General features: G+C 66.5%; 51 protein-coding genes and 1 pseudogene (1 of these 52 cut by a window edge). 26 read left to right on the top strand and 26 right to left on the bottom strand.

All coding sequences use genetic code 11. The annotated features are described in order from the left end of the window. On the bottom strand, window positions 1–766 hold the 5' portion of the coding sequence (locus ACFWU5_RS13720; RefSeq protein ID WP_379267440.1) for a glycosyltransferase family 87 protein. 593 nt of this gene lie to the left of the window's left edge; only the first 766 of its 1,359 coding nucleotides appear in the window; it begins with the start codon at window positions 764–766; its stop codon lies off the left edge, out of view. A gap of 170 nt (window positions 767–936) precedes the next feature. Here ACFWU5_RS13720 and rpsF point away from each other — a divergent pair, with 170 nt between their 5' ends. The 6 genes from rpsF (at window position 937) to ACFWU5_RS13690 (ending at window position 5,614) form a co-directional block, all read left to right on the top strand. After that, window positions 937–1,224 carry a 30S ribosomal protein S6 gene (gene rpsF / locus ACFWU5_RS13715; RefSeq protein WP_056823926.1) on the top strand — a complete coding sequence of 96 codons (288 nt, stop codon included), beginning with the start codon at window positions 937–939 and terminating at the stop codon, window positions 1,222–1,224. Between the two features lie 87 nt (window positions 1,225–1,311). Continuing rightward, complete coding sequence (locus tag ACFWU5_RS13710) at window positions 1,312–1,890, top strand: single-stranded DNA-binding protein (protein WP_379246720.1); 579 nt, start codon at window positions 1,312–1,314, stop codon at window positions 1,888–1,890. A 33-nt stretch (window positions 1,891–1,923) separates the two neighbouring features. Beyond that, a complete protein-coding gene (rpsR, locus tag ACFWU5_RS13705) occupies window positions 1,924–2,175 on the top strand; it encodes a 30S ribosomal protein S18 (protein WP_056823934.1) in 252 nt (83 codons plus the stop codon). 17 nt (window positions 2,176–2,192) lie between these two features. Next, entirely contained in the window at window positions 2,193–2,645 is a 453-nt protein-coding gene (gene rplI, locus ACFWU5_RS13700) for a 50S ribosomal protein L9 (protein WP_379246722.1), read from the top strand. A gap of 669 nt (window positions 2,646–3,314) precedes the next feature. Continuing rightward, the gene (dnaB, locus tag ACFWU5_RS13695) at window positions 3,315–5,051 is read left to right on the top strand and encodes a replicative DNA helicase (protein WP_379267439.1); all 1,737 of its coding nucleotides are present in this window, start codon (window positions 3,315–3,317) and stop codon (window positions 5,049–5,051) included. Between the two features lie 50 nt (window positions 5,052–5,101). Beyond that, window positions 5,102–5,614, top strand: coding sequence for a hypothetical protein (locus ACFWU5_RS13690; RefSeq protein WP_379267389.1), 513 nt, complete (start codon window positions 5,102–5,104; stop codon window positions 5,612–5,614). A 75-nt stretch (window positions 5,615–5,689) separates the two neighbouring features. On the opposite strand, the gene ACFWU5_RS13685 is transcribed toward ACFWU5_RS13690, so the two are convergent. Further along, window positions 5,690–5,962: a helix-turn-helix domain-containing protein gene (locus tag ACFWU5_RS13685; protein ID WP_379267388.1), complete on the bottom strand. Its 273-nt coding sequence runs from the start codon at window positions 5,960–5,962 to the stop codon at window positions 5,690–5,692. Window positions 5,963–6,268: 306 nt separating this feature from the next. Between ACFWU5_RS13685 and ACFWU5_RS13680 the strand changes: the two genes are divergently transcribed. Both ACFWU5_RS13680 and ACFWU5_RS13675 read left to right on the top strand, forming a co-directional pair. Further along, complete coding sequence (locus ACFWU5_RS13680; protein ID WP_379267387.1) at window positions 6,269–7,966, top strand: cutinase family protein; 1,698 nt, start codon at window positions 6,269–6,271, stop codon at window positions 7,964–7,966. Window positions 7,967–8,253: 287 nt separating this feature from the next. Further along, window positions 8,254–9,270 (top strand): hypothetical protein, encoded by a 1,017-nt coding sequence (locus ACFWU5_RS13675; protein ID WP_379267386.1) that lies wholly within the window; start codon window positions 8,254–8,256, stop codon window positions 9,268–9,270. Between the two features lie 58 nt (window positions 9,271–9,328). Here the strand turns inward: ACFWU5_RS13675 and ACFWU5_RS13670 are convergent, their stop codons facing one another. After that, window positions 9,329–10,348, bottom strand: coding sequence for a ParB/Srx family N-terminal domain-containing protein (locus tag ACFWU5_RS13670; protein ID WP_379267385.1), 1,020 nt, complete (start codon window positions 10,346–10,348; stop codon window positions 9,329–9,331). Between the two features lie 268 nt (window positions 10,349–10,616). On the opposite strand from ACFWU5_RS13670, the gene ACFWU5_RS13665 reads away from it, so the two are divergent. The 3 genes from ACFWU5_RS13665 to ACFWU5_RS13655 all read left to right on the top strand — a co-directional run bounded on the left by ACFWU5_RS13665 (window position 10,617) and on the right by ACFWU5_RS13655 (window position 14,750). Beyond that, window positions 10,617–11,975 (top strand): wax ester/triacylglycerol synthase family O-acyltransferase, encoded by a 1,359-nt coding sequence (locus ACFWU5_RS13665; RefSeq protein ID WP_379246740.1) that lies wholly within the window; start codon window positions 10,617–10,619, stop codon window positions 11,973–11,975. Window positions 11,976–12,019: 44 nt separating this feature from the next. Then, entirely contained in the window at window positions 12,020–13,138 is a 1,119-nt protein-coding gene (locus ACFWU5_RS13660) for a nitronate monooxygenase (protein ID WP_379267384.1), read from the top strand. A 154-nt stretch (window positions 13,139–13,292) separates the two neighbouring features. Continuing rightward, window positions 13,293–14,750 (top strand): threonine/serine exporter ThrE family protein, encoded by a 1,458-nt coding sequence (locus ACFWU5_RS13655; RefSeq protein WP_379267383.1) that lies wholly within the window; start codon window positions 13,293–13,295, stop codon window positions 14,748–14,750. On the opposite strand, the gene ACFWU5_RS13650 is transcribed toward ACFWU5_RS13655, so the two are convergent. Beyond that, complete coding sequence (locus tag ACFWU5_RS13650) at window positions 14,747–15,523, bottom strand: GntR family transcriptional regulator (RefSeq protein WP_379267382.1); 777 nt, start codon at window positions 15,521–15,523, stop codon at window positions 14,747–14,749. The two genes, ACFWU5_RS13655 and ACFWU5_RS13650, sit on opposite strands and share 4 nt — an antisense overlap. Window positions 15,524–15,820: 297 nt before the next feature. Here ACFWU5_RS13650 and ACFWU5_RS13645 point away from each other — a divergent pair, with 297 nt between their 5' ends. Further along, entirely contained in the window at window positions 15,821–16,651 is an 831-nt protein-coding gene (locus tag ACFWU5_RS13645) for a hypothetical protein (RefSeq protein ID WP_379267381.1), read from the top strand. A 406-nt stretch (window positions 16,652–17,057) separates the two neighbouring features. On the opposite strand, the gene ACFWU5_RS13640 is transcribed toward ACFWU5_RS13645, so the two are convergent. The 5 genes from ACFWU5_RS13640 to ACFWU5_RS13620 form a co-directional block, all read right to left on the bottom strand. Beyond that, entirely contained in the window at window positions 17,058–19,430 is a 2,373-nt protein-coding gene (locus tag ACFWU5_RS13640) for a YbhN family protein (protein ID WP_379267380.1), read from the bottom strand. Between the two features lie 4 nt (window positions 19,431–19,434). After that, a complete protein-coding gene (locus tag ACFWU5_RS13635) occupies window positions 19,435–20,385 on the bottom strand; it encodes an MBL fold metallo-hydrolase (RefSeq protein WP_379267379.1) in 951 nt (316 codons plus the stop codon). A gap of 77 nt (window positions 20,386–20,462) precedes the next feature. After that, window positions 20,463–20,855, bottom strand: a complete 393-nt coding sequence (locus ACFWU5_RS13630) for an RNA-binding S4 domain-containing protein (RefSeq protein ID WP_379267378.1) — start codon at window positions 20,853–20,855, stop codon at window positions 20,463–20,465. A gap of 3 nt (window positions 20,856–20,858) precedes the next feature. Continuing rightward, entirely contained in the window at window positions 20,859–21,392 is a 534-nt protein-coding gene (locus tag ACFWU5_RS13625) for a C40 family peptidase (protein WP_379267377.1), read from the bottom strand. A gap of 362 nt (window positions 21,393–21,754) precedes the next feature. Beyond that, a complete protein-coding gene (locus ACFWU5_RS13620) occupies window positions 21,755–22,021 on the bottom strand; it encodes a hypothetical protein (protein WP_379267376.1) in 267 nt (88 codons plus the stop codon). 107 nt (window positions 22,022–22,128) lie between these two features. Here ACFWU5_RS13620 and ACFWU5_RS13615 point away from each other — a divergent pair, with 107 nt between their 5' ends. The 3 genes from ACFWU5_RS13615 (at window position 22,129) to ACFWU5_RS13605 (ending at window position 25,004) form a co-directional block, all read left to right on the top strand. Continuing rightward, window positions 22,129–23,310: an AAA family ATPase gene (locus tag ACFWU5_RS13615; RefSeq protein WP_379245444.1), complete on the top strand. Its 1,182-nt coding sequence runs from the start codon at window positions 22,129–22,131 to the stop codon at window positions 23,308–23,310. A gap of 263 nt (window positions 23,311–23,573) precedes the next feature. Beyond that, a complete protein-coding gene (locus ACFWU5_RS13610; protein WP_379245442.1) occupies window positions 23,574–24,521 on the top strand; it encodes an alpha/beta fold hydrolase in 948 nt (315 codons plus the stop codon). Window positions 24,522–24,713: 192 nt separating this feature from the next. Continuing rightward, window positions 24,714–25,004 carry a hypothetical protein gene (locus tag ACFWU5_RS13605; protein WP_379245440.1) on the top strand — a complete coding sequence of 97 codons (291 nt, stop codon included), beginning with the start codon at window positions 24,714–24,716 and terminating at the stop codon, window positions 25,002–25,004. Between the two features lie 100 nt (window positions 25,005–25,104). On the opposite strand, the gene ACFWU5_RS13600 is transcribed toward ACFWU5_RS13605, so the two are convergent. Further along, complete coding sequence (locus ACFWU5_RS13600; protein ID WP_379267375.1) at window positions 25,105–26,280, bottom strand: acetyl-CoA acetyltransferase; 1,176 nt, start codon at window positions 26,278–26,280, stop codon at window positions 25,105–25,107. 245 nt (window positions 26,281–26,525) lie between these two features. Here ACFWU5_RS13600 and ACFWU5_RS13595 point away from each other — a divergent pair, with 245 nt between their 5' ends. Genes ACFWU5_RS13595 through ACFWU5_RS13585 form a run of 3 tightly spaced genes read left to right on the top strand, consistent with a single transcriptional unit; the run spans window position 26,526 to window position 30,059 of the window. Next, entirely contained in the window at window positions 26,526–27,356 is an 831-nt protein-coding gene (locus tag ACFWU5_RS13595) for a hypothetical protein (RefSeq protein WP_379245436.1), read from the top strand. Between the two features lie 31 nt (window positions 27,357–27,387). After that, complete coding sequence (locus ACFWU5_RS13590) at window positions 27,388–29,310, top strand: fumarate reductase/succinate dehydrogenase flavoprotein subunit (RefSeq protein WP_379267374.1); 1,923 nt, start codon at window positions 27,388–27,390, stop codon at window positions 29,308–29,310. A 2-nt stretch (window positions 29,311–29,312) separates the two neighbouring features. Continuing rightward, entirely contained in the window at window positions 29,313–30,059 is a 747-nt protein-coding gene (locus ACFWU5_RS13585) for a succinate dehydrogenase/fumarate reductase iron-sulfur subunit (RefSeq protein ID WP_379245432.1), read from the top strand. 45 nt (window positions 30,060–30,104) lie between these two features. Here ACFWU5_RS13585 and ACFWU5_RS13580 read toward each other — a convergent pair whose 3' ends face one another. From ACFWU5_RS13580 to ACFWU5_RS13565, 4 genes are all read right to left on the bottom strand, one after another. Next, the gene (locus tag ACFWU5_RS13580; RefSeq protein WP_379267373.1) at window positions 30,105–30,242 is read right to left on the bottom strand and encodes a hypothetical protein; all 138 of its coding nucleotides are present in this window, start codon (window positions 30,240–30,242) and stop codon (window positions 30,105–30,107) included. 128 nt (window positions 30,243–30,370) lie between these two features. Then, a complete protein-coding gene (locus ACFWU5_RS13575; RefSeq protein WP_379267372.1) occupies window positions 30,371–30,580 on the bottom strand; it encodes a DUF397 domain-containing protein in 210 nt (69 codons plus the stop codon). Next, the gene (locus tag ACFWU5_RS13570; RefSeq protein WP_379245426.1) at window positions 30,577–30,777 is read right to left on the bottom strand and encodes a DUF397 domain-containing protein; all 201 of its coding nucleotides are present in this window, start codon (window positions 30,775–30,777) and stop codon (window positions 30,577–30,579) included. Before ACFWU5_RS13570 ends, ACFWU5_RS13575 begins: the two co-directional genes overlap by 4 nt. Then, window positions 30,774–31,685 (bottom strand): helix-turn-helix domain-containing protein, encoded by a 912-nt coding sequence (locus ACFWU5_RS13565; protein ID WP_379267371.1) that lies wholly within the window; start codon window positions 31,683–31,685, stop codon window positions 30,774–30,776. Before ACFWU5_RS13565 ends, ACFWU5_RS13570 begins: the two co-directional genes overlap by 4 nt. 184 nt (window positions 31,686–31,869) lie before the next feature. Between ACFWU5_RS13565 and ACFWU5_RS13560 the strand changes: the two genes are divergently transcribed. Beyond that, window positions 31,870–32,076, top strand: a complete 207-nt coding sequence (locus tag ACFWU5_RS13560; RefSeq protein WP_379245422.1) for a hypothetical protein — start codon at window positions 31,870–31,872, stop codon at window positions 32,074–32,076. On the opposite strand, the gene ACFWU5_RS13555 is transcribed toward ACFWU5_RS13560, so the two are convergent. Further along, window positions 32,073–33,017: a DNA-3-methyladenine glycosylase family protein gene (locus ACFWU5_RS13555; protein WP_379267370.1), complete on the bottom strand. Its 945-nt coding sequence runs from the start codon at window positions 33,015–33,017 to the stop codon at window positions 32,073–32,075. The genes ACFWU5_RS13560 and ACFWU5_RS13555 overlap by 4 nt on opposite strands. A 27-nt stretch (window positions 33,018–33,044) precedes the next feature. After that, a complete protein-coding gene (locus ACFWU5_RS13550) occupies window positions 33,045–35,828 on the bottom strand; it encodes an FAD-binding and (Fe-S)-binding domain-containing protein (RefSeq protein WP_379267369.1) in 2,784 nt (927 codons plus the stop codon). 197 nt (window positions 35,829–36,025) lie between these two features. On the opposite strand from ACFWU5_RS13550, the gene ACFWU5_RS13545 reads away from it, so the two are divergent. Beyond that, a complete protein-coding gene (locus ACFWU5_RS13545; protein WP_379245417.1) occupies window positions 36,026–37,918 on the top strand; it encodes an ABC transporter ATP-binding protein in 1,893 nt (630 codons plus the stop codon). Between the two features lie 307 nt (window positions 37,919–38,225). Here ACFWU5_RS13545 and ACFWU5_RS13540 read toward each other — a convergent pair whose 3' ends face one another. Both ACFWU5_RS13540 and ACFWU5_RS13535 read right to left on the bottom strand, forming a co-directional pair. Continuing rightward, complete coding sequence (locus ACFWU5_RS13540; RefSeq protein ID WP_379267368.1) at window positions 38,226–39,221, bottom strand: acryloyl-CoA reductase; 996 nt, start codon at window positions 39,219–39,221, stop codon at window positions 38,226–38,228. Between the two features lie 132 nt (window positions 39,222–39,353). Continuing rightward, window positions 39,354–40,421: a DNA polymerase IV gene (locus tag ACFWU5_RS13535; RefSeq protein ID WP_379267367.1), complete on the bottom strand. Its 1,068-nt coding sequence runs from the start codon at window positions 40,419–40,421 to the stop codon at window positions 39,354–39,356. Between the two features lie 78 nt (window positions 40,422–40,499). On the opposite strand from ACFWU5_RS13535, the gene ACFWU5_RS13530 reads away from it, so the two are divergent. Both ACFWU5_RS13530 and ACFWU5_RS13525 read left to right on the top strand, forming a co-directional pair. Then, the gene (locus ACFWU5_RS13530) at window positions 40,500–41,063 is read left to right on the top strand and encodes a TetR/AcrR family transcriptional regulator (RefSeq protein WP_379267366.1); all 564 of its coding nucleotides are present in this window, start codon (window positions 40,500–40,502) and stop codon (window positions 41,061–41,063) included. Between the two features lie 59 nt (window positions 41,064–41,122). Beyond that, window positions 41,123–41,530, top strand: a pseudogene (locus tag ACFWU5_RS13525) (PaaI family thioesterase); the annotation flags it as partial. 444 nt (window positions 41,531–41,974) lie between these two features. Here the strand turns inward: ACFWU5_RS13525 and lon are convergent. The 4 genes from lon to ACFWU5_RS13505 form a co-directional block, all read right to left on the bottom strand. Next, complete coding sequence (gene lon, locus ACFWU5_RS13520; RefSeq protein WP_379267365.1) at window positions 41,975–44,530, bottom strand: endopeptidase La; 2,556 nt, start codon at window positions 44,528–44,530, stop codon at window positions 41,975–41,977. A gap of 180 nt (window positions 44,531–44,710) precedes the next feature. Next, window positions 44,711–45,781 carry a DUF3068 domain-containing protein gene (locus tag ACFWU5_RS13515; protein ID WP_379267364.1) on the bottom strand — a complete coding sequence of 357 codons (1,071 nt, stop codon included), beginning with the start codon at window positions 45,779–45,781 and terminating at the stop codon, window positions 44,711–44,713. After that, the gene (locus ACFWU5_RS13510; protein WP_379245405.1) at window positions 45,778–45,948 is read right to left on the bottom strand and encodes a DUF2613 domain-containing protein; all 171 of its coding nucleotides are present in this window, start codon (window positions 45,946–45,948) and stop codon (window positions 45,778–45,780) included. The genes ACFWU5_RS13515 and ACFWU5_RS13510 overlap by 4 nt, the downstream gene beginning before the upstream one ends. Before the next feature lie 26 nt (window positions 45,949–45,974). After that, complete coding sequence (locus tag ACFWU5_RS13505) at window positions 45,975–46,724, bottom strand: hypothetical protein (RefSeq protein ID WP_379267363.1); 750 nt, start codon at window positions 46,722–46,724, stop codon at window positions 45,975–45,977. A 113-nt stretch (window positions 46,725–46,837) separates the two neighbouring features. Between ACFWU5_RS13505 and ACFWU5_RS13500 the strand changes: the two genes are divergently transcribed. After that, window positions 46,838–47,455 carry a TetR/AcrR family transcriptional regulator gene (locus ACFWU5_RS13500; protein WP_379267362.1) on the top strand — a complete coding sequence of 206 codons (618 nt, stop codon included), beginning with the start codon at window positions 46,838–46,840 and terminating at the stop codon, window positions 47,453–47,455. Window positions 47,456–47,763: 308 nt separating this feature from the next. Here ACFWU5_RS13500 and ACFWU5_RS13495 read toward each other — a convergent pair whose 3' ends face one another. Beyond that, window positions 47,764–49,407 carry a serine/threonine-protein kinase gene (locus tag ACFWU5_RS13495; protein WP_379267361.1) on the bottom strand — a complete coding sequence of 548 codons (1,644 nt, stop codon included), beginning with the start codon at window positions 49,405–49,407 and terminating at the stop codon, window positions 47,764–47,766. A gap of 120 nt (window positions 49,408–49,527) precedes the next feature. Continuing rightward, window positions 49,528–52,401, bottom strand: a complete 2,874-nt coding sequence (locus tag ACFWU5_RS13490; protein WP_379267360.1) for an ATP-binding protein — start codon at window positions 52,399–52,401, stop codon at window positions 49,528–49,530. 119 nt (window positions 52,402–52,520) lie between these two features. Between ACFWU5_RS13490 and ACFWU5_RS13485 the strand changes: the two genes are divergently transcribed. Then, window positions 52,521–52,856, top strand: coding sequence for a hypothetical protein (locus tag ACFWU5_RS13485; protein WP_379245395.1), 336 nt, complete (start codon window positions 52,521–52,523; stop codon window positions 52,854–52,856). A 102-nt stretch (window positions 52,857–52,958) separates the two neighbouring features. Here ACFWU5_RS13485 and ACFWU5_RS13480 read toward each other — a convergent pair whose 3' ends face one another. After that, entirely contained in the window at window positions 52,959–53,855 is an 897-nt protein-coding gene (locus tag ACFWU5_RS13480) for a hypothetical protein (RefSeq protein WP_379267359.1), read from the bottom strand. A 4-nt stretch (window positions 53,856–53,859) separates the two neighbouring features. Next, a complete protein-coding gene (locus ACFWU5_RS13475) occupies window positions 53,860–54,735 on the bottom strand; it encodes a 3-hydroxyacyl-CoA dehydrogenase family protein (protein ID WP_379245391.1) in 876 nt (291 codons plus the stop codon). Between the two features lie 198 nt (window positions 54,736–54,933). Between ACFWU5_RS13475 and ACFWU5_RS13470 the strand changes: the two genes are divergently transcribed. Next, window positions 54,934–56,289 carry a hypothetical protein gene (locus ACFWU5_RS13470; RefSeq protein ID WP_379245389.1) on the top strand — a complete coding sequence of 452 codons (1,356 nt, stop codon included), beginning with the start codon at window positions 54,934–54,936 and terminating at the stop codon, window positions 56,287–56,289. Between the two features lie 115 nt (window positions 56,290–56,404). Further along, entirely contained in the window at window positions 56,405–57,196 is a 792-nt protein-coding gene (locus tag ACFWU5_RS13465; RefSeq protein WP_379245387.1) for a TIGR03084 family metal-binding protein, read from the top strand. Window positions 57,197–57,289 lie beyond the last annotated feature (93 nt).

Raw genomic sequence — 57,289 nt, 5'->3', positions numbered from 1 at the left:
CGTTGATCGCCGCGACCGTGCCCATCGCGGCCAGCAAAGTCTGTGCGGCACCGGCGATATCGAGTTCGCTGATCCGTCGTCGATCGCGCGGGACGCCCTCGGTGAGCACATACAGCGCCAGCGGCAGAACGAAGATTCCCGGATACAGCTTGAGACAGAAACCCAGCGCGAGCAGCACCGCGGCGATGATCCCGCGGGTGCGCACCGACAGCCCGGTCAGCATCGTCATCACGTAGACCGCGGCCACCGCCGTGCACACCACCGGCAGTTCCCAGTTGTGGAACGCGTAGAACACCAGCGGCGGACCGATCGCCCACAGCAGTGCCGCCGGGCCCGCGAGTCTGGCCAGCATCCACGCGGTGAGCAGGGCGAACGGTGCCAGCAGCAGGGCCGAACGCCACAGGAAGTCGGCGTCGTTGTCCACCCCGATCGCACCCGCCCACATCAGCACGCCCGACAGCACCGGGTATTCCACCGCGCCGCCGGTCAGCGCGCCGTCGGCGGTGATGTCGCCGTCCACATACGGGAACACGTGATTGTCGATATCGCGGCCGAGCCACAGGAATTGGATGTCGGAATAGCAGACATCGGTGTCCTTGCGCTGCTCGAAGACCAGGCTGCGACCCGATTCGTCGATCGCGCCACCGGCACATCTGGCCTTGTTCGCGTAGGCCAGCGCCAAGGTGAAACCGCACAGCAGCAGCACCAACAGGGCCAGCGCCGCGCCGCGTCTGGTCGCGTGCCGCTGCGGGCCGCCGGTGGTCATGGCGACCACATTAAGCGGCGACACCGACAACACCCGCGCACACCCGCGGCAGGCATCGATTTCGCTGGTCACCACCGGCTCATGTAGCCTTGGCGGGTTGCTGACGCAACGAACCCTCCTGCCATGGAGAGTCCATGGCCGTTTCCTAGTCCACAGGAGGTGATTGGTCCGTGCGTCAATATGAAGTAATGGTCATCCTCGACCCGAGCCTGGACGAGCGCATCGTCGGGCAGTCCCTGGATACTCTGCTCACGGTCGTCAAGACCGAGGGCGGCAACGTCGACAAGGTCGACATCTGGGGCCGCCGCCGGCTCGCCTACGAAATCGCCAAGCAGGCCGAAGGTATCTACGCGATCGTCAACCTGACCGCGACCCCGGCCACCGTGAGCGAACTCGACCGCCAGCTGGGCCTGAACGAGACGGTGCTGCGCACCAAGGTTCTGCGCAACGACAAGTAGTCCACACCTCGTATTTGTCAGAGCCTGGCTTTAGGCTCGTGCGCAAATCCCGAGGATGCGGACTGCACCCCGAGCAGGAGGAACCCCATGGCAGGCGACACGGTCATTACCGTCATCGGAAACTTGACGGCAGACCCCGAGCTTCGTTTCACGCCCGCAGGCGCAGCGGTGGCTAATTTCACCGTCGCGTCGACTCCCCGTGTGTTCGATCGCAATTCGAACGAATGGAAAGACGGCGAGGCACTGTTCCTGCGCTGCAATATCTGGCGCGAAGCAGCGGAAAACGTCGCCGAGTCTCTGACCCGAGGCGCCCGCGTGATCGTCAGCGGTCGGCTCAAGCAGCGCTCTTACGAAACCCGCGAGGGCGAGAAGCGCACTGTGGTCGAGCTCGAAGTCGATGAGGTCGGTCCCTCGTTGCGTTACGCAACCGCGAAGGTCTCCAAGGCCGGTCGTGGTGGCGGAGGCGGCGGTGGCGGCTTCAGTGGTGGTTCCGGCAATGCCGGTGGTGGGTCAAGCGCAGGCGGCTACAACGCCAACGCCAACAATGGCGGCGGACGTCCGGCCGGTGGCAGCAATGCCGGTGGCGAAGACGATCCGTGGGGTAGCGCGCCCGCGGCCGGCTCCTTCGGGGGCGGCGGCCGCATGGATGACGAACCGCCGTTCTGATCGAACGGCACTCATAGTACGGAGAGAAACACCATGCCTAAAGCGCCCGCGCGCGAAAAGGTACTGAAGAAGAAGGCCTGTGCTTTCTGCAAGGAAGCAAAGTCCGGAATCGTCAATATCGATTACAAGGACACCACGCTGCTGCGTAAGTACGTCAGCGATCGCGGCAAGATCCGTGCTCGCCGCGTCACCGGCAACTGCGTCCAGCACCAGCGTGACATCGCTGTCGCCGTCAAGAACTCGCGTGAGGTGGCTCTGCTTCCTTACGTGTCGACCGCTCGCTGAGAAAGGGAGTCACACAGATGAAGCTCATCCTCACCGCTGATGTCGACAACCTCGGCGCCCCCGGCGACCTCGTCGAGGTCAAGGACGGCTACGGCCGCAACTTCCTGCTGCCCCGCGGAATGGCCATCCCGGCCACCCGTGGCGCCCAGAAGCAGGTCGAAGGAATCCGTCGCGCACAGGACACCCGCAAGGTGCGCGACCTCGATCACGCCAACGAACTGAAGCAGGCCATCGAGGGCCTCGCCGCAGTCTCGCTGGCCGTGAAGACCGCCGACAGCGGCAAGCTGTTCGGTTCGGTCACTGCCTCCGACGTGGCCTCGGCCATCAAGGCGGCCGGTGGTCCGGTGGTCGACAAGCGCAGCATCGAGCTGCCGAAGTCGCACATCAAGGCGACCGGCAAGCACGGCATCGTGGTGCACCTGCACCCCGATGTGGTTGCCAAGTTCGACCTCGTGGTCGCTGCGAACTGAGTTCGTAAGGAACCACCCCTGTGCGTGCACAGGGGTGGTTTCTGCTTGCCCTTTTACAGCTTGTTGTGCCGATAACTGATCGGTAGCCGACTTTTCGGTTCCCGCAGGTCGTGTTACGTGGCTCACTGCCGGTAACTGCTTGACCTCCGGTTATTCACCCTGTGGATGACCGACGAAACCGACCGGCAGATTTGTGACTCCCGTCATAGCGTGCACCATCGCCGTTTACCGAACACGCCCGGTTGTTCACCTTGGCCGACACGCCGCAACTTCTTTTATCCACAGGGTGAAAGTTGGATAAATCACCGCCTAGCAGGGCGTTCCACGGCACTGACCTGGGTTTTCCCCATGTTTTCCACAGGTAGTGCACAACAACAGGTGAACTACTCCCAAGTTATCCACAGTTGTGTGCACATGTCGGCTTGGCGAGTCCCGAAAACGTCGCCTAGGTTCGTCGCAACGCCGCGCGTACGCCCCCCGGAATCACGCAGGCAACCGATTGCTGACGTTGCTGTCGGTGCCCGGGAGTACAACGAGTACATCGATGTGTAACCCCCGGTTCTGCGGGCAGAGAGGACTCCCCTGGTGACAACCACCGGTGACCGCGCGCAAACCGAGTTCACGCCTGAACCCCCCGGCGAGGACTTCGGTCGGCAGCCCCCGCACGACATGGCCGCTGAGCAGTCCGTTCTCGGCGGCATGCTGCTGAGCAAGGACGCCATCGCCGACGTGATCGAGGTGCTGCGCCCCGGCGATTTCTACCGCCCCGCGCACCAGGCCGTCTACGACACGATCCTGGATCTCTACAGCCGTGGCGAACCCGCCGACCCCGTCACCGTCTCCGCGGGGCTGGACCGTCGCGGTGAGCTCAAGCGCATCGGCGGCCCGCCCTACCTGGTCACTCTCACCCAGACTGTGCCGACCGCGGCCAATGCCGGCTTCTACGCCGAGATCGTCGCGGAGAAGGCGATCCTGCGCCGGCTGGTCGAAGCGGGCACCCGCATCGTCCAGTTCGGTTACGCCGGTGCCGACGGCCAGGATGTGGCCGAGGTGGTCGACCGCGCGCAGGCCGAGATCTACGAGGTCACCGAACGTCGCACCACCGAGGACTTCACCCCGCTGGAAGAACTGCTGCAGCCCACGATGGACGAGATCGACTCCATCGCCTCGCGCGGCGGCATCTCGCTCGGCGTGCCCACCGGGTTCACCGAACTCGACGAGCTCACCAACGGTCTGCACCCCGGCCAGATGATCATCGTCGCGGCCCGACCCGGCGTGGGTAAGGCGCTGGCGCTGGACACTCCCCTGCCCACGCCCGGCGCGTGGACCACCATGGGTGAGGTCCGGGTCGGCGACGAGCTGCTCGGCGCCGACGGCAGGCCCACCAGGGTCGTCGCGGCCACCGAGGAAATGATCGACCGGCCTTGCTACGAGGTCGAATTCTCCGACGGCACCGTCATCACCGCCGACGAAGAACATCAGTGGACCACCTTCGCGCCCACCCTGGCACCGCACCCGGTGGTGCGCACCACCGGCGAGATCGCCCACAGCCTGCGCACCCCCCGCGACAATTTCGCCCACATGGTGCCCAGGTCCGTCCGCTCGGCTGCTCGCCAGATCGTCGACGTCCGCAAGATCGACCCGGTGCCCGTGCGCTGCGTCGAGGTGGACAACGCCGATCACATGTACCTGGCCGGTCGCACCATGGTCCCCACCCACAACTCCACGCTTGGCATGGATTTCATGCGCAGCTGCTCGATCAAACACGGCATGGCCAGCGTCATCTTCTCGCTGGAAATGAGCCGCACCGAAATCGTCATGCGCCTGCTGTCCGCCGAAGCGAAGATCAAACTCGGCGACATGCGCTCGGGCCGCATGAGCGACGACGACTGGACCAAACTGGCCCGCCGCATGAGCGAGATCAGCGAAGCACCGCTGTTCGTCGACGATTCCCCGAACTTGACGATGATGGAAATCCGCGCCAAGGCCCGCCGCCTCAAACAACGCCACGACCTGAAACTCGTTGTGGTGGACTACCTGCAGCTGATGAGCTCGGGCAAAAAGGTCGAATCCCGCCAGCAGGAAGTCTCGGAATTCTCCCGTCATCTGAAACTGCTGGCCAAGGAACTCGAAGTTCCGGTCATCGCGATTTCCCAGCTGAACCGTGGTCCTGAACAGCGAACTGATAAGCGGCCCATGGTCTCCGATCTTCGCGAAAGTGGCTCGCTCGAGCAAGATGCGGACATGGTCATCCTGTTGCACCGCCCCGACGCCATCGAACGCGACGACCCCCGCGGCGGCGAGGCCGACCTCATCGTCGGCAAACACCGTAACGGCCCGACCGCCACGATCACCGTCGCGCACCAACTGCATTTGAGCCGGTTCGTGGACATGGCCCGCGGCTGACGCCAGGAAAGCGGATACAGATCGGAATCAGGGTGGGGAAGAAGTCGGGGATGTTGGTCAATCCCGTGGTGTTCGTTTACTGGGTGGTGTCGGCAGTGGCGGCCGTGCTGTATTTCTCGGGCACGATGCGGGCGGGGGTCCTCGGCGTTTCCTTGGTCGATGAATCCTTGGGGCCGGTGTTCGGTTTGCTCGGTGGGGTGTTGCTCGGGCTCGTCACGTGGCCGTTCGTGTTGATGGTGGTGTGGTGGGGTCGGCGGGCGTATCTGCGGAGGGTCGGCACGCCGGTTACCGCGACGGTGATCGAGTCCGGGCGTCGTGTGACGACAACGGAGAACAATCCGTTCGCCACTCATCGGGTGCGCCTGAAGGTGACATTCACGCACCCGAGCACCGGGGTCGAGTATTGGGCGAAGAAGGAATTCGCGATGGCGGAGTTCCGCCGATCCACGGCGAAAGCGATGCTGCACCAATTCCCGATCGGCGCCGAGATGCCGATGCTGGTGCGTGGACGCGCCGGCGGATTCGACGTGCGACATCGACCGCAATGGGTCGACCTGTGGTGAGAACGGACCGCCGAGATTATCCGCGCGGGTCCGAAAGTCGGGCGCGGGCGACGTGGTGGAAACGGTCCGCCGGTGTCAGCTCGCGTTTCGGATCAGTACCTCGTCGAGGATTACGGGGAGCGGCGTCTCGAGTACCTCGCCCAGCGCGACAAGGACCATCAACGAGGGGTTTGCCGGGGTCCTCGGTGTACGGGTGCGCAGGCCGGCTTCCAGCAGCTGGTAGTAGTTCGTACTGATCCCCGCGGCGAGAGCGACGCGCTCCTGGGAGAGGCCCTTGGCTTTACGCAGCTCTCTCAGATGCTGGCCGAGAATCGCCGCGAGCTGCATCTCTACGGCGGATTCGGGCACATCATTGAGGCTTCCGAGGCGCTCGAGCCACGTCGACCACATATAGATGGCTTTTCGACCGAACCGCCATGGCGACGCCGATCAAGTCATCGGCGCCCGCTAACACCCGCGCAACAGGGCTGGCGCCGAAGCTGATGCTGTCGACTGCGACTGACGGTTCCATAGCAACAGCGCATGACCCCGGAAATGGGGGCGGTGGGTTCTGTTCCGGGTAGTAACGATCTGGCTGATGGGCGCGACATTGTTCGTGACATGCGGCCCTTCGGGGGGCCTGCCCACCTGTAGGTCATTCGGACGGGACATCACATGAATGTGCGTGAGTTTCTTGCGAAACATCGCATCGCTTCGGCAGTTGCCGCGCCCGCGGCGTTGGGAGTCGCGGCTGTTGTGGCCGCTTCGTTCGCTGTGACTTCGCAGCCCGCGTCGCCTGTTTACGAGCTGACGACGTCGGTGACCGAGTGTCGCGAGATGGTGACCATCTCGGTGGCGGGGCGCAATGACACGCCCGTCGCAGGCACCACCGCGATGCTGCTGGATGCGCACGGGAATCCGCTGCCTGCGGCGTTGTCGGGGGATCACAGCAGCGTGTGGGTGGATCCGGTGGTGAACGCGCCCCGCGATGACGTTGCCGAGGGTGATTACGCGGCGGTGTATATCGCGTACCCGGCCGATCTGGCGTCGTATGAGGACGCGGTGAACGCGGGTGTGGCCAACACGCAGCAGGTGATGCGGGAGATCTCGGTGGCCTGCCCGGACACCAAGTTCTCGATCGTTGGCTACAGCGAGGGCGCGGATGTGGCGCGTCGGGTCGCGGAGGGCATCGGCAACGACGATCCCTCCGACGGGTACACCACGGTGAACCCGGACGACGTGCTCGGTGTGGTGATGTTCGCCGACCCCGGTCGCAAGGCCGGTGACGGCACCTTCCTCGGCGCCGCGGACCCCAACCGCCCGGACAACTTCGACCAGAACTACTCCAACGGCGGCAAGCCGGTCTCGGGTTCGGGCATCACCACGGGCGCCGATTTCGGTGCGCTCAACGGCAAGATCGCGTCGTTCTGCTCCGAGGGTGACCTGACCTGCGCGGCGCCGGAGAACATCTCGCTGCTGCAGCTGGCCGCCAATGTGGGTCGCCAGATCAATATCGACGAACTCGAGCGCGCCGACCTCGAGCGCAACGGCCTGGCCGGCATCACGCCGGCGATGGGCCAGGACATGGCGTTCATGCTGGGTCGGATGGCGATGGCCGCGTTCGCCGATATCGGGTCGAACCCGAACTGGATGGCCAGCGACGAGACCTTCCTCGACGTGATGCTGAAGGTCTCCGACCCGGACTACAAGCCGGGCCAGACCACCACGCCGGTGAAGGCCGACGCGATCGCCGGCGAGCAGGTCTCGGCGCTGGCGTACCTGCCGCAGAAGATCTTCAACGAGATCGTCGGGCTGATCGTGACCAACCAGAACACGATTCCGGTGATCATGAACGACCCGTACCAGCTCACGTTGGGCCCCAACGGCACCGGTCACCACTTCGACTACTGGCGCGACTCCGACGCCGCGAACGGCAAGCCGCTGACCTCGGCGGAGTACGCGGCGGCGTGGCTGACCAACATGGCCAAGCAGGCGCAGGCCGGCGAGACCGTCGACACCAAGGCCGCGCCCGACGACGCGTCGGTGGCTGCCGCGCTGGCCGCGCCGACCAAGCCGGCGACGACTACGACGGCACCGTCGACCACGTCGAAGGCGAAGTCGACTACGACCACGCCGAAGCCGACTACGTCGAAGTCCACCACCACGAAACCGTCGACCACCACGCCGTCCACGACTGTGGCGCCGACGACGACCGCACCGGTGGTGACCGAGCCGCCGACCAAGAAGGCCGCCGAGCCGACCACCACGGTCGCCCCGACGACGACCGTGCCGCCCACCACGACCGTCGCACCGACCACCACGGTCGCGCCGACCACCACAGTTGCCCCGACAACCACTCCGTCGGCAAACTAGTCACGAAGAAACCCCGGCGGGTCGGCATTGCGCTGGCCCGCCGGGGTTTTCTGTATGCGACTGGCGTAATCGACCAATTCGACCGCCTTCGGCCCGAATATCGGTCAATAGGGCCGCACATTGGTCGATTACGCCAGTCAGCACCCGGTGGGCATCACATCACGGCTGCCCGATGATTCGGATATCGCACCGCTGGTCGACGTCGAGCACCGCGCTCGCGCACCGAACTTCGGGTGCGACGCGCCGATCATGGTGACTGTTGCGGGTACCGGTGCAATGATCGCTGGGTGACTCAGTGGCTTCCCCTCCTCGGCTCGCTCCCCGTCGCCGGTGCAGTTCTGGTCGGCGTGCTGGCCAACAACCGAACACACCGTGACGGCATCGCGGCCGCGGACGAGCGCGGGCGGCAGGCGCTGGATGCCGCGCAGCGCCATGTCGAGCTGTCGAACATGGTGGGTGACCAGCGCGATCACCAGGCGTGGCGGCGGGAAGCCGTGTTGGCCGCGGTCGCTTCGATTCTGGAGACCTCGGCGTCGGTGCGCGCGGATCTGACCACCTGCGGTGAGTGGGATCTGGTGACCGTCGACGAGATCGACCGGGTCGGGGCGCAGATTCACAAGGTGATCTGGGAGGGGCCCAACAGCATGTTGACGCGCCTTCGGGTGGTGGCGCATCGTCGGATTCCGAACAAGTGTGAAGACTTGCTGCGCACGTTGACTGCCGCCCAGCACATCACGATGCAGCGGCTCAAACTGCATATCGATGTGGAAGCCACCGTCGATGAGCTGGAGGAGATGGCGTCGCTGTGGCAGAAGGCGATGCGTCACGCGGCCGAGCAGGAGCGGGCGCTGGTGGAGATCACCCGGATCGAACTCGGGATCGAGATCGCGTCGAAGGGTGTCGAGGCTGTTGCGGTGCGGCAGCCGGCGGTAGCTGAACCTCGTTCGGAGGAGGTCGAATTCGCGGAGGTCACCCCGGAGCGCCCGACTCAGCCGGCCGCACCCATGGGGTACGCCGAGCCTGAACAGCTGGCCGAGCCTCAGCAAAACGCCGAATCTCAGCGATACGCCGAGCCTCAGCAGTCGGCCGAGCCGCAGCAGTCGGCCGAGCCCCAGCAGTACGCCCAGCCCCAGCAGTCGGCCCAACAGCAGTACGCCGAGCCTCAGCAGTCGACCCAGCAGCAGCCGATCGAGCCTCAGCAGCACCCAGAGACAGCCGAGGCGCCGCACTCGAATACAGCACCGCGGGAAGATGATCCGCGCGAAACCGCCGACACACGCGACGCTCACACCGTCAAAGTCTGACCCCGAACACCAAAGCGGGCCGCGACATCTACTGTCGCGGCCCGCTTTTCGTCAACGACTACTTGAAGGCGAGCATGTAAGCCAACTTGCCCGGCTTCTCATCGCTGAACGGCTTGGCCAGCTTGGCGAATTCCTTCTCGTTGAACGCGGCCATCTTGCCCAGCTGTGCCGCGGTCTTCCCGTCGCTCACAACGGCATTCGGGTCGAGCGCGACCATCGCGGTGGCGATGTTGCGGATCAGCTGCAGGTAGGCGGCATGGTCGGCGATGTTGGCACCTTCGGGGCGCAGTGCCGGGTCGGTCTGGGCGCGCAGCCAACGGCCCCAGTAGAACTCCTGGAATGCCGGGCCGCCGTCCTGGGTGTAGCTGATGTCGCGGGCGAAATACAGTGCGGCGCGGTAGGGGTCGTTGCCGAACTGCGCGAGCCCGAGTTTGGTGGGCAGCTGCTGCGGGGTGATGGGCTGGTCGGCGGCGTTGCGCAGCCAGGTCCAGCCCTTCTGCTGCATGGTCTGCCAGAAGGCGGCGGGGTTCTGGTCGGACAGGTTGCCGGTGATGCGCACGCGGATGCGGGTGTTGGGGCCCGCGCCGGGGGTTTCGGTGTAGGCGGTGAAGGAGTGGTGGCCGTCGGTGAGGTAGAGGTCGCCGTGCGGGCCGACCACGGCGGTCTTCATCTTCGCGATGGTGGCCGGGGTCTCCGCGCCGAGGGCGACCTTGCAGCTGAACGAGCTCGGATCCGACAGGCGCGCACCGGGATTGGCCGACGCGGCTTCCTTCTGACCGTTGTCCTCACACCAGTCGTCGAACTGCTTGTTGATCGCGTCCTTGCCCTGCGTGTAGCGGCCGAGCTTGTAGAAGACCTCGTCGTGGCCCAGCGACGGCTGGGTGGGGTGTAGGTCGGCCAGCGACACCTCGACCAGCTGGTCGACTTTCGCGTCGCAGTAGTTGCCGGGGTTGCTGTTGCCGGGCGCGCACGGGAAGTTGCCGTTGCCGGGCTGGGCCTGGGTCAGCGTGGTGGTCGATCCGAACAGACCGGCCGCGATGGCGACCATGGTCACTGTCCGGCGCAAAGTGGTGTGCATACGGCGAGAACTCCTACTACGGCGAAACGTCGCCGCACCCGTGTGGACGCGGCCCGCTGTTTGTAATCACCTCGAACGTCCGGCACTGATCCGCGAATTGAACATCGGGCGAACACCATGTCGTAGGTCATGGTCTGATCGTTCGCGTGACGCGACTGCGTACGGCCGGGTAACTTGGGTATACGGCACGCAGGGGTGCCGAACCCGACAGCGTGGTCGATCGACAACACACATGTACGAACCCACTCTCGTCAGGGGGCGATCTGTCATGGATTTCATCGCGCCGTTGGATGCGCTTTTTCTGCTCGCGGAATCTCGTGAGCACCCGATGCACGTGGGCTCGCTGCAGCTGTTCGAACCGCCGGAGGATGCCGGTCCCGAATATCTGCGCGAGTTCCGCGATGCGCTGTTGGCCGACAAGGACGTTCGGCCTACGTTCAGTAAGCGCCCGGCCACGTGGCTGGGGGCGCCGCAGATGGCGTGGACCCATGACGACAGCGTCGACCTGGACTATCACGTGCAGCGCAGCGCCCTGCCCGCGCCGGGCCGCATCGGCCAGTTGCTCGACCACACGTCGGCCCTGCACAGCGGACTGTTGGACCGGCATCGGCCGATGTGGGAACTGCATTTCGTCGAAGGTCTGGCCGACGGACGGTTCGCGCTGTATTCGAAGATGCACCACTCCCTGGTCGACGGTGTGTCCGCGCAGCGCATCATGCGCCGCACGTTGACCACCGATCCGTTCGCGACCGACTTCATGCGCCCGTGGAATTTGCCGCGCAAGCAGCGCCCGGAAGCGTTGGGTAGCAATAAGTCTCGACTGGGCAGCATCATCGATACCGTGTCGTCGGCACGTTCGTCGACCACCGCGTTGATGAAGGCGACCCGCACCGGACTGCTGCAGCAGCAGCTGACCCTGCCGTTCGAGGCGCCGCGCACGCTGTTCAATGTGCCGATCGGCGGCGCGCGGAAATGCGCGGTGCGGAGCTGGTCGATGGATCGCGTGAAGCAGGTGAAGAAGGCCACCGGTGCCACGGTCAACGATGTGGTGTTGGCGATGTCGGCGGGCGCGTTGCGGTCATATCTGTTGGAGCGCAACGCTTTACCGGACAAGCCGATGATCGCGCTGGTGCCGATGTCGTTGCGCGAAGAAGACGATGTCGATACCCAAGGCGTGAAAGTGGCTGCGCTGCTGTGCAATCTGGGTACCGATGTGGCGGATCCGCTGGAACGACTCCGGGTGATCAGCGAGTCCACGCGTCGCAACAAAGAGGTGTACCGCTCGCTCACGCCGACGCAGACGTTGGCGATGGCCGGGGTGATGTTGAGTCCGTTGGCGGCGATGCTGCTGCCGGGGTTCGCGTCGCTTGCCACGCCGCCGTTCAACATCGTGATCTCGAATGTGCCGGGTTCGCGGGAGTCGCTGTACTGGAACGGTTCTCGACTGGATGCCACCTATCCGCTGTCGATCCCGCTCGACGGGCAGGCGGTCAACATCACGCTCACCTCCAATGGCGACAACCTCGATTTCGGCCTGGTCGGCTGCCGTCGCACCCTGCCGGACCTGCATCGATTGCTCGATCATCTCGAGGATTCGCTGACCGCGATGGAGGACGCGGCGCTGTAGAAATTTCCCCTTCGAGGGCAAACTAGAACGTGTTACAGTTCGGTATGCGTACCGAATTCTGCGAACAGCTCGGCATCGAGTTCCCCCTTTTCGCCTTCACCCACTGCCGCGACGTCGTGGCGGCGGTGAGCAACGCGGGCGGGCTCGGGGTGCTCGGCGCGGTCGGTTTCACCGCCGAACAACTCGAGGTGGAGCTGGCCTGGCTCGACGAACACGTCACCGGGATCTACGGCGTGGACCTGGTGATCCCGTCGAAGTACGAGGGCAAGGGCATCGACGACCTGTCCCCCGAACAGCTGGAAAAGCAACTGGCGCAGATGGTTCCGCAAGGCCATCGCGACTTCGCCCAGCAGATCCTGTCCGATCACAACGTGCCCGCGCTGCCCGACGGCGAGCACCACAACGAGCTGCTGGGCTGGACCTCCACCACCGCGGGCCCGCAGGTCGACGTGATCCTGAACCACCCCAAGGCCAAGCTGGTCGCCAACGCGCTGGGCACCCCGCCCGCCGACGTGGTCAAGCGGATCCAGGATTCGGGGCGGGTGATCGGCGCGCTGTGCGGGTCGGTGAAGCACGCGATGAACCACAAGGCCGCGGGCCTGGACTTCGCGGTGTGTCAGGGTACCGAGGGTGGCGGGCACTGCGGTGAGGTGTCGTCGCTGGTGCTGTGGCCGCAGGTGATCGAGGCCGTGGGCGACATGCCGGTACTGGCCGCGGGCGGTATCGGCAACGGCGCGCAGGTCGCGGCAGCGTTGGCGATGGGCGCGGCGGGTGCGTGGACCGGGTCGCTGTGGCTCACCGTCGAAGAAGCGAATGTGCCTCCCGCGCAGATGGATACGTATCTCGAGGCGTCCAGCCACGACACGATTCGCTCGCGGTCGTGGACCGGCAAGCCGTGCCGCATGCTGCGCAACGACTGGACCGACGCGTGGGAATCCACCGACACTCCCGACCCGCTGCCCATGCCGTTGCAGATGATGGTGGCGCTGGACGGGGTCAAGCGCGGGCATCGTTACCCCGAGGCGGCGCGGGACGTGAACTTCAACCCGGTCGGCCAGGTGGTCGGCATGATGAACAAGGTCGAACGCAGCTCCGACGTGATCAACCGCCTGGTGCAGGAGTACGTCACCGCGTGTGACCGGCTCACTGCGTTGAACGGCTGACGCCCGCTGTACCGGACCTCAGGAACCGGACTCCGCCGGTTGCTGGGTCCGCCCACTGAGCGCAACAGCTACTACACTCGGCATATCTGACCTGCGGGGCGGTACCGAGCCCACCGTCGCGCGGCATTGCCCAACGGTTGCGGACGGCGGTGACATGGCTTCGGAGGAATACGCGAGCAAGACCTGGAAGGTGGCCAGGCGCCGAGTCACTCACGCCATCGCCAAGGTCCGTTCCGAATACGAGAAGGCACCGCCCAAGCCCACGCACCACAAACCACCGGCCGACCCGCCCGTGCCCGCCGATCTGTTGAACCTGCTGTGTCGCATCGGCGTGGCGCTGGTGGGTGCCGGGGAGACCTCGGCGGCGGTCCAGACCATTCTGGACAAGCTGTCGCGCCGCTACGGCACCGACAATATCCACTTCATGGTGCTGCCGACCGCGGTGTTCGTGCGGGTCCACACCGACGACGGCTCCGCGCTGGACATGCTCGACGCGCGGGTGGGCACGCTGCCGTTGGATCAGATCGCCGGCCTGTACCGACTGATCGACCAGATCCAGGACGACGCGCCGCCGCCGAGCGAGGCGTCGAAGTCGCTGGACAAACTCCTGACCCAGAAACCCGGCAGTCCACCGTGGCTGATCCTGGTCGGCCAGGTGGTGCTGACCGTGGGCGTGGGCATGATGCTCAATCCGGGGGCAAAGGCCCTCATCGGCTATGTGGTGCTCGGCCTGGTGGTCGGCGTGTTGACCCAACTCGCCGACAAGGTGAAGTTGCTGTCGATGGCGTTGCCGGTGGTCGCGTCGGCGGTGGTCGCGGTGCTCGCGTTCGCGTTTCCGGGCACGCTGGCCGGTGGGCAACCACAGCAGTTGCTGATTCCGGCGGTCGCGACGCTGCTGCCGGGGGCGATGCTCACCAACGGCACCATCGAGTTGGCGACCGGGTCGATGGTGGCCGGTGCCAGCCGGGTGGTCTACGGCATCAACATGCTGTTTCTGCTCGCACTGGGTTCCTATGTGGGGATCAGTGTGCTCGGGCACCTGTCCGATGTACCGGTCAGCCACGCCCAATTGGGTTGGTGGGCACCGATACTCGGGGTGCTGCTGATCGGGTACGGGCATTCGTGGCGGTCCAGCGCGCCGGCGAACTCGGTGGGCTGGCTGCTGCTGGTCCTGTATGTCACCTATGCGGCGCAGTTTCTCGGCAAGCACGTGTCCGGGCCGCTGACCGGCACTTTCCTCGGCGGGCTCGTAGCGGTGAACGCCGCGTATCTGATCCAACGGCGCAAGCACGCACCGCCCACGCAGGTGGCGTTCCTGCCCGCGTTCTGGATGCTGGTGCCCGGCGGAATCAGTCTCACCGGCATCTCCGATCTGGTGATGCACAACAACAACTCCGGTGCCGCGGGCAGCCTGGAAGTGCTGGTCTCGGCGTTGCTGTCGGTGATGTCGATCGCGCTCGGGGTGATGGTGGGGTCGGGGCTGGCCACCGCGCATACGCCGGAGTTGGGCACGATCTTGAAAACCATGCCACACAACCTTCCGCATCACCTGCCGTGGCATCACGCCTCGGCCGACGCCGCGAAGAAATCCGACTCAGACAGCGGCTCTTAGACCGCCGAGCTCAATCGCGTGACCGTGCCCACCGGTGACTCGCCGACGAGTTCGTCGAAACGCGCGGTCACCTTCTGGTGGTACAGCGTGAACAGGTCGTCGAACAGCGCCAGTTGCGCTTCGCTTGGCGCGGATTCGACGTCCCACATCGCCAGCAGCGCCCGCCACACGAGCACGTGCAGGTCGGCGGCGACGGCGAAATAGGCGGTCACGGCTTCGGGAACTTCCACGACCATGTCCGCGATCGAATTCAACACCGCGCGTTGCATGGTCATCCCGAGCACGCCCAGCAGCTTGCGGACCAGGGCGATCTCGGCCTCGATGATCTGGATGTGGTCGGGTTCGGGCCGACGGGCCATCGCCTCGAGTGCATCGACGGCGGCGGTGAGTTCGACCTGATCGAGCACCTTCGGGCCGAGGGTGTAGGCCAGCAGCGCCTCGCCGACGATGCCGCGTTCCACCTCGACGATGTCGGCGAACATCTCCGCGGCCACGGCGGGGGCGGTGATGGAGAACCGGAACAGGTGCCGGTAGACGTCCATGCCGCCCTCGACGCGCACGTCCCGGATGGTGAATCCCTTGCCGCGTCGGGCCTGCACGAATCCGTAGGACTCCAGTCGGCCGAGGATGAGTTGCGCGGTGGCGCGGTTCATGCCGAATTCCTCGGCGACCTGGCGTACCGACGGCATGAGATCGCCTGGCCGATATTCGCCGGTGGCTACGCGACGCGCCAATTCATCGGCGACGTCGGCGACCACCGTCCGGGATCCCATGAAGACACCTCTCGGTTCACGAATCGGCTACGTCCCAGACAGTTTAGGCGGTGAAACCCCAGCCCGCACGCACCTACGCGCGCTGTGGGGCGGTTCACGTCCACGGCCGTTCACCATCAGGAACCGACCGAACGGGATGTTCGGCAAGTAGTGAGCAATCCTGTCGATCATGTCGCGCCCGAGACCCGACCGGGGAAAATATCCCCCGATAACGCGCACATCTGGATCAGACAGCGTCGCGCACACCGTGATTGAATACGCAGGCAACAGGGCAGCTAAACATCCACGGAGGAAAATGTGAGAACCACTCGGCTCGCAGCGAGCGCGGTTACCGCACTCGCCCTGATCGCAGGCCTGTCCGGCTGTAGCAAAGACAAAGAAGACCACTCGGCGCACGCCTCGAGCACCACGGCGGCACCGACGACAACCGCGACCACTTCCGCGGCGAAGCTCACCGGCAGCTCGGCCGCACCCCTGCCGCCGCCCAGCCCCACCCATCCCCCCGCTCCCGCACCCGCCCCGCTGACCGATGTCGACTGCGGCCCGGTCACCGGCGGCAACGGCGCGACCGCCCACGTCATCGCGTTCGCCTCCGACGCGGGCCGCCCCGGCTGCACCGAGGCCATCAACGTCGTGTCCGACTACCTGGACGTGCCCCGCACCGGCGATGCCGCCGCAGTAGACGGCTGGACCTGCGAGCCCCAACCCGACACCGCAGTCCCCCACATCTGCTTCAACGGCGGCCTGACCATCGGCCTACGCGGCGACGCCGCCCCCGCTTCCCCACCCCCACCCGCACCCACCCCCGTCCGCACGGTCGACCCGACCAAGCCCCCCGTGACCACCACCAGCAGCGTCCCGCCCGCCCCCTCCCCTGACGTAGAGGACGTGAACTGCGGCCCCGTCACCGACGCCGGCGGCGCCACCCGCCACGTAATCGCCATCGGCAACACCGCAGGCCGCCCCGGCTGCACCGAGGCCATCAACGTAGCCACCGCCTACGTCACCACGATCGCCCCCTCGGATTCCGTTGTGGTGCAAGGCTGGCAGTGCAACTCCCAACCAGACACCACAACCCCGTCGGTGTGCTCGAAAGACGGCCTTGTGATTGCGTTGCGCGCCAACTGATCCCCCGTTTCAAAGCCGGCCCCGCAATCGCATTGCACGCCAGCTAATCCGCCCATTCCGAGCCTGCCCCGCAATTACACTGCGCCACAACAGATCCGGCCGTCCGCACTCTCCCAGCCCCGCACACCCGACCCATAGGGAGGGTCCGCCGCGAAGCGGCGGTAGCGGCCCCTCAGGGGCCGCGCTCGAGCGCGCCAGCGCTCCAAAAACACAGCCTCAAACAACCCGGGACCACTCAAACCCTGAAGCTCTGCCACACAAGACCCCCCGGGACCACTCAACCTCTGAAGCTCTGCCAAACAAGACCCCCCAGACCACCAACACCCCGAAGCTCTGCCACACAAATCCAGTCCAGACCACGAGGCTCGAGCCATCACCCACTACCTCAAATCACGTACCCTCGAGCTCAGATCATGTCCTTCTTGTCCAACCAACGCATGACAGGCCACCCCAAAGCAACTGGGATCCAACAGGTTAGGACGCGGTAGAGCAGCACAGCAGGAACCGCGATCTCCGCCGGAACCCCAAAAGCCGCGAGACCACCGATCAACGCAGCCTCGACCGCACCAACACCACCCGGTGTCGGCGCGGCCGAGGCCAGCGTCCCGCCGATCATCGTGACAATAGTGACGGTGACGAAATTCGTCCCCCCACCGAAGGCTTCGATCGCAGTCCACAACGCCAGCGCCTGACCAAGCGTGATCGCCCCACAACCACCCACGATGATCACAAACCGCTTCGGATCCTTCGCCAGGTCAGCCAGCTCACCGAGAACCTCTTTGAGTTGCGGCCGCACAGAGTGATTCACCCACCGGCGCAGAGTCGGCACGAACATGAACGCGCCGATCAACCCAACCCCCACGCCAGCGATCAGATACAGCACGGTCGCATCGGGCACGATGTGGGCCAGATTGGTGGAAGTACCAGCCACCACGCTGAACACCACCAGCAGCACCAGGTGCGTGATCACCTGCATCGACTGTTGCAGGGCCACTGCGGCCGTCGCGCGCAGTGTCGACATGCCCGCTTTCTGCAGGAACCGCACGCTCAGCGCCAACCCGCCCACACCGGCGGGCGTGGTGGTGGCCACGAACGTGTTGGCCAGCTGTTCCAGCAGCAGGTCGCGCATTCGAACAAGGCCGTCCGCGCACGCACCCAGCGCCGCGGCGGCACCGACGTAGGTCAGCCCGGATACTGCCAGGCCCGCCAGCGCCCACCACCAGTTCAGCGTGCGTAGCTGGCTGAAGAAGGTCGGGACCTGGCTGAAGAACGGGTAGGCCACGTAGACCAGGGCGACCAGCAGCACGAGTTGGATGATCTGGTTGCGGGAGAAGCGGGTGATCTGTTCGGGTTGGATGCGGTCGTGGCCGGTTTGCCTGCGCACTTCCTCGCGCGCGGTGGACATCACCTTCTTCCACTGCGGCACCGACTTTCGGATGCCGACCGACATCGCCGATTTCGTCAAACGTCGTGCGGCATAGGCGACTTCGTCTTCGCCCAATACCTCGATCGCCGCCGAGACGGCCTCGTGTTTGCCGTAGAGCGAGGTGGTGGTCACCAACAGTTGCGCGATATCGGTCTGGGTTTGCGCTTGCGCGGCACCGAATTCCGCGGTGGCGAAACCACCGAAGAGCGTGTCCCCCTGGGCAACTCGCACATAGTCCGGTTGCATGTCGCCGAGGCTGATCTGGTTTTCGTGCAGGTGCACCAGCCCTCGCCACACCCCCGGCAGCACCTGCGCGGACAGCGTCGCGATCGGTGTTCCGCGAGGCACGGTGTGCGCGTACAACATCCAGCCGCGCGCCATCCCGGCCACCGCGACCTGATGACAGTCGGCCATCCCGAAGTCACCGATCGCGATGCCCATCAGCGCCCGGTGTTCCACCGCCCGGTGCATCGAACCGTGCAGCGGCGCGGTCTCGTCGGAGCGGAAGGTGATCCACCGCCACAGCTGCCGGATGGCGCCGAAGCTGCGCTGGTTCTTGCCGTACAGCTCGACGTAGATCTCGTCTTCGGGTCCGTCGACCTTGGTGGCGAGCAGCAGCGGTCCGCGCCCGGCCGGTCGGTCGACCCGGAAGGATTTCACGGTGTATCCGCGCCCGGCCAGCACCCGCACGGCGGCGTCGAGGGGCACTTCGAGTGCGGGCGTGCCGACCAGCCAGACGATCACCGCGCCGACCAGCCACCCGACCACCAGCCCGAGCATGGCCCGCGCGGGCACCACCGAGCTCACCACCAGGTGGATCGGCGCGAACATCAACAGCAGGAACCACATCCAGCGCCGCGGTGTTACCGGCAGCCAGGGGCTGGACACGGTGAGCATGGCCGCGAGCATGGCGATCCAGCGCGGGTCGTCGAGGAATTGCGACAGGAAGGTGTCGAAGCGGTCGGGTACGGGCAGGTGCCATTTCGGGGTGGAGATGCCGGCGCCGGTGATCGACAGGGCCAGCACCGCAAGCGCGCCCGCCGCCGCGTAGCCGAACAGCAGCTTCCACTGCCTGCGCAGCAGGAGTTCGATGAAGATCGCGAACGGTAGCGCCAGGATGAGCATGCCGTAGATCAGGTAGACCATGGTCGATTGGTCTTGGCTGAGGAAGCCGACGATTTCGGCCACCGAGCTCTCCAGCGCCAGCCATTCCGGGCGGGTGATCAGGGAACCGGCGATCACCACGGCCAGCGCGATCACGGCCAGCACGACCCGCACGATGTCACTGGTACGTCTGATCAGCGGCTGCAGAAGCTTTCCCGTTACCGGGATCTCCCGACCGTCGACTCGCATGAAGTCACTGTATTTGAGGTGTCACGCGAGCAGCCACCGCCGCACGGTCGTGACCGGGGATTACTTCGATCTCGGGAGGCAGCGCGTGCAGGCGATGGATGGTTTCGAAGGCCTTGTCGCGGTCGGCGTCGAACAGTTCGCCGACCAGCGGGGCGGTTTCGCGCACGAGGTCGATTTGCAGGGTGCTCCACACGGCGTCGCCCGCGAGCAGGACGTGGGTGCCGTCGTCGACGGCGAGCAGGATGCCGACGCTGCCGGGGGTGTGGCCGGCCAGGTCGACGATCTGGACGGAGCCGTCGCCGAACAGGTCGTGGCTGCGGGGGAAGGTGAGCACGGGCGGGCCGTCGAGTTCGTAGAGGTCGAAGGCGCGGCCGCGCAGGGGGCCACGGGCCACGCCGAGCGGGGCGTGCGCGCCGGTCATGGCCCAGCGGTATTCGGCGGCGGGCACGCGGATCGGGACCAGGCCGGGCAGTTCGTACAGGCCCGCGACGTGGTCCCAGTGCAGGTGGGTGGGGAGGACGAAGTCGATGTCGTTGCCGGTGAGGTCGTGCGCGGCCAGCACTTCGCTCAGGCCGTGGACCGGGTTGTCGGGGGCGACCAGCAGTGGCACCGGGAACGGGAGTTCGGGCAGTACTCGCTGGTGCACGCCCGCGCAGACCGCCGGGTCGACCAGGAAGGTGGCCTCGGGGTGGCGGATCAGGAAGGCCGACATGGTCAGCGGGGTCGATCGCAGAGTGCGCACGCCCTCGGCGACGATGGCGGTGGGGGCGGACAGGTGCGCTTGGACCAGTGCGGTGAGGCCGACGGTGGTGTGCGCGGGCGGGATCGGGGCGCAGTCGAGGGTGTCGAGGAAGGTGGCGTCGGCGGTGCGTGGGCGCAGCAGGCGCGGACCGGTGGCTACGACGGCGACGAGACAGGCAAGAACCGTCGATAACATCGTCGTTCGCTCACCCATAGGTGCCACCGTAGGCGATCGCCCAGACCCCTACCACCTGGCCAGGTGAGGCGGGTGGCGGTGGCGATAATCCAGGCTTACTCGACGCGGCCCATGAGCCGATCTGTTTCGCGCCGTTCACGTTTCGTGGGTCGACCGGCACCGCGCTCGCGTTGCGGCAGCAGCGCGAGGACTTCCTTCGGGGGCGGCGGCGGGGAGCGGTCGATCAGGCACTGGGCGGCGACCGGCGGGCCGACTCGTTTGTGAATGATCCGCTCGACCACGACGATGCGTTCCAGACCCGCGTGGCGGACCCGGATCTCGTCACCGGGGCGTATGGTCAGCGCCGGTTTCGCGGTGACCCCGTTAACGCGCACATGCCCGGCGCGACAGGCTTCTGCCGCGGCCGAGCGTGTTTTGAACAGGCGCACCGCCCAGGTCCACGCATCCACGCGGGCTTGGGTGTCGGAGCGCTGTTGCGCGGGGGTCACCCCTTAGACGATACGACGAGCCGTGACGATGTCGTCAGCCGAGAGCTGGGTGTAGGACACCGGGGTGCCCGACTGCACGGCGTTGAGCAGCTGACCGTTGCCGGCGTAGATGCCGACGTGGCCGCCACCGTTGGTGATCACGATGTCACCGGCCTGCAGGTTGTCGAACGACACCGGCGCGCCCACGTGGGACTGCTCGAAGCTGGTGCGCGGCAGTTCGACACCGGCCTGACGGTAGGCCCACTGCACGAGGCCGGAGCAGTCGAAGCTGGCCGGACCGGCCGCGCCCCAGTTGTACTGGGCGCCGACCTTGCCGCGGGCGGCGTCGAGGGCGATGTTGCCCGGGGACTGCTGCTGCTGGGAGAACGGGTTCTCGAATTCGACGCTGGGGAGCTGCGGTGCGGCCTGGCCCTGCGGGGCGACCATTGCCTGCAACTGCTTCTCGACCTGCTGGGCCGGCTGCTCGAGCTCGGGCGGCAGGTCGAAGTTACCCAGACCCGGAATGTTGATCGTGGCTGCCTGCGAAAGCGCGGGCATCGCACCGGTTGTAGCGGCCACCGCACCCAGAACGAGTGCACCCTTGACGGAATTCGGCAGTCGAGAATCCCGCTGCAAGCTGTGTTTACCCACCGAGACGAGTCTCCGATCTTGCTTCTCTCCCGCCGGTTTCGTCGCGAATCGCGGTGGCGATGACGACTATTCGGCGGTGACCCAATGGCGCCGCTTCTCTGACGAACCGACAGACTCCACTAAGTCACAGGAAGATTACGGCCTGTGATGCACGCTGTCCAGCGAAGCACGCAAGTTGTTTTCCTGCAGCCGGAAAAGCCCAGAACAGCGGCACTTTCACCGGCGTGTCGGCGCGGGTAACGATTTGATCGGCGTTGCGGCGCGTCGCGTTACCGATCGCGGTCGGTGCCGGCGCGTTCGAGTTCGGCGATGCGGGTGCGGGCGTCGGCCAGGTCGATCTCGAGCCTGCCCAACATGATCAGCAGCGGCCCCAGCGCCAGGGTGGCCAGCGCTTCCGGTGGCAGTTCATACCCCTCTTCGAGCGTGGCCTCCAGCGTGGCCTGCAGGTTGCGCCGGACCGAGTCGGCCAGATGCGCGCCCTGCGGCAGCGGCCAGGCGGCCACCATCTCGGCAGCGGACTTCGGTTGCTCGGACATCGCTCCCCTTCGCCATCACGGACTTCTCTGCTGTTCGCTAGCAGTATCTAGGACACAGCCCAGAGTTACCGAGATTCTGGTGTGCACACGCGCTACGGTTATCCGGCATGGACCCCGTGCGCAATCCGTATGCACCCGGCGCAGGCCAGCGTCCGCCCGAATTGGCCGGGCGCGACAAACAACTCGCGGCCTTCGACATCGTGCTCGAGCGCATCGCCCGCGGCCGCCCCGAACGCAGCGTGATGCTCACCGGCCTGCGTGGCGTGGGAAAGACGGTGCTGCTCAACCAACTTCGCTCCGCGGCGATCTCGCGGAACTGGGGCACCGGCAAGATCGAGGCCAGACCCGACCAGGATCTGCGCAGGCCGTTGTCGTCGGCATTGCACATGGCGGTGCGCGCGATCGCGATGTCGGCGCGCAATGCCGAGCAGGTCGACGACTTCCTCGGCATTCTCAAGGCGTTCGCGTTGCGCGCCACCGCGGACAAGGGGATGCGCGAGCGTTGGCAGCCCGGCATCGATGTGCCCGCGGTGACCGGTCGCGCGGATTCCGGCGATATCGAGATCGACCTGATCGAACTGTTCAAAGAGGCTGCGGCGCTTGCCGCGGACATCGGTGTGGGGATCGCGATCTTCATCGACGAGATGCAGGATCTGGGCCCGGCGGATGTGTCGGCGATCTGCGGTGCGTGCCATGAGCTGAGCCAGGACGGTGCGCCGTTGATCGTGGTCGGGGCGGGTCTGCCGCATCTGCCCGCGGTGCTGTCGGCGTCGAAGAGTTACTCCGAGCGACTGTTCAGTTATCACCGGATCGATCGGTTGGATCGCGAGTCGGCGGACCTGGCGTTGATCGCGCCGGCCGAGCGTGAGGACGTGAAGTTCACCGAGACGGCGTTGGACTCGCTGTACCAAAGAGCTGATGGTTACCCGTATTTCGTGCAGGCGTACGGCAAGGCCGCGTGGGATCAGGCGCCGGAGAGTCCTATCACCGCCGAGGATGTCGCGGTGGCTTCTCCCGCTGCCGAGGAGGAATTGGCGGTGGGTTTCTTCGGGTCTCGCTACGAACGAGCGACGCCTGCTGAGCGCGAGTACATGCGGGCCATGGCCGACCTGGCGGGTGACGATGCGCCGGTCGCTACCTCGGCGGTCGCGGCGGAGTTGGGAAGGAAGCCCGCGTCGGTGTCGCCCGCGCGCGACGGGCTGATCAAGAAGGGGCTGATCTACTCGGCCGAACGCGGCACGATCGGGTTCACGGTTCCGCATTTCGGTCGATATCTGCGCAGTGTATGAGTTTCTTCCTGACTCTTGGTTGCCTACTAGAAAACTGTAGAAACTCCTGTCGAGCATCAACTCGATAGCCCTCTACAGGTTTCTAGCAAAGAACGTAGACGGCTGAATACTCCCCTGAGTAACGGCATGAGCCCGCCCGGGATCGGTTGCGCATCGGGTGGATAACGCCAGGGTTGACGGGTTAACGCGCTGGAAATCTAGTCCGAAAACACCAGCAGGAACTCGCCACCCCAGGTGCGTTCCGCGCGACAGAGGAGGCCGCGATGTCGAAGACCTTCCCTCTCGAAACCGACGGTCGCCGGTGCACTGTCGTCGCCGACGACGGCGTGCCGATCGCGGTCCGCACCTTCGGCGCCGCGCAGGCCCCGCTGACCGTGGTGTTCGTGCACGGCCACTGCCTGCACACCGAATCCTGGTCGTTCCTGCGCGAACATCTGCGGCTGCAGTGGGACGACGACACCCGCATGGTGTTCTACGACCACCGCGGCCACGGCGAATCCGGGCACGCCCACCACGCCACGTACACGATCGACCAGCTGGCCACCGATCTGGACGCGGTGCTGCGCGCGGTCGCGCCGACCGGGCCGGTGGTGCTGGTCGGGCATTCGATGGGCGCGATGGTGGTGCTCGCCTACGCCCGCCTGTACCCCGACGCGATCGGGCATCGGGTCGCGGGGATCGGGTTGCTCGCGGGGGCCGCGGGTGGGATCGCGCAGGTGGGTCTGGGTCGACTGCTCAACCGGCACGCCGTGGCCTCGCTGCAGCACGCGGTCGTGCACGCGCCGCGGGTGATGCAGGCGTCGAAACGCTTGTCGCGCTGGATCGTCGGGCCGTTGATCCGCGAAGCGAGCACGGGCACCCGACGGGTGAATCCACGCGTGGCCGCGATCGCGACCGCGGTGCTCAACGAGACCGCGCTGCTGACCATGTCGGGTTTCCTGAGTTCGCTGCTGGACTTCGACGAGGCCCACACCCTGCACCGCTTCGGCGATCTGCCCGCGCTGGTGTTGGCGGGTTCGGCGGATCTGATGGTGCCGTTCGCGCATTCGGTGGTGTTGGCCTCGCAGCTGTCGGGTGCGGAGTTGGTGCGGATCGAGGGCGCCGGGCACAGCGTGATCCTGGACTGCGCCGAGGAGGTGGCGCACTGCCTCACCGCGCTGGTCGAACGCGCGAGCTCGGGGGTGCGCGCCCGCTACGCCGTGGCGGGGTGAGCGAACAGTTACCCGATGGCAATCCTGTGATCCCCCACAGAACTGAGCGCAAACCGAAAAGATCCGTTATTGTGGTGGAGATCACGTTGTGTGGTGAGTCACACAGCTCGGTGCAGTGCGGCCCGGGACTTTTCGGGGCGTACCCGTGATCCGGCGAGTCGGTATGCCCGCCATCTACATCAGGAGGTAACGATGACACGCAGCGATGTTGCGGAACTGCGCTACGCGGTCGGCCAACTCCGGCAATCGATCGGCGCACTGCGGTCCAACTATGGCGACGCGGCCACCATCCGCCGCCTGGAGAACGATCTCGAGCGGTTGGTCATCGACGCCGAGGATTTCGAACAGGCACCCCCGCCCGAACTGGCCGTCCCCCGCCGCTCCGACCCGATCTACGTCCCCGACAGCAAATCGGACGAAGCAGCCTGGATGGGCGCCCAAGACGAAGGCCTGGGCTTCCACTCCCGCCCCAGAACGAAGTAGAGCCTGAGACCAACGGCGCGGCGCCCTGAACCCGGGGTCGCCGCGCCGCCTCATGCCCACGACCCCGAACGGGCAGTCCTGCTACGCCCCTAAAACAACCTCAAGCCCGATGCCGCCCCAACCGCCGAGTCCGCGACCCATGAAACCGAGCGCCCCGCGGAACCTCGACCGGCTCGGCCACCTCCGCCGATTCGAACAGCGCCGCGATCCCGTGATCGTGCCCCAACGCGATCGCCTCGAGCCCATACCGCCCACCGGTACGCCCCAGCTCGTGCAGCATCGTGGTCATGATCCGCAGCCCGGTGGCCCCCACCGGATGCCCGAGCGCGATATCGGACCCGTTCACATTCAACCGATCCAGCGGGTCCAACTCCCATTCGGTGGCAAGCGCCAGCACTTCCACCGCATACCCCTCGTTGATCTCGAGCAAATCGATCTCATCCAGCGAGCACCCGGTCCGCCCGAGCAGCTTCGACACCGCGGGCGCTGCCCCGAGTCCGGGCCCTTCGCTGTCACACCCGGCCGCCGCCCACCCGGCGAGGAACGCCATCGGCGTCAGTCCCAACTCATCGAGCCGATCCTCAGCCACGACCAGGCACGCCGATGCCCCGAGCCGATGCGAACTCATGTTCCCCACGGTCACCACGCCATCGGCGAGCAGCGGCCGCAACCCGGCCAGAGTGTGGGTCGACAGATCGTCGCGTACCCCTTCATCACGCGTGATCTGGTGCGTGCCATAACCGGCGCCGACCCCGACCACCTCAGCCGCGAACGCACCCTGCCGCCAGGCACGCGAGGCCTTGCGATGACTGGCGACCGCGAACTCGTCAGCGGCACTGCGGTCGATGCCGTAGTAGTGCGCCAACCGCTCCGCGTTGTGCAATCCCGCGGCCCCGCCCGGCAGTCCCGCCGCGGCCGACGCGCACTCCACCCCACCCGCGACCACCACATCGGCGGCACCGGTCTGCACCATCATCGCCGCGGTGATCACCGCCTGCAGTCCGCTGCCGCCGTGCTTGTCGGTGACGAATCCCGGTACCGCGAAAGGCAATCCGGCCCCACGCGCGGCCAGCGATCCGACGGCGGGGGCATCGGAGAGGACACCGTCGAGACAGGCCATGGCCACATCGTCGATGCGCAACGGGTCGATGCCCGACCGTTGGATCACCGCCGATAAGACCGTGGTCGCCAACCACTCGGCCGGCATCCCCGACAGCGCACCGCCTTCGACGCCGCTGGGCGTTCGGACAGGTGCCACGATCGCGGCTCTTCTCATTGCGCGTCACGCTCCTCTCCCCGGTGCGGGGAACTGTTGACCTAGGCCACCACAGGTTTGTTGCACCGGCATGACGGCCCGTCACGGCCGTCACCGCTGTGATCGAGATCACCGCCATGCCCGCGTACCGAGTGCGTGAGACCCACCGCGAGCGGCCCGAACACAGGCGTATGGTGCTCCACATCACAATCCATCGCGGCGGGTAATGATCACTGCCGCAATCGAAGATCAGCGAGGCATCCACCGTGAGTGCCGCACCGACCACCACTCCCGCCACGGGCACCGGCGTCTTCAGCAGAACGCGCGCCCGGATCTCCGCACGCACCCTGCGCACCGACCGCTGGTGGCTGCCCCCACTGTTCACCGCCCTCGGTCTCGGCGCGTTCGTCACCTACGCGACGATCAGATCCTTTGTGCGCACGGCCTATTGGGTGCCGGAGTTCCACTATCTGACCCCGTTCTACTCGCCGTGTCTGAGCGAGTCGTGCGTGCCGGGGTCGGCGCATTTCGGTACACCTTTTCCCGAGTTGCCGATGTGGATCCCGCTGGGGTTCGTGGTGCTGCCGTTCCTGCTCGGGTTCCGGCTGACCTGCTACTACTACCGCAAGGCCTACTACCGTTCGGTGTGGCTGTCCCCGCCCGCCTGCGCGGTGGCCGAGCCGCACGCGCGGTACACCGGCGAGTCGCGGTTGCCGTTGATCATCCAGAACTCGCACCGCTACTTCTTCTACGTGGCGCTGGTGGTTTCGCTGGTCAACACCTATGACGCGGTCACCGCGTTCCACGGCAGCAGCGGCGGTTTCGGTTTCGGCCTCGGCAACATCGTGCTGCTGGTGAACGTGATCCTGCTGTGGGCGTACACGCTGTCGTGCCATTCGTGCAGGCACATCGTGGGCGGCAAGCTGAAGAACTTCTCCGCCCACCCGGTGCGGTACTGGTACTGGACCCAGATCTCCAAGCTGAACACCCGCCATATGGCGCTGGCCTGGACCACGCTGGGCACCCTGGTGCTGACCGACTTCTACGTGATGTTGGTGGCCAGCCACACCATTTCGGACCTGCGGTTCGTCAACTGACACCGCGACAATGCGAGGAGTTCGGAACGCAATGCCAGAGGTAGAACGGCACGACTACGACGTGGTAGTGATCGGTGCGGGCGGCGCGGGTCTGCGCGCGGTGATCGAGGCACGCGAACAAGGGCTTTCGGTCGCGGTGGTGTGTAAGTCGTTGTTCGGCAAGGCACATACGGTGATGGCCGAGGGTGGTTGCGCGGCGTCGATGGGCAACGCCAACGAGAAGGACAACTGGCAGACGCACTTCAAAGACACCATGCGCGGGGGCAAGTTCCTCAACAACTGGCGGATGGCCGAACTGCACGCGCAGGAGGCCGCCGACCGGGTGTGGGAGCTGGAAACCTATGGGGCACTGTTCGATCGAACACCCGACGGCCGGATCAGTCAGCGCAACTTCGGTGGGCACACGTATCCGCGCCTGGCGCATGTCGGCGACCGGACCGGGCTGGAACTGATCCGCACGATGCAGCAGAAGATCGTGTCGCTGCAGCAGGAGGATTACGCGGAGACCGGTGACTACGAGGCCAGGATCAAGGTCTTCGCCGAGTGCACGATTACTGAATTGCTCACTGACGCAGGCGCTATCGCAGGCGCATTCGGGTACTGGCGGGAATCGGGCGGCTTCGTGCTGTTCTCCGCACCGGCGGTGGTGCTGGCTACCGGCGGCATCGGCAAGTCGTACAAGGTCACGTCGAATTCGTGGGAGTACACCGGCGACGGCCACGCGCTCGCCCTTCGCTGCGGCGCGACGCTGATCAATATGGAGTTCCTGCAGTTCCACCCCACCGGCATGGTCTGGCCGCCCAGCGTGAAGGGCATCCTCGTCACCGAGGGCGTGCGCGGTGACGGTGGCGTGCTGAAGAACTCCGAGGGCAAGCGGTTCATGTTCGATTACATCCCGCCGGTGTTCAAAGGCCAGTACGCCGAAACCGAGGAAGAAGCCGATCAGTGGTTGCGCGACAACGACTCTGCGCGCCGCACGCCCGATCTACTCCCCCGTGACGAGGTCGCCAGGGCGATCAACGAAGAGGTCAAGGCGGGCCGCGGGACCGAGCACGGCGGCGTCTACCTCGACATCGCCTCCCGGATGCCCGCCGACGAGATCGTGCGCAGGCTGCCGTCGATGCACCACCAGTTCAAGGAGTTGGCCGATGTCGACATCACGGCCGAGCCGATGGAAGTCGGGCCGACCTGCCACTACGTGATGGGCGGGATCGAGGTGAATCCCGATACGGGCGCGGCGCTGGTGCCCGGATTGTTCGCTGCCGGTGAGTGTTCCGGTGGGATGCACGGTTCGAACCGGCTGGGCGGGAACTCGCTGTCGGATCTGTTGGTGTTCGGTCGGCGGGCGGGGTTGGGCGCTTCGGCGTATGTCCAGCAGTTGACCACCAAGCCGGTGCCGGCGGAGTCCGATGTCGACAAGGCGGTGAATGTCGCTCTGGCACCGTTCGATTCGTCGGCACACAGCCGCAGCGAGAACCCGTACACCCTGCATTCGGAGCTGCAGCAGACGATGAACGACCTGGTCGGCATCATCCGCAAAGAGCACGAGGTGCGCGAGGCGATCGACAAGCTGAACGAGCTGCGCGCCAGATACGCGAACGTGAAGGTGGAGGGCAAGCGGCCCTTCAACCCCGGCTGGCACCTCGCGCTGGACCTGGCCAACATGCTGCTGGTCAGCGAATGTGTCGCGCAGGCAGCACTTTTGCGCACCGAGAGCCGCGGCGGCCACACCCGAGACGACCACCCCGGCATGAACCCGGACTGGCGCAACACCCTGCTGGTGTGTTCGGTGGATCCCTCCTCCGATGCCGAGATCCCCAGCGTGACAGTCACTCCCGCCGATCAGTCGCCGATGCGCGACGACCTGCTCGCCCTGTTCGAACTGAGCGAGCTCGAAAAGTACTACACCGACCAAGAATTGGCTGAGCACCCGGCAGCCGAGGGAAAGGCGTAACCATGGGATACGACGCCCGGTTCCGGGTCTGGCGCGGCGACATCGACGGCGGCAGCCTGCAGGACTACACGGTGGCGGTGAACGAGGGCGAGGTGGTGCTCGACATCATCCATCGCCTGCAAGCCACCCAGACCCCCGACCTCGCGGTGCGCTGGAATTGCAAGGCGGGTAAGTGTGGTTCGTGTTCGGCGGAGGTGAACGGGCGCCCGCGGCTGTTGTGCATGACGCGCATGTCGACGTTCACACCCGACGACGTCATCACCGTCACCCCGATGCGCACGTTCCCGATCATCAAGGACCTGGTCACCGACGTCTCGTTCAACTACGAGAAGGCCAGGGAGATACCGTCTTTCGCGCCACCGCCCGGTCTGGCGCCCGGCGACTATCGGATGAAGCAGATCGACGTGGAACGGTCGCAGGAGTTCCGCAAGTGCATCGAGTGCTTCCTGTGTCAGGACACCTGCCATGTGGTGCGCGATCACGAGGAGAACAAGCCTGCCTTCGCGGGCCCGCGCTACCTGATGCGCATCACCGAACTCGAGATGCACCCGCTGGACACCCGTGATCGGCGCGAAATGGCGCAGGAGGAAGCGGGTTTGGGTTATTGCAATATCACCAAATGCTGCACCGACGTGTGTCCTGAGCACATCAAGATCACCGATAACGCGTTGATTCCCCTGAAGGAACGGGTCGTGGACCGCAAATACGATCCCGTTGTGTGGTTGGGCAACAAATTGTTCCGGCGGTAGCGAACTGATGACGCTGCGGCGCGAAACCCCCGCAGCGACAACCGTTTACAAAACAGCTACAGTCCCCATCGCGACTAATCCGACCAGTAATCCGATGAACAGCGCCGACAGCAAAGAGCTGGTGAGCACGAAGATTCCGACCGCCGATACCGCGAAAAGCAGGATCACGATCAGGCGTTCCACCCCGTCCTCAGGCGCCAGCCTCCGGTACCGGGGTGGCATCTTCTTCAACCCTCGGTCCATATACCTGGGCTACCCGCCCGGCACCGCACCAAACCTCGCCCTATGCCGAAAGTTTATCGTCGCGTGATCTACGGCCGGTCGAACTCACCATCGTGCACGCCCGCGGTGAAAGCGGTCCATTCGCTCGGCGTGAAAATCAGCACCGGACCGTCGGGGTTCTTGCTGTCGCGCAGTGCCACATGGCCTTCCGCGAGCATCGCCACCTCCACGCTGCCGTCGTCGGTGCCCGCACGCTGCCAGGTGGCGTCGCTGGTGTCGATGTCGCGCTTGGTGTTCACGCGAAACCGCCCGCGTCGATACCGCGGGTGAACGCGTCCCAGCTGGCGCCGTCGAAGACCAGGGCAGGCCCGCCGGGATTCTTGCTGTCGCGCACGCCGACTTGCCCGCCGTACAGGAAGGCAACTTCGACGCAATCCTTGCCCGCGCCACTACGAGTGCTCTTGAACCAGTGTGCGTCGACGAGATCGAAACTCATGCCACATACTCCTTCGCGACCTGCCGCAGCAGGTTTCTACTCGGTTGGATATCCAGCGAATCACGCTGGAGGCAAACATGTGCCCGCTCGTACCTTCGAACATCGCTGCGTCGTTCCAGGTAGAGGTCGCCGGTGAAGCCTTCGGCGTACACCACCGGAGGTTCGACCGGTTGCCCCTTGCTGTCGGTACCGAACTCGAGAACCGTGAAAGGTCCGGTGGAGACTCCGAGCGGCACGCCGGCGGCAAACGGCAGGATGCGCACTGCCACATTACTTCGAGTACTCGCATCGGCGAGGTGTCGCAACTGCGCAGCCATCACCTTCGCATCACCGACGACGCTGCGCAATACCGATTCGTGCAGCACCACATCGATCTCGGCGGGTGAGTGCTTGCGGGTGATCAAGGCCTGACGTTGCAGACGCAGCGCTACCCGGCGGTCGACCTCGTCGGTCGAATCCTGTGGGAAGCCAAGGTGATTCAGCGCTCTCGCGTATTCCGCGGTCTGTAGCAGGCCGGGAATCAGCTCGGATTGATAGGCGCGTAGGCGGTGTGCCGAGGCCTCCAAACCCACATAGACATCGAAATTCTCGGGGATCAGATCGCCGTAGGCGTGCCACCAGCTCTTGACAGCCGCCTGCTGCGCCAGGCCGGTGAGTCCCTCGGCGAGATGGTCGGGAATGCCGTAGATGCGGCACAGTTCGTGGATGTCGATGGTTCTGATCCGGTCGGCCTGACCCTTTTCCAGGCGCTGCAGGGTGCTGGCGCCCCACTCCATCAGCCGGGCCGCCTCGGCGATCGTGAGCCCGGCCTGGGTGCGCCAATCGCGCAGGTACCGGCCTAATTGTCGGCGCGGCAACGTCGACGAGACCCCCGACGGTTCCGTTCCGATCGATGCATTGACAGCCACTGCCCCACTCCTGCCCGTGTTCGCACGCCCGCCATCCGCTCCCAGCCCCGAATCGACGGTGGAATTCGTCCACTATGGGGAATCCTGCTCTCCCCCTTGGATGTTGTGCTGGGAATTCGCGGAAATCTCGAATCCTGGGCGTGTACTGACCGTTAGCCCGGCGTTTGCGTGCTGTGCTGGGCGTATGCAACTGAGCGAGCTGAACATGCATATCGCTGCTGCACTGCTGAGTTGCGGCAGCGATCCGGGCCCGATGGAACCCGAACAAGCCCATGCCGCAATGCAATTGCATCTGGACTGCACCGTCGACGAGTGTCGGGTGCGCAGGCGCGCGCGCAAGACGCTGGTCGAAGCGGGGCGCTGCGTGTTGGACGAGCGCGCCACGCGTTAGTGGTGTCGGTGGTCGGTGATCGGGTCGCGCGGGCCGAATTTGGGTTTGCGGGCCTGCCCGCTCAGCGCCAGCAGCCGCACCGCGCGGTAGCGGTGGGGTTGTAGCGGGCGCAGGTATTCGACCATCGTGTCGTCGTCGATCGGGTGGCCCAGCAGGGTCCAACCCACCACAGCCGCCAGGTGGTAGTCGCCGACCGACAGCGCATCGGCATCGCCGAAGGCGCGCTGTGCGGTTTCCGCGACGGTCCACACGCCGATGCCGGGCAGGCTGCGCAGGCGTTGCGCGGCCTCGGCCGGGTGCAGTGCGGCGGTGCGTTCGATCGAATCCGCGACTCGCGCCGCGCGCACGATGGTCTGGGCGCGCTGCGGGCCGACATTGGCTCGGTGGTACTTCCAGGACGGGATCAACCGCCAGGTCTCGGCGTCGGGCGGCACCATCAGGCCCTGCGGTGCGGGTCCCGGCGCCTTCGTGCCGAACTCGCGGACCAGCGTGCGCCACGACGCCCAGGACGCCTTCGTGTGCACTTTCTGTTCGAGGATGGCGGGGATCAGCGACTCGAGCACCCGGCCGGTTCTCAACATGCGCAGGCCGGGGACGGTGCGGTGCGCTTCTTTGATCTTGGGGTGCTGCGGGGTGAAGTCGTCGAGGTCTTCTTCGAGGCAGAGCATGGTTTCCAGGCCTGCCAGGAACTCCTCGGCACCGGGGCCCCACGCGCGGGCGGCGGCGCCGTAGCGGCCGTCCTGGGTGAGGCGGAAGGTGACCTCGCCGGTGCGCATCCGGGAGGCGTGCCAGCGGGCGCCGTCGGGGGTGACGTGGTGGCAGGGGTCGGCGGCGCCTCTGCGCAGGGGGGAGACGGTGAGGTCTACGTCGAAGGGCCTGGTCGATCGGACTGTTCTGGACAGACCGGCCACGGCCAGGTCGGGGTCCAGGGTCTCGGGCATTGGACCATTGTGCGCCTGTGAGCTGGGTCAATCCACGGCGCGGTCCCGGAGGTAGGTGGCCAGGTGTACGCCCTTGGTGTTGGCCAGGTGGGCGGCTTGGGTTCGGCAGGAGAAGCCGTCGGCGAGAAAGATGGTGTTCGGGGCGGCGTTGCGCAGGGCTGGGAGCAGGGCGTTTTCCGCTACCGCTTTCGAGACGTCGTAGTGGCCTTTTTGCATACCGAAGTTGCCTGCCAGGCCGCAGCAGCCTGCTAGTTCTTCGATGGTGACGCCCATTGCGGTGAGGATTTTTCGGTCGGGTTCGAAGCCGCCGACGGCGTGCTGGTGGCAGTGGGGTTGGACGATGACCGTGTCGTTGGGGCGGTGGGGTGGGTGCCAGTCGGGGTGGGCGGTGAGGAATTCGGCGAGGGTTTTGACGGCGGCGGCTACCTGGTGGGCTCGGGGGTCGTTGGGGAGGAGTTCTGGGAGGTCGGCTTTGAGGGTGGCTGTGCAGGAGGGTTCTAGGCCTACGATTTGGCCGCCTGCTGCCACGTGGTCGGTGAGGGCGTCGAGGGTGGCTTTCAGGCGGGTGCGGGCGCCGTCTAGTTGGCCGGTGCTGATCCAGGTGAGGCCGCAGCAGACTCTTGTTTTGGGGATGGTGACTGTGTAGCCGAGTTGTTCGATGAGTTGGGTTGCGGCTTGGGCGTTTTCGGGGTCGTAGGCGTCGGTGAAGGAATCTATCCACAGCATGACTGTCTTTGGTTGCTGGTTGCGCTCGGTCCAGTTGCGCCGCAAGGGTTTCGGTGCGAGTGGGGGTGCGTCTCTGCGGGGATCAATTCCTGCCAGGCGCATCCCTGCTCGGCGGAGGTACGGGCGGGCGGTGATGGCGTTGGCCAGGTGGGGGAAGCGTTGGGCGATGGCCAGCCAGCGTGGAAGTTGGCCCAAGACATAGTGATCCAGGGGTCTTGGGCGGTTTTTGTAGCGGCGGTACAGTGCCTCGGATTTGTAGGTGGCCATGTCGACGCCCGCGGGGCAGTCGGAGGCGCAGGCTTTGCAGGACAGGCATAAGTCCAGGGATTGTTCGACTGCCGGTGCGCGCCAATCGAGTTCGCCTCGGACTACCTCTTGGAGGACTCTCGCGCGGGCTCGGGTCGAGTCCTTTTCGTCGGCGGTGGCCAGGTAGGAGGGGCACATGAAGCCCCCGGCTTGGCGAGTGTCCGCGCGGCACTTGGCGATTCCTACACATCTGTGCACAGCTGTGGATAAATCGCCGTTGTCTGTGGATAGGGCGAAGCCTGTTCCGGTGACTGGCTTTAATCCGGCTACTCGCAGGTCGGCGTCGACGGGGTTCGGGGCGACGAGGATGCCTGGGTTGAGGATGTTGTCTGGGTCGAAGAGGGCTTTGAAGCCTGCGAAGGCGGCGCGGGCTGCTGGGGAGTACATGAGTGTTAGGAGTTCGGATCTCGCTCGGCCGTCGCCGTGTTCGCCTGACAGTGAGCCGCCGTGTCGCACAACGAGTTCCGTGGCGTCTACGAGGAATTCGCGGAAGCGTTGCGGGGCGTCGGTGATCGGGAAGTCGAGGCGGACGTGGATGCAGCCGTCGCCTAGGTGGCCGTAGAGCAGGCCTGTGAGGTTGTATTCGGTTGTCAGGTCGGCGAATTCGCGGAGGTAGGTGCCGAGGTTTTCGGGTGGGACTGCGGCGTCTTCCCAGCCGGGCCAAGCCGGGTTGCCGTCGGGGGTACGGCCTGCCAGGCCTGCTCCGTCGGCTCGGATTCGCCAGAGTGCCGCTGTGGCAACGGGATCGGTGACGATGCGGTGGTCGTCGGCGTTGGTTTCTCGGCAGAGTTGGTGGGCTAGGGCTTCGGCCTCGGCGGGACTGGTGCCCGCGGTTTCGACGAAGAGCCAGCCGCGGCCCTTCGGGAGGTCGGGAACGGTTCCTCGGTGGGCGCGGACTACGTCTACCAGGCCTGCGTCGATGCCTTCGACTGCGATGGGGGCGCATCGGGTTACTGCGGCGATATCGTCTGCGGCAGTGGCGATGTCGGGGTATCCGAGCACTGTGAGCACAGTTGCCGCGGGCGTTGGGGTGAGCGTTAGTGTCGCTTCCGTCAGCAATCCACAGGTTCCCTCGGAGCCCACGAATGCCTTGGCTGCCGACGAACCGCGTTCTGGCAGAAGGTGTTCCAGGTTGTAGCCGGAGGCTTGACGGTCGAATCTGCCCAATTCGGTGCGTAGGACTGCCAGGTTTCTGGTGGTGAAACTTGCCAGGCCGGGCACGGCGGTCAGGTCGGTGCCGAGGGTTCTGTACGTGCCGGTGCCGTCGAGAATGCGCAGCTCGCGCACGGTGTCGGAGGTGCGGCCCCAGGCCAGGGCGTGGGGGCCGCAGGCGTTGTTGCCGATCATTCCGCCCAGGGTGCAGCGATCCTGGGTTGATGGGTCGGGGCCCAGCCTGAGTCCGTTCGGGCGTAGCCGGCGTTGTAGATCCGACAGGACTACACCCGGCTGCACGGTGGCCGTTCGCGCCTCGACGTCGACGGCTTGGACGGTGTTCATGTGCCTGCTGAAATCCAGCACGATGCCTGGTCCGATGGCATTTCCCGCCACCGAGGTGCCTGCGCCTCTTGCCGTGAGGGGCAGGCCGTTCTCGCGCGCGAAGCGGATCGTTTCGGCGACGTCGTCATCGCCGCGTGGGAACACCACCATGGTGGGTTTTACGCGGTAGTTGGAGGCGTCGGAGGAGTACTCGACGCGTCTGCGGGGCGAGGCGTCGACTGTGCAGCCGATTCGGGCGCGCAGGGCATCGGCCAGCTTGTCCGCGATCCGGTCGTCGTCCACGCGACCAGCCTATTCGGGAGTCGAGGCTCCGCCCTCCGGCTGTCGATCCGACCTGGCGATCAGCCGGGATGCGGCGGCCGATTTCGCCGTATGCGGGACCGGAGTGCCCGCGGAAAGGATTTGCGGTCAACCTTTGTTGAGGTTCTAGTGTCGGTGGGCAGGAGTTCAATGGGTGGGGAACCGCGAGGAGAGTGGCAGTGAGTATCGAATCCGTGGCGTACAGCCAGATGTACCGGCGCATGAACGCGCCGGACGAGCAGCGACCGTTCAGCACCGTCACCGCGCGCCGGATCCTGCGGTTCGCGCAGGGGCACCGGCGGCGGATCGTCGGCTTCCTGCTGCTCAGCGTGTTGGCCGCGGTGCTCGGCGTGGCGACGCCGGTGCTGGCCGGGCGCGTGGTCAACGGCATCGTCGACGGCGCCGCGGCGCGCACCGTGGTGTTGCTCGCGCTCGCCATCGCCGGGCTTGCCATTGCCGACGCGGCGCTCGGCATCGCCATCCGCTGGCTGTCGGCGCGCATCGGCGAGGGGCTGATCCTGGACCTGCGCACCGCCGTGTTCGATCACGTGCAGAAGATGCCCGTCGCGTTCTTCACTCGCACCCGCACCGGCGCGCTGGTCAGCCGCCTGAACAGCGACGTGATCGGCGCCCAGCGCGCGTTCAGCGACACCCTCTCCGGTGTGATCACCAACCTGGTCACCCTGCTGCTCACCCTGGCGGTGATGCTCAGCATTTCCTGGCAGATCACCCTGCTCGCGCTGGTGCTGCTGCCCGTGTTCGTCATTCCGGCTCGGCGCGCGGGCAACAAACTCGCCGCCATGCAACGCGAAGCCGCCCAGCTCAACGCCGCCATGAGCACCCAGATGACAGAACGTTTCTCCGCACCCGGCGCCACCCTGGTGAAGCTGTTCGGCAGGCCGGCGCAGGAGTCGTCGGAGTTCGCCGTGCGCGCCACCCGTGTGCGTGACATCGGCGTGCGCACCGCCATGCTGCAGACCACCTTCGTCACCTCGCTCACCCTGGTCTCCGCGCTGGCCCTGGCCCTGGTCTACGGCCTGGGCGGCTGGTACGCGCTGAAGGGCAGCCTCGACGCCGGCTCGGTCGTGGCGTTGTCGCTGCTGCTCACCCGCCTGTACACCCCCCTTACCGCCCTGGCCAGCGCCCGTCTGGAGATCATGTCCGCGCTGGTGAGTTTCGAGCGCGTGTTCGAGGTCCTGGACCTGAAGCCGCTGATCGAAGACGCACCCCACGCGGTGGATGTGCCCGACGGTCCGGTCGCCGTGGAACTGGACGGCGTGAACTTCGGTTACCCGTCGGCCGACAAGGTCTCGCTCGCCTCCCTGGAAGACGTCGCGACCCTGGACAGCCGCGGCGGCGTCGAGGTGCTGCACGAGGTGTCCCTGCGCGCCGAACCCGGCCAACTCATCGCCCTGGTCGGCTCCTCCGGTGCGGGCAAATCCACTATCGCCCAACTGGTTTCGCGCCTGTACGACGTCGACTCCGGCGCCGTCCGCCTCAACGGCTCCGACGTGCGCGACCTCACCACCGAATCCATCCAACGCACCGTCGGCCTGGTCACCCAGGACGGCCACCTGTTCCACGACACCATCCGCGCCAACCTCCTGCTGGCCCGCCCCGAAGCCACCGAACCCGAACTCTGGGACGCCCTGCACCGCGCCCGCCTAGGCGACCTGATCTCGACCCTCACCGACGGCCTCGACACCGTGGTCGGCGAACGCGGCTACCGCCTCTCCGGCGGCGAACGCCAACGCCTCACCATCGCCCGCCTCCTGCTCAAACAACCCCGAGTGGTCATCCTCGACGAGGCAACCGCCTCCCTGGACTCCACCTCGGAAGCAGCAGTCCAAGCCGCCCTGGCCGAAGCCCTCACCGGCCGCACCGCCCTGGTAATCGCCCACCGCCTGTCCACAATCCGAGCCGCCGACCAAATCCTGGTCCTGGAAGCCGGCCGAATCATCGAACGAGGAACCCACACCACCCTCCTCAACGCCGACGGCCGCTACGCCGAGCTCTACCGAACCCAATTCGCCGAAGACCCCACCACCCCGATCACCCCAGCCATCGCCTGACCCTGGCCGCCATCCCTGGGTGTTCTCGGCGCGCCTCCGCCGATGGACCGAAGGGTGCGACGAAGGAGTGCCCGCAGGGAGGGAAGAGGCGGAGTCAAGCGCCGAGAACCGCGGCACCAGCCGCAAGTAAACACAGTGTTCTCGGCGCGCCTCCGCCGATGGACTGACCGAAGGGTGCGACGAAGGAGTACCCGTAGGGAGGGAAGAGGCGGAGTCAAGCGCCGAGAACCGCGGCGCCAGCCGCTAATAGACACAGCCCTGTTCTCGGCGCGCGCTCTACCCACACTGCGGCACCACCCCAACTGAATCAGAACTCGTTGGCTACACCGATCACGGTTCGGCCCGAGTGGGTGCCGTCCTTGATGGATTGCAGGACCGCCCCCACTTCGGTGATCGGGGTGAACGACTCGATGGTCGAAAGGTGTTGCGGCCGCAGCTCTTTGCCCAGCGCTGCCCACAACGTCCGACGCTTTTCGATCGGGAGCTGGACCGAGTCGATGCCGAGCAGGCTGACGCCGCGGAGGATGAAAGGCAGGACAGTGGTGGGTACGTCGGCGCCGCCGGTGAGGCCGCTGGCGGCTACCGCGCCGCCGTAGCCGATAGCGCTGAGGACGTAGGCCAGCGAGGGGCCGCCGACGCTGTCTACTGCGGCAGCCCAGTTCGCCTTGTTGAGCGGGCGGGGCTTGGCGTCGGGATCCAGAGGCAGGCGACCGATTACCTCGTTGGCGCCCAGTTCGGCGAGTAGGTCGCCCGCGTCGGTTTTGCCGGTGGAGGCGATGACTTCGTAGCCGAGGCCGGAGAGAATGTCGATGGCGACCGTGCCCACACCGCCGGTCGCGCCGGTGACCAGGACCGCGCCGTCGTCGGGGGTGAGGCCGTGGTCGAGCAGGGCCTGCACGCTCATGGCGGCGGTGAAGCCGGCGGTGCCGATGGTGGCCGCGTCGCGGGTGTCGAGGCCGTCGAGCTTCACGACCCAGTCGGCGGGGACCCTGGTGTATTCGGCGAAGCCGCCGTTGCGGGACACGCCCAGTTCGTAGCCGTGGGCGATGACCTGGTCGCCGGGGGCGAAGTCGTCGGAATCGGAGGCGATGACCTCGCCGGTGATGTCGATGCCGGGCACGATCGGGTAGTTGCGTACCACCCCGCCGCGGGGCGTAATCGCCAGCAGGTCTTTGTAATTCGCGCTCGAGTAGTGGACTTCGATCGTCACGTCCCCGGTGCCGAGGAAGTCATCCCCCACCGTCTCGCGGGCGAGCACGATCCCGCCGTCAGCTTCCCTGGCCACCATCGCTGAGAACTCCATGCAGCCGAGCATAGGTTCAACGGGCGCCTCCGGGCGGTCACCCGCCCGATAAGGCGCAACCAGCTGGTCAGTTGATCACCACGCGCTGGTGGCGGAGGCCTCTCGGGCGATGCTTGCGTCAGAGCGTGGTGATCAGGTGTCCAGCAGTTCCAGGCGGACGCCTAGGAGGCGGACGGGGCGGTCCAGGTCGAAGCGGGCGATGATGTCGAGGGCGGTGGCGACGATGGTGGGGATGTCGTCGGTGGGGGCGGGGAGTTTTTGTTGTTTGCTGCGGGTGTAGAAGGTTTTGGTGCGGACGGTGACCGCTACTCGGGTGCTGATTCGGTGGTGTTCGCGGACTTCCTCGGCGACTTCGGTGGCCAGGCGTGCTACTTCGCGGTGGATTTCTTCGGGGTCGGTGAGGTCGTGGGGGAAGGTCTCGGATTTGCTGCGGCCCACGGGGGTTCGGGGTGTGGTGGAGAGTTCGGTGTCGCCTTTGCCGTGGCCAAGGACCCGCAGGTAGGGGCCGGTGTTGGGGCCGAATTCGGCGGCTAGGCGGGCGGGGTCGGCGGCCATGAGGTCGGCGACGGTGGTGATGTCGAGGTCGGCCATGCGTTTGGCGATTCGGGTGCCGACACCCCAGAGGGAGTCGGTGGGGCGGGGACCCATGAGTTGGGCCCAATTGGTGGCGGTGAGTTCGAAAATGCCGGTGGCTGCGCCTTTTTCGTGTTCGGGAACGGCTGCGGTCTTGCCGGTGGACTTGGCGAAGCCGGTGGCCAGTTTGGCGGTGAGTTTGTTGTCGCCGATGCCGACCGCGCAGGTGAGGCCGAGTTCGATGATGGCGGTGCGGATTTCGGCGGCAAGGTGCCAGGGATCGTCGTCGGTGGCGACGAAGGCTTCGTCCATGCCCCATACCTCGACCGCGCCTGCCACCCGGCCCAGTGTGGCCATGATTTCCTCGGAAGCGACCTCGTATGCGGCCATGTCGACGGGTAGGAAGACACCGTCGGGGCACTTGCGTTGCGCCATCTTCAAGGCCATGCCTGCCCGCACGCCATAGGCCCTGGCGGGATAGGAAGCGCAGGTCACGACCTTGCGGGGCTGTGCGGGATCGCCTTCGCCGCCGACGATGACCGGTTGGCCGCGCAGCTCGGGGCGGCGTCGGAATTCCACCGCCGCCTGGAACTGGTCGAGATCCACATGCAGGAGCCACCGGGGCACTGTTCCGTCATACCTCATCGCGGCCACAATTCGTGGTCGCCTCTTGCGCAACCGCCGAAACAGAACTAAATTCTGTACATGAAGATCCGAGATCGGTTGTTGCTCGCCGCGGAGCGACAGTTCGCCGAACACGGTGTCCTCGAAGCCACCTTGAACGACATCCGCGCCGCCGCCGAAGCCAGCGTCGGGGCGCTCTACCACCACTTTCCCGACAAGGCCGATCTCTACCGGCAGGTCTGGGTGAATGCGCTCACCGACTATCAGCAGCACTTCTGGGATGCCGTGGCCGACAGTGTCGACGCGCACGCGGGCGTCGTCGCCGGGGTGCACGCGCACCTGCGCTGGGTGCAGGAAAATCAGTACCGCGCAACGATTCTCACCACCGCACGGCCGCCCGGTGTGCGCGAGAGTGAGCGCAATGTGGAGTTCTTCACCGCGGTCCGGCGCTGGTGGCGGACCCACTCGGGGTACGGCACGGTGCGCGACCTCGAGCTCGACCTGGTCTACGCGCTGTGGCTGGGTGCGGCACAGGAATACTCGCGACAGTGGCTTGGTGGCAATATCCGTACCGCGCCAACCGATGTCGCCGCCGAACTCGCCGCCGCCGCGTGGGCGACACTGCGGGCCGACGGCACCGAATAGACACCATGCAGGACAACGCAACTCACGCAGGGCACGCAACTCGAAGAACGGAACACCCGATGCCGACCGAAGCTTCCACCCTCGACCTCGACCTGGCGCGCCAGGTGCTCGCCGCGCAACCGTTCGCCCGTCTGGTCGGCACCGACCTCATCGAATTCGGTGACGGGGCAGCCACTCTCGTGATCGACATCCAGCCCGAGCACGGCCAGCAGTTCGGCTTCGTGCACGGCGGGGTACTCGCCTACGCCGCCGACAACGCGCTCACCTTCGCCGCGGGCACCGTCCTGGGCCCCAACGTTCTTACCGGCGGTTTCACCATCACCTACCTGCGGCCCGCACAGGGTGAACGTCTGCGCGTGCACGCCACGGTTCTCGGCGCCACCCGTCGTCAGGCCGTCACCCACTGCGACGTCTACGCGGAAACCGAAGGTGAAGAGCCGATTCTGTGCGCGGTCGCGCAGGGGACGACCCGGCGCGTGGAACAGGAACTCGGACGCGACGAGCCCGAGGATCTCGCCGAGGAGGACCTCGACGAGACCGACGACGAGGGCGACGAACCGACAGACGCACCCGAGACCGAACCCGCCGAGGAACCGGCCACCGACGAGTTCGCAGCGATCACCCCGAACAAAGCCGTCGGCGCACAGGCGTGGTCCATGGTCGCCGCGGAGTAGGAGTCCGTGGGAGCGTCGTCCTCCGATGTGCTGATGCGCGGGGAACCCTGATGAGACCGGCGTAATCACGCACTTCGGCTCGTTTCGATCAGATATCTGACTGGGGAGACGCGAAGTGCGTGATTATGCCGGTTCGTTGGGGCCGCGGACGAGAACGGGCCGCGCACAGGTGGCTGTGCGCGGCCCGTTGCCGGTTCGGTCAGGCGCTGACGGCGAGGTCTTGCCGTCGGCTGTCGGTCAGGCGCTGACGGCGAAGGTCTTGCCGTCGGCGGCGGGTTCGGCGATGGGTTCGATGGCGTAGGCCAGGATGTCAGCCACGTCGGCTACGGGGCGGACGTTCAGGGCGGCCAGGACTTCTGCCGGGACTTCGTCGAGGTCCGGTTCGTTGCGGGCCGGGATGAAGACGGTCTTCAGGCCTGCTCGTTGGGCGGCTAGGAGTTTCTGCTTCACGCCGCCGATCGGGAGGACACTGCCGTTCAGCGTGACCTCGCCGGTCATGCCGACGTCGCCGCGGACCGGGCGGCCCAGCGCCAGCGAGACCAGGGCGGTGACCATGGTGACGCCTGCCGACGGGCCGTCCTTGGGGACTGCGCCCGCGGGGAAGTGGATGTGCAGGTTGCGGTCGAGGACCTTGGGTTCGATGCCGATCTCCTCGAGGTGGGAGCGGACGTAGGTCAGGGCGATCTGGGCGGATTCCTTCATGACGTCGCCGAGTTGGCCGGTCAGGGTGAGGGAGCGTTCGCCTTCGGCGCCGTTGGCCTCGATGTACAGGACGTCGCCGCCCGCACCGGTCACCGCGAGGCCCGTTGCTACGCCGGGGACGGAGGTGCGCTCCATCGAGTCCGGGGTGAAGCGGGGGCGGCCGAGGTAGTCGGTGAGGTTGTCGATGTCGACGGTCAGACTTGTCGCCTGGCCGACCGGCTGTGGACCGGCCGCGATGTCGATGACGTTGTCGTACCCGAGTTCCGGGTCGTAACCCAGCACCGCGCCCTCGCCGAGCGAACCCTTGTCGACGAGCGGGGCACTCTTGTCGAGCGCCGAGTCCGCATGACCTGCGGCACCGTTGGCGAGACCGACCTTCTCGCCGAGCGTGGCGTCGTTACCTGACCCGGCGCCCTCGACGGTGGCCGTCACCAGGCGAGTTGCCGCCTTGCGCAAGGCTTTTGCGACGAGGCGCTCCATCTGACGCACCCCGGCCTCGCGGGTGTAGTTGGCCGCGATCTCGCGCAATGCCGCGTCGGTGATCGAAACCTCTTCGGAGGTAAGGGCATTGCGTTCCAGTTGGCGGGGGATCAGGAAGTCGCGGGCGATGGCTACCTTGTCGGCTTCGGTGTAGCCGTCGACGGTGATGATCTCCATGCGGTCCAGCAGGGGGCCGGGGATGGTGTCCATGACGTTGGCGGTGGCGATGAACAGGACGTTGGACAGGTCCAGGTCCAGGTCGAGGTAGTGGTCGCGGAAGGTGTGGTTCTGGGCGGGGTCGAGGACCTCGAGCAGGGCGGCGGCCGGGTCGCCGCGGAAGTCGGAGCCGACCTTGTCGATTTCGTCCAGCAGGACAACGGGATTCATCGAACCCGCTTCCTTCACCGCACGCACGATCCGGCCGGGCAGCGCGCCGACGTAGGTGCGACGGTGGCCGCGGATCTCGGCTTCGTCGCGCACGCCGCCCAGGGCCACGCGAACGAACTTGCGGCCCAGGGCTTTTGCGACGGATTCGCCCAGCGATGTCTTGCCGACTCCGGGCGGGCCGACCAGCACCAGCACCGCGCCCGAACCACGTCCGCCGACCACCTCGAGACCGCGCGCGGCCCGACGTGAACGCACGGCCAGGTATTCGACCATGCGGTCCTTCACCTCGCCGAGGCCGTGGTGGTCGGCGTCGAGGACCGCGCGGGCGGCCGAAACATCGGTGCTGTCTTCAGTTTTCACCATCCACGGCAGGTCCAGGACCGTGTCGAGCCAGGTGCGGATCCAGCCGGTTTCCGGGCTCTGGTCGCTGGAGCGTTCCAACCGGCCGACCTCGCGCAACGCCTCGGCGCGCACGCTGTCGGGCAGGTCGGCGTTCTCCACGCGGGTGCGGTAGTCGTCGGCGCCGTCGGGTTCGTCTTCGCCCAGTTCCTTGCGGATGGCGTTGAGTTGCTGGCGCAGCAGGAACTCGCGCTGGGACTTCTCCATGCCGTCGCGGACGTCTTCGGAGATCTTGTCGGTGACCTCGACCTCGGCGATGTGGTCTTTGATCCACTCGAGCTGCCGGGTCAGCCGGTGCACCACGTCGGGGGTTTCCAGCAGTTCACGCTTCTGGTCGGCGGACAGGTACGGCGCGTAGCCGGCGGTGTCGGCGATGGCTTCCACGTCGTCGAGTTGGTTGACCACGTCGATGATCTGCCAGGCCTCACGCCGCTGCAGCACCGCCACGACCAGCTTCTTGTACTCCGCGGCCAGGTCGAGGGTCGCCTGATCCGGCTCGACGGCTTCGACCGGTTCGGCCTCCACCCACAGCGCCGCACCCGGCCCGGTCACCCCGTGCCCGATCCGCGCGCGCCGCTCGGCCTTCAACACCGCCGCCGGCGCTCCGCCGCGCATCCGCCCCACCTGTTCGATGGTGGCGACCACGCCGTACGACGCGTACCCCTCGTCCAACCGCGGCGCGACCAAGACGGCGCCGGTCTTGCCCGCCACCGCGGCGTCGATCGCGGCCTGCGCGGACTCGTCCAGTTCGATGGGCACGACCATGCCCGGAAGCACGATCGGATCGGTCAGGAACAGCACCGGCAGGTTCTGAGCTGAAGACATATCGACCCTTCCAAAGTTGAGCTTTGCTGACTCAACATGGGTCACGGTGACTTTGTTCCTGCAGGTGCGCGGGTTCACTCAGGGCGAAACCGGGGCCGGAAAACACCTCGGCCTCCCTGCGAGGAACGCGGGGAGGCCGGGGTGGGTGGCTGCCTGGGTTGAGGGCCAGGTGGCCGGGTCTTACAGGTTCGAGGGACGGATCCGCTCGGTCGGGGGGTCGATCGTGCTGCGGGTGGGGGTGCCCGAGCTCAGGAAGCCAAGGACCGCGCCCGCGATGAGGAACAGCGCGCCGAGGATGCCGAGGACGATCGGCAGGGTCTTGCCGAACAGGTCCAGCTTGTCCAGGCTTTCCTGGGTGACGGCCATCTGGGCGTCGATGGTGGCTTCGTCGAACACGATGTGCGACTTCAGGGCGGTGACGTCGACCTGGTTGGCGCTGCGGCCGTAGTACAGGTGGATCTTCTCGCCGCCCTTGAGGACCGCACCGGTGCGCGGCTCGACCCACAGGTCACGGGTGTTGGTGTAGAAGCGGGTCATGGTGACCGGGTCGGTGCCCTCGAGGCCCCACTTGGCGGCGGGCAGCGCGAGCTTGTTGGTGGGCGCGGCCACCACGTCCCACATGTTGGTCACCGGGATGGTCTGCCGGAAGTGGTAGACCGGCACGCCGTTGATCTCCGACTCCTCGATGAAGTCGATGTCGTGGGTGGCGCGGGCGTTGAGGTCGAAGTACGGGTACGACTTCTTCTCGGTGCCGATCGGGAACCGGTACTGCAGGCCGCGGCGCTGCGACTCGTCGGCCACCGAGGCGCCCGACTTGTCGACGGTGACCGCGATGGAACCGTTGGGCGAGGCGTCGATCGGCTGGCCGCTGACGCGGTCGAGGGTGACGCGGTCCACCGAGGCGGTGAGCAGCCCGGTGTCGCCGGTGCGGTCGTCGCGACGCAGGGTCTGACCGGCCTGCACCGTCATCTCGTCGGAACCCGACGGCTCCTCGACGGTCAGGAAGCGCTGCGACACGACCGGCACGTTGGTGTCGACCTTGGCCGAACCCTCCGGCGAGGTGAGCGACTTCGAGTCCAGCACCAGGCTTTCCTCGCCGGGCACGCTCTTGGCGACCGTGGTGATACGCAGGTCCAGCGGGGTCTTGGCGACCTTGCCGACCGTGTAGGTGGGGATCATGACAGCGGCCGCGAGCAGCAGCGCGCCGAGGCCGACGAGGATGCAGGCGATGAGCCTGCGCACGTTGCTCATCGCGAGCCGTACTGCACGTTGCCCAGCAGCGACGAGCCGGGGTCACCGGACTCCTCGGGCGCGGGGATCGAATTCTGTTGCGCGGCCGCGGTGATGCCGAAAACGGCGATCACCCCGAGAACCGCGCCGGCCAGCCCGCTGACCAGGCCGGGAACGGCAAACTTCATAGATCGAACTCCAATTGCGTGAAGACTCAAGCGACGGTGAAGAACCCGAGGGTCGGGGCGAACGAGCAGGTACGGTCACCGTCGGCGGTGGCCGTGGTGAGCGAGCCGGTGATCACGGCCGCGACCCGGCCCGCGCCGGTATCGGCGATCGCGGACAGGGTGGCCGGGCCGTCGGGGTTGATGCCCGCGGCGGTGGTGAGCGGCTGGGAGCCGGTGCGGCGGTTGTCGAGGTTGACCCACTGCACCGTCATCGGCGGATTCTGCACCAGGGTGGCGGTTTTGGTGCCAAGGGCGGTGAACACGAAACCGGTCTGGCCCGCGGCCGGTCCGGGCGGGGGCAGCACGGCAGGGCCGGGCACGGCAAGGGCGGTGCCCACCGAGTCCGACGTCGGGCCGATGCAGCCCTTGCCGATGGTCGGGTAGAGGAACTGCGCGATGCGCGGGCCGTCCGAAGGCGGCAGTTCGGGACCGCCGCCGCCGCTGCCGTCGAGGAAGGTGATGACCTTCTCCAAGGTGGCCTTGACCTGCGCGGGGATGCCCGGGGTGGCCAGCAGCACGCGCGCCTGAGCGAGAATGCCCGCCTGTGCGCCGTCGGCGATGGGGCTCGGCGCCGAAATCGCGCCTACGATCGTCGGTGCCAGCGCCGCGAGAGTCCCGGAGGGGACGTTCTCGGCGATGGCGGGAACGCTGGGCTGTGACACGGCAGGCCGCGGGGCAGCCAGGGTGGGCGCGGGCGCCACGAGTGCCGCACCCGCCGCTAGTACGAGGGCAGACATTGCGGTCCGCGATGCTCGGGTGGTCAGCACTGGTCGGCCGTCCTTCGTTCGGTGGATAGATGAAGCAACCCGGAAAGGTCAGTGTTATCCCGGGTTTCAGATACTTTGGAGAGGTGACTACAGCGGACAGACGGTATGGGGGTCGTACGGTCGTCGCGCGCAAAGCCGAACGCCGACTGCGATTCCTGGAAGCAGCGACGCGAATTTTCGCCGAACGCGGGTACGCCACGTGCTCGCTCGCCGAGGTGTGCGCGGCGGCCGGACTGTCCAAGCGGCAGTTCTACGAGGAGTTCGAAACCCGCGAGGACGTGCTGCTCGCGGCCTACGACCGGATCCAGGACGACGCGGCCACCGCGGTGGGCACCGCGCTGGTCGCGCTCGGTTCGGCCGATCCGCAACTGGCGCTGCGGGCCGGATTCGGGGCGTACCTCGAGTCGCTGGGCTCCGACCCGTTTCGCGCGCAGGTGGCGCTGATCGAGGTGGTCGGGGTCAGCGATCGGATGGAAGACCATCGACGCACCCGCAGGCACGCCTGGTCGGCGCTGATCGAGGGGGCGCTGCGCGGGGTCGGCGTGCGGTTGCGCGGGGATGCCGAGCTGACCACGGCGTTGATCACCGGGGCGGTCACGGGCGTGGCGCACGAGTGGTTGCTGCGCGAGTCGCGGCCGCCGGTCGACGAGCTGGTCGATCTGCTCACCGGCGCGGCGCTGGCGCTGGTCACTTTCGACTGACGGTGGGGCAGCGCACGAGAAGGCGGCAACTATGAACGCGTGCCTCCTGCTCACCGAACTCCCTTTCCAGACATTGTGAGACCGACCGGCTTCACAGTGTGGGCGAGAGTTTGACATATTAGTGACCCAGATCGCAATGCCAGAATTACTGAGACGGGTACCACCTGGGGTAATGCGGTGACAGCCCGTCGCACGCACTATGCCATTCGCGGCTCGACGGCGATGACTGAATCTGGACAAATGACCGGGTGGAGTCTTTCGGGTGCTCGGTCGGGCTATCGGATAGCAACCTGTTTCAGCGTTCACGGTCAGACCCTTCGCAGGGAACCGGCGATGGTGCCGCCGAAGACGCCGGGGGTGCTGTAGGCCACGGTGCCGTCGGACTGCAGGGTGACCGTGGAGGTGGCGCCCTCGTCCTGACAGCTGCCCGGCGATGTCAGCCTGGCGCGGAAGGTCAGGGTGGTGGAGGTGGCGGCGGTGAGGGTTTCCGCTCGGGCGCAGCGTTCGCCCGCGAAGGTGCCGGTGTTGGCGGAGGTGGCCAGTTCCTGGCCTACCGCGCCCTCGGTGATGGTGAGTTCGATGTCGAAACGGACGGGGCCGTCGGCGGCTCGGCCTTTCCAGGTGCCGATGAAGGCGGTGGGGACGGTGGTTGTGCTCGATGGGGTGGTGGTTGTGCCCGATGAGGCGGTGGGCGATGGGGCTGTGGACGGGAAGGCTATCTGGGTGGAACTTGCGGCGCCGCCTGCGGTGTTGAGTTGAGTGCCGATCAGGTAGGCGCCGGCTGCTACGGCCAGGGCGACTGTTGCCGATGCGGCGATCAGCAGGTTGCGGGTGTGGTGTTTTCGGGGTGCGGGGTGATTGTGCGGGGGCACAAAGCGTTGCTGCGTGAATTCCCCACTGGGGGTGGGTGATCCGTGGCCCATATGAGTGACGGCTTCTCGCGATGCGCGGTCTGTACCGGCGGTGGGGTGGCTGTATAGAGGGGGCGTCGAACCGCTGGCAGTGGGCCAGTTCGGTGCCGAGGTGGCAGTCGGTGCGCCCGACGGGGGCGGCAACGCGTCGGCAGGGCCGGAGTCGAGGTCGAGTAGGCGGATCGCGTTGGTGCTGATGGACTCGAAGACTTGTGGTGGTAGCCAACCCGTGCGTTCAGGTGCGCCGATCCTCGCCAGCTCCGAAAGTACTTGCTGCGGCGTGGGTCTGGAGGTTGGGTCTTTGGCCAAGCAGGAGGCGACGAGGGGACGAAGGCGCGGCGGGACGGCCTCGAGGCGGGGCTGTTCGTAGACGATGCGCCACAGCAGTTGCATGACTTCGGCGCTACCGAAAGGTCCGTGGCCCGCGGCCGCGAAGGTGAGGACGCCGCCCAGTGCGAAGACATCGGCTGCGGGAGTGAGGGTTTCGCCGCCGACCTGCTCGGGACACATGAAACCTGGTGAGCCGAGGAACTTTCCGGTCGTGGTGAGCGCGGCGTCCTCGAGCACGCGGGCGATGCCGAAATCGATCACCTTGGGGCCGTCGATCGCCAGCATCACGTTCGACGGTTTCAGGTCGCGGTGCACGATGCCTGCCGCGTGGACGGCGACCAGGGCTTCGGCGAGGCCGTGCGCCAAGGCGAGCAGGGCTGGTTCTGGGAGGGGGCCGAACTGGGTGATCGCGTCGGTCAGCGAGATGCCCGCGACGTAACCGGTTGCCAGCCAAGGGGATTCGGCGTCGACATCGGCGTCCAGAACCGGGGCGGTAAAGTTTCCGCCGACGCGTTGCGCTGCGGTGACCTCGCGGCGGAACCTCGCGCGGAACTCCGCATCGATGAGATCGGGGCGGATCACCTTCACGGCGACGGTGCGTCCGCCGGAGTTGCGGCCGAGATAGACCTTGCCCATACCGCCCGCGCCGAGGACCCCGAGAAGCCGGTAGTCGCCGATCCGTCGCGGATCGTTTCGGCCGAGCGGTTCCATCGCGAGCGGTTCCTTCAGATCAGGTCAACTGCCCGGTCACTGTAGCTGTTTTTCCGGCGGCTGGCGCCGCGGTTCTCGGCGCTTGACTCCGCCGAGAACGCCTAGGGATGGCGGTTCGGGTCAGGTTTTGCGGCGGGGGATGGCTGTTCGGTTGGGGTAGGTGAGTTTGGCGAGGAGGTTGCGGACGTGGGTTTCTACTGTCCGTTCGGACAGGGTCAGGTGGGTGGCTATTTCGCGGTTGGTCAGGCCGGTGGCGATGAGGTCGTGGACTTCGCGTTCGCGGGGGGTGAGGGGGTCGGTGGTGCGGGTGGCTTTGGTGATTTCGGTGAGGAGGGTGTCGGTTTCTCGGAGGCGGTGGGGCATGTTCAGGTGACGGAAGGCGGTTGCGGCCGCTGTTGCGGCGGTGTGGGCGGCGGGGAGGTCGGCTCGGGCCAGGTGGGTGCGGGCTAGGCCTAGGTGGCCCAGGGCTGTGAAAGGGCGGGCACCGATTTGGGTGTCCATGGTCAGGCCCTGCTGATAGAGGGGTACGGCGGCGTCGAAATGACCTGCGACGCGGGCGTTGTCGGCGCGGATGCGGGCGATGGAGCCGACGCAGTACAGGGCGCCGGTGCCGTCGGCGGCGTAGTGGTGTTCGCGGCCGGCGAAGGCGCGGTAGACGCGGTCGGCGGTGTCGGCGTCGGCGAGCAGTTCGGCGATCACGCCCACCGAGTACACGGTGCCCGACCAGCGCGCGCCGATCTCCATCGTGTCGGGCAGGTGGCGGAACGGTGCGAACAGGACGGTGGCCTCGTCCAGTTCGCCTGCCAGAGCGTGCAGCATCGGGGCGAACAGTTGGGCGATGGTGATCTTGGGGACGAACTCCAGCGAGGCCAGGGCGGCGGCGAGTTCGGTGCGGTCGATATGGCCCACGATCACCGCGTGCATTCCGCGGAAGGCGTGGTGTAGGCCGACCAGGGAGTAGTCGCCGATGCTGACGGCCAGGTTGTAGGCGGCGTCGTCGCAGGTCAGGGCGGCGGCGAAGTCGCCGACCAGGGCGGCGCGGGTGGCGCGCAGGCGCTGTAGGTGCCAGCGGGCGATGGGCAGGCGGCGTCGGTCGGCGAGCAGTTCGATGTGGTCAAGGGCCGCGTCGAAGCCGGGGAGGTCGCCGCGTTGCAGGGCCGCGTCGGCTGTCCACACGTGTCCCCAGAGTTGGGCCAGCGGTTGTTCGGCGTCGACGGCGATCTCTATTGCCTTGGCCGCCAGCACTATTCGCTCTTCGAGGAAGTCCGTGGCGGCCAAGGACAGGTGCCTGGCATGGATCACGTCGAGGATGACGTCGGGGTCGGTGGAGCGTTCGGCGGCGCGCATGGCCTGTTCGGACAGTTTTCTGGACTGCACGCACGCGCCTCGTTCGGCGGCCGCCAGCGCGTGTTGGGCGAGGATGCGGGCGACCAGGTCGGGGTGCTCGATGGGGTCCAGCAGGCGTAATGCCTTGCCACACAACATATCCAGATGGGCCATGATCGACGGCGAGTTGACGCCCTGGACCACAAGGCCGGCCTCGGCGAGCAGGTCGGGGCGGTCGGCCTGTTCGGCGAGGGCGCCCGCTTCGACGCAGTGGTCGAGGCTGGTGGTGATCTGACCCGCCGCGAACTCGTCGCGGGCCAGTTCGATCAGCAACTCGGCGCGTTCACTGTTGGTCGCGGTGGTCGCTGCGTCGATTGCCCACTGTCCGAAGCGAATTGCCTCGGCATAGGAGGCGCTGGCGCGGGCTGCCACTGCGGCGCGGCGAGACCAGTGGCGGGCCTGGGGTGAGTCGGCGCAGGCGGACGCGTGCCGCCAGTGCGTGGCGATCGCGCCCGCGACGGCGGAATCCGGGCCGCCGCGCGTGGCTAAGGCCTGCGCCGCCGCACGGTGGTAGGCGGCTCGCTGCGATGGCGCCAGTTCCGCGTAGACGGCGTCGCGTACCAGCGCGTGGGTGAAACCCAGTGTGCTGTCGGGGAATCGACGAACAATCCCCGCCGCAACCGCCGCATCGAGCGCTCGCGCTACCCGATCCCCCACGCCCACAACCTGTTCCGGGTGCGACGTCGACAAGTCCGCATGTTCCACTCCCGGCGTCGACGCGTCCCCTTGCGCCAGGCGCGGCCTCGGTGAATCTCCCGACGTCGACACATACACCTGTTCGAGCAGGTCGGGATCGATCCGTTCGCCGATAACGCTTGCGGCGGCGAGGACTTCGGTGGCGGTGTGGTCTAGGCGGTCTAGTTGGGTGAGGATCAGGCGGCGGATTCCGGGGGTTGAGAGGAGGGGGTCGTCTCCCGCGTGTAGGCCTGATTCGATGACCAGGCGGACCAGGAGGGGGTTGCCGTCTGTGCGTTCGTGGATGCGAGCCGCCAGGTCGGGGGCGTGGTCGGTTTGTTCGAGCCAGTAGCGGACCTCCGGTGCGGAAAGGCCTGGTACGGGTAGGGATTGGAAGTGGGGTAGGCGCAACCAGTCCGGTTGGTGGGCCAGCAGGGTTTCGCCCATCGGGTCGCGGGCGGTGGCGACCAGGAGCAGTTTCGTGCGCGGCGTCTCGGCGGCGACGTGGGTGAGCAGGGCCAGCGACGTGGGGTCGGACCAGTGCAGGTCCTCCAGGATCAGCACCAGGCCCGACGGGGCCGCGGCCGCGGTGAGGACGTCGGCGACCTCGGTGAACATGCGGAAGCGTTGCGCGGCGGCACCGCCACCGGGCTCGGTGACGGTGTGCAGGGCCGCGGCCAGTTCCGGCAGGTCGCGGGCGGCGCGGCGCCACGGCCACAGCGGCGGCATCCCCGCGTCGTCGAGTGCGTTGCCGCGCACCACCCGCACACCCGCCTGCGCGGCCAACGTGGCCACCTGTTCGGCCAGCCAGGACTTGCCGATCCCCGCGGCGCCGCTGACCAGCACGAATCGGCTCGCACCCGACGCCGCCGCCCCCACCGCGGCGCGCAGGCGGGCGAGCTCGGAATGGCGTCCGACCACCGGATTACGCACCGTCTCAGTATCGCGCGTGCGCGAGTTCAGTACTGCGAATACGTACCGGCACTGATCCGCGCGCCGCCGATCCGCGCCAGGCTTGACCTATCACTTCCTCCCAGGTCAGGAGCCACATCATGTACGCACACCTGCTCTACTTCGACAAGCCACGCAACGCCGACGAGCTCGCCGCCGTGGACTTCGCGCACGCGCACCGCATCATGCCCGCCGCGGCCACCGTGCCCGGCCTGCTCGACTTCTACGAACTGCGCCGCCCCGACGGATCGGGCGTGGTGGTCGGCTTCGCCGAAACCGCCGAGGCATTCGACGCGGTCCGCACGGCGATCCTGGCCACCGAACTGCTGCCCGGCGAGGACCCCGCGCTGCTGCCGGGGCCGGATCGCACCGAGGTCATCCCGGTGGTCACCCGGCACGACCGCGCCGACATCTACGCGCAGGCGGTGCCGTCATGAACCTGATCATGATCGGCGCCCGGCTACCCATCGGCCGTTGCCTTGGCATCGCGATTCAAACCATCGCGCGCCCCGCCCGCACGGGGCAACCGAGGACGACAGCTACAGATCCGCCAGCGCGATCCCGGTGAGGGGACTGCCGATGCGGACCAGGTCGGTGTCGGTGCCCGTGCCGACGTCGACCAGTCGGATCGTGCCGCCCAGGTCGCTCACGTAGAAGCGGGTGTCGAAACCGGTGACCCCGATCGCCTCCCGGTAGCCGCTCGAGATAATTCGCGGGGTGCCGACATTCGGCTGAATTTGTGCTTCGTACAGGGCATTTCCGTTGGGAGCGGCGCCGCGGTCGGTCCACACCAGGTCGCCGACGCCATACAGTTCGAGGTCGATCGGCTCGGGCAGGTTCTCCCAGAGCAGTTCGATGTCGGTGCGGGCGGCGGGATCGGCGCCCGCGGGCAGGTCGAGGGGGGCGCGGAAGATGCGACCGTCGCCGCCCTTGGCCTCGCCTTTCTGCGTCCAGTAGAGCAGTCGGCGGTCCAGGTCGAGGCAGATGCCGACGCACCAGTTGCGGGGGATGCGGGCGTCGATGTCGCCCTGGCCGGTGATCACCAGGGGGCGCAGGTCGTCGCCGTGCAGGTCGCAGGTGAGTACCTGCATCCCCTCGCGGTCGCACCAATACAGCCGTCCGCCTTCGAAATCGGCGGTCAGCTGTTTGCCGGTGGTGAAGCCGCCGATCGGCACGATCGTGGTGCGGTTGCCGCCGTCGAGGTCGACGCGTTCGATGGAACCGTTGCGGGAGAAGAACTCTGGTTCCACGCCGGGCGCCGGGGGTGCGTCGGGCGTGCCCATGTTGGTCCAGTAGATGTGGCCGCGTAACTGGTCGACCACCACGCCGTCCGGCATCCGATCCAGGCCGTCGACCAGGGTTCGCACGTTCTTGCCGTCCAGCGAGATGGCGTGCATGGCACGGCCGAGCAGGTCCAACGCCACGATGTCGGTCATCGGGTCAGCCCTTCTTCGGCTTGGGGTAGTCGTTGTAGAAACCTTCGCCGGTCTTCACGCCGAGCTTGCCCGCGTCGACATACTTCTTCAGCAGCTTGATGGGACCTTCGGGCAGATTCGGGTTCTCCTGGTGATAGTGCTCCTCGATGTCCAGGACCACGTCCAGACCCACCTGGTCCATCATCCGGAACGGGCCTGCCTTGGTGCCGAAGTTCAGCGCGAACATCGCGTCGACGTCCTCTGGCACCGACACGCCCTCGTAGACCACCTCGAGCGCCTCGCGTTTCACCGCCGCCCAGATGCGGTTGAAGATGAACCCGGTGGACTCCTTGCGGACCAGGAACGGGTGCAGGCCGTACTGCGGGAAGGTCTTCAAGACGAAGTCGAGCACGTCCTGCGAGGTGTGCCCGTCGGACGCCACGTCCAGCACCGTGGACTGCGGCGGCATGTAGAAGTGGGTGTTGAGCATGCGGTCGTTGGTCTTCAAACCCTCGGTGAACAACCGGCTGGCGTACGACGACGAGTTCGACGCGACGATCGCGTCGGGGTCGGTATCGCGGTCGAGCTGGGCGAAGACCTTCTTCTTCAACTCCAGGATCTCCGGGACGGCCTCGACCACCAGCCACGCGCCCTTCACGCCGATCGCCTGATCGGGCACATACTCGGCGGTGCCCGGCGTGCCGCCCTCGATCGTGGCGGCCACCGACGGCAAGTTCTTCTCGACGAACGACACCGCTTGGTTGCCGATCTCGCCGTTGGGATCGATGATGCGCACCTCACCACCCCTGGTGGCGAACATCAGGGCGATCCGTCTGCCCAGCGTGCCGCCCCCGATGACCGCGACCGGACGCTGGAGATAATTGCTCGGAACACTGCTCACGACGACTCCCTCTGTACAGGCGACGGGAAGAACACGGTGACGCATCTGACAAGCCCTGCCAGCCTAGCGCTGACGACCGACAACTCGGCCGTCCCACACACCCCCTCGCGTTGACACCCCGTCACGACCGGTGAAAATGTGATTGCCTTATCCTCACGACTTCACGTTCTTCGCGCGTTCGCACTAGGGGGCTCCTCGATGACCACACTGGCCTCCGGACTTTTCGTCAACTGGGAAGAGCTGACCGGCCAGTCGAAATTCGTCGTCGACCTGGTCAGTTTCCCGATCTTCAGCGCGATCGCCGGCTGGCTCACCAACTGGACCGGCGTGCTCATGCTGTTCTGGCCGCTGTACTTCAAGGGCTTCCGGGTGCCGATGCTGCACGTGCTGTACCCGTACCTGCCCCGGCGGGTACAGGTGCTGCCCACGTTCTCCGGTGACGGGCGGATGCTGGGGTTCCAGGGGTTCATCCCGGCGCGCGCGGAGAAGATGGCCAGCATCTGCGTGGACAGCGCGCTGCTGCGAATCGGCAGCCCGCGCGACTTCATCCACGAACTGGACCTGGACGGCATCGGCGACTATCTCGCCGAACGGGCGCGCGATCAGGTGCAGCCCATCGTCGACGAGATCATGTACCGGGAGAACCCCGACCTGTGGCGTTCGCTGCCGCGGCCGGTGAAACAGGCCATCTACCAGCGGATCGACCGGCAACTGCCCGCGCTGTGCCGACGCGCGTTCGAGACCCTGGGCGACAATATCGACCAGCTGCTGGACGTGAAGAACTTCGTGATCCGGTACCTGGAGAAGAACCCGGCCATCCTCAAGGACCTGACCACCACCATCGCCGCGCCCGAGCTCAAGTTCATGGCGCGGATCGGTCTGCTGGGCGCGCCGTTCGGTCTGATCTTGGCGCTGTACCTGCACGTGCACTCGAAGATCCCGTACTTCGGGGCGATTCCGTCCTGGGTGATCGTGCTGTTCGCGTCGGCGATGATCGGCGTGACGGTGAACGTGATCGCGATCAAGATGGTGTTCGAACCCGGCGATCCGCAGCCGCGCTACAAGTACCTGTGGCGGCAGGCGCTGCTGGCCAAACGGCAACCGCAGGCCGCCACCGACCTGGCGCACATCCTGGCCTACCAGGTGCTGACCGTGGAGAACCTGTCCAACGAGCTGCTGGAGGGGCCGAACGGGGACAAGACCCGGCAGCTCATCGAGCGGGTGGTGTCCGAGGAGATCCACAACCAGCTCGGGGCGACCGCGTTCATGGTGCGCGCGGCGCTGGGCAAGCGACAGTTCGAGAATCTGGCGGTCTCGGGGGCCGGGGCCGGGGTGATCTCGGCGCGCACGATGATCGAGGACGAGCAGTTCGTGCTGGAACAGGCGAAGAAGATCGACGACTTCGCGGCACGAAAACTTCGCACGCTCACGCCCGGTGAGTTCATGGAGATGTTCTACGCGTCGGTCGAACAGGACGCATGGTTGCTGTATCTGCACGGTGGGGCGCTGGGGATCGGTGTCGGCGCGCTGCATCTGCTGACCTTCGGCTGGTAGCGCGCACCCGGTCAGCGACAATAACAAGCACGGTTGCTTTTTTTCTCGAGCACTGCGACCCTTGTCACGTCGGCGCACCCGAACCGGGTCGCGCCATGATCGGCAAGGGAACACCATGGCTGACCTGGAAGCGCTGCTCGATGACTTCGCCGCCGAATGCGCGGACCTGGAAACCCTGGTCGCGCCACTGACGCCCGAGCAGTGGCAGACCCCCACCCCCGCGCCGCGCTGGGACATCGCCACCCAGATCGCCCACCTGACCTGGACCGATGAGGTATCGATCCTCGCCGCGACCGACGCCGACAAGTTCGCCGCACTCGTGGCCGAGGCCGCCCCGCGCATCCTGACCGCCGTCGACGACGCCGCCGAGGAACTGGCCCAGATCCCGCCCGCAGAACTGCTGGACCGCTGGCGCGCGGGCCGCGAACAGCTCATCGCCGCACTGGGCGCCGTCCCCGCGGGCACCAAACTCCCCTGGTTCGGCCCCCCGATGAGCGCCGCGTCGATGATCTCGGCCCGCATCATGGAAACCTGGGCCCACGGCCAAGACGTCGCCGACGCACTCGGCGTCACCCGCGTGCCCACCGACCGCCTGCGCACCGTCGCCCACATCAGCGTCCGCACCAGAAACTTCGCCTACATGGTCAACGGCGAATCAGGCCCCACCGAAGAATTCCGAGTAGAACTAACCGCCCCCAACGGCACCCTCTGGACCTGGGGCCCCGAAGACGCCCCCCAACGCGTAACAGGCCCAGCCCTGGACTTCTGCCTGATCACCACCCAACGCCGCCACCGCGCCGACACCACCCTGACCACCGAAGGCCCCGACGCCAACCACTGGCTAGGCATAGCCCAAGCCTTCGCAGGCCCTCCAGGACAGGGCCGCTCAGCAGGCCAATTCACCTAACCACACAAACCCAGCCCCCACCTGCGACCCATAGGGAGCAGCGGCCACGCAGTGGCCGTAGCGGCCCGGCCGCGAGTTAGCCGCCGTTGCGGC

This window comes from Nocardia sp. NPDC058640, from assembly GCF_042716995.1.
Taxonomy (GTDB): Bacteria; Actinomycetota; Actinomycetes; order Mycobacteriales; family Mycobacteriaceae; genus Nocardia.
Note: the sequence above shows the minus strand (reverse complement) of the source record. Positions and strands in the feature narration are given on the sequence as shown.

Coding starts and splice junctions, on each gene's coding strand:
- ACFWU5_RS13495 (WP_379267361.1), bottom strand. CDS start 49,407: ATGGAACCGCTCGGCCGAAACGATCCGCGACGGATCGGCGACTACCGG.
- ACFWU5_RS13650 (WP_379267382.1), bottom strand. CDS start 15,523: ATGGGATCCCGGACGGTGGTCGCCGACGTCGCCGATGAATTGGCGCGT.
- ACFWU5_RS13680 (WP_379267387.1), top strand. CDS start 6,269: ATGAATGTGCGTGAGTTTCTTGCGAAACATCGCATCGCTTCGGCAGTT.
- ACFWU5_RS13665 (WP_379246740.1), top strand. CDS start 10,617: ATGGATTTCATCGCGCCGTTGGATGCGCTTTTTCTGCTCGCGGAATCT.
- ACFWU5_RS13470 (WP_379245389.1), top strand. CDS start 54,934: ATGACCACACTGGCCTCCGGACTTTTCGTCAACTGGGAAGAGCTGACC.
- ACFWU5_RS13635 (WP_379267379.1), bottom strand. CDS start 20,385: ATGGGTGAGCGAACGACGATGTTATCGACGGTTCTTGCCTGTCTCGTC.
- ACFWU5_RS13690 (WP_379267389.1), top strand. CDS start 5,102: ATGTTGGTCAATCCCGTGGTGTTCGTTTACTGGGTGGTGTCGGCAGTG.
- rplI (WP_379246722.1), top strand. CDS start 2,193: ATGAAGCTCATCCTCACCGCTGATGTCGACAACCTCGGCGCCCCCGGC.
- ACFWU5_RS13625 (WP_379267377.1), bottom strand. CDS start 21,392: ATGCCCGCGCTTTCGCAGGCAGCCACGATCAACATTCCGGGTCTGGGT.
- ACFWU5_RS13655 (WP_379267383.1), top strand. CDS start 13,293: ATGGCTTCGGAGGAATACGCGAGCAAGACCTGGAAGGTGGCCAGGCGC.
- ACFWU5_RS13510 (WP_379245405.1), bottom strand. CDS start 45,948: ATGAAGTTTGCCGTTCCCGGCCTGGTCAGCGGGCTGGCCGGCGCGGTT.
- ACFWU5_RS13515 (WP_379267364.1), bottom strand. CDS start 45,781: ATGAGCAACGTGCGCAGGCTCATCGCCTGCATCCTCGTCGGCCTCGGC.
- ACFWU5_RS13505 (WP_379267363.1), bottom strand. CDS start 46,724: ATGTCTGCCCTCGTACTAGCGGCGGGTGCGGCACTCGTGGCGCCCGCG.
- ACFWU5_RS13465 (WP_379245387.1), top strand. CDS start 56,405: ATGGCTGACCTGGAAGCGCTGCTCGATGACTTCGCCGCCGAATGCGCG.
- ACFWU5_RS13480 (WP_379267359.1), bottom strand. CDS start 53,855: ATGACCGACATCGTGGCGTTGGACCTGCTCGGCCGTGCCATGCACGCC.
- ACFWU5_RS13620 (WP_379267376.1), bottom strand. CDS start 22,021: ATGTCCGAGCAACCGAAGTCCGCTGCCGAGATGGTGGCCGCCTGGCCG.
- ACFWU5_RS13540 (WP_379267368.1), bottom strand. CDS start 39,221: ATGGAGTTCTCAGCGATGGTGGCCAGGGAAGCTGACGGCGGGATCGTG.
- ACFWU5_RS13590 (WP_379267374.1), top strand. CDS start 27,388: ATGCCAGAGGTAGAACGGCACGACTACGACGTGGTAGTGATCGGTGCG.
- ACFWU5_RS13710 (WP_379246720.1), top strand. CDS start 1,312: ATGGCAGGCGACACGGTCATTACCGTCATCGGAAACTTGACGGCAGAC.
- ACFWU5_RS13670 (WP_379267385.1), bottom strand. CDS start 10,348: ATGCACACCACTTTGCGCCGGACAGTGACCATGGTCGCCATCGCGGCC.
- dnaB (WP_379267439.1), top strand. CDS start 3,315: ATGGCCGCTGAGCAGTCCGTTCTCGGCGGCATGCTGCTGAGCAAGGAC.
- ACFWU5_RS13640 (WP_379267380.1), bottom strand. CDS start 19,430: ATGCGAGTCGACGGTCGGGAGATCCCGGTAACGGGAAAGCTTCTGCAG.
- ACFWU5_RS13560 (WP_379245422.1), top strand. CDS start 31,870: ATGCAACTGAGCGAGCTGAACATGCATATCGCTGCTGCACTGCTGAGT.
- ACFWU5_RS13585 (WP_379245432.1), top strand. CDS start 29,313: ATGGGATACGACGCCCGGTTCCGGGTCTGGCGCGGCGACATCGACGGC.
- ACFWU5_RS13555 (WP_379267370.1), bottom strand. CDS start 33,017: ATGCCCGAGACCCTGGACCCCGACCTGGCCGTGGCCGGTCTGTCCAGA.
- ACFWU5_RS13615 (WP_379245444.1), top strand. CDS start 22,129: ATGGACCCCGTGCGCAATCCGTATGCACCCGGCGCAGGCCAGCGTCCG.
- ACFWU5_RS13530 (WP_379267366.1), top strand. CDS start 40,500: ATGAAGATCCGAGATCGGTTGTTGCTCGCCGCGGAGCGACAGTTCGCC.
- lon (WP_379267365.1), bottom strand. CDS start 44,530: ATGTCTTCAGCTCAGAACCTGCCGGTGCTGTTCCTGACCGATCCGATC.
- ACFWU5_RS13610 (WP_379245442.1), top strand. CDS start 23,574: ATGTCGAAGACCTTCCCTCTCGAAACCGACGGTCGCCGGTGCACTGTC.
- ACFWU5_RS13605 (WP_379245440.1), top strand. CDS start 24,714: ATGACACGCAGCGATGTTGCGGAACTGCGCTACGCGGTCGGCCAACTC.
- ACFWU5_RS13570 (WP_379245426.1), bottom strand. CDS start 30,777: ATGAGTTTCGATCTCGTCGACGCACACTGGTTCAAGAGCACTCGTAGT.
- rpsR (WP_056823934.1), top strand. CDS start 1,924: ATGCCTAAAGCGCCCGCGCGCGAAAAGGTACTGAAGAAGAAGGCCTGT.
- ACFWU5_RS13660 (WP_379267384.1), top strand. CDS start 12,020: ATGCGTACCGAATTCTGCGAACAGCTCGGCATCGAGTTCCCCCTTTTC.
- ACFWU5_RS13485 (WP_379245395.1), top strand. CDS start 52,521: ATGTACGCACACCTGCTCTACTTCGACAAGCCACGCAACGCCGACGAG.
- ACFWU5_RS13600 (WP_379267375.1), bottom strand. CDS start 26,280: ATGAGAAGAGCCGCGATCGTGGCACCTGTCCGAACGCCCAGCGGCGTC.